Annotated in this window: 66 protein-coding genes and 2 riboswitches (1 of these 68 running past the window's edge); of the genes, 57 read left to right on the forward strand and 9 right to left on the reverse strand. The window is 54.7% G+C overall.

Annotated elements, in window-relative coordinates; all coding sequences use genetic code 11:
• The first annotated feature begins 95 nt into the window (after positions 1-95).
• From rnhC to C7459_RS23640, 5 genes are all read left to right on the forward strand, one after another.
• Positions 96-725, forward strand: a complete 630-nt coding sequence (gene rnhC, locus C7459_RS07875; protein ID WP_211320362.1) for a ribonuclease HIII — start codon at positions 96-98, stop codon at positions 723-725.
• A gap of 142 nt (positions 726-867) precedes the next feature.
• Positions 868-1,377, forward strand: coding sequence for a GNAT family N-acetyltransferase (locus C7459_RS07880; protein ID WP_109688142.1), 510 nt, complete (start codon positions 868-870; stop codon positions 1,375-1,377).
• A 208-nt stretch (positions 1,378-1,585) separates the two neighbouring features.
• Entirely contained in the window at positions 1,586-2,062 is a 477-nt protein-coding gene (locus C7459_RS07885; protein ID WP_170119347.1) for a GyrI-like domain-containing protein, read from the forward strand.
• Between the two features lie 736 nt (positions 2,063-2,798).
• Positions 2,799-4,184, forward strand: coding sequence for a fibronectin type III domain-containing protein (locus C7459_RS07890; RefSeq protein ID WP_109688146.1), 1,386 nt, complete (start codon positions 2,799-2,801; stop codon positions 4,182-4,184).
• 315 nt (positions 4,185-4,499) lie between these two features.
• Positions 4,500-4,631 carry an FDLD family class I lanthipeptide gene (locus tag C7459_RS23640; protein WP_211320363.1) on the forward strand — a complete coding sequence of 44 codons (132 nt, stop codon included), beginning with the start codon at positions 4,500-4,502 and terminating at the stop codon, positions 4,629-4,631.
• Between the two features lie 194 nt (positions 4,632-4,825).
• On the opposite strand, the gene C7459_RS07895 is transcribed toward C7459_RS23640, so the two are convergent.
• On the reverse strand, positions 4,826-5,020 hold the full coding sequence (locus C7459_RS07895) for a hypothetical protein (protein WP_146200973.1): 195 nt from the start codon (positions 5,018-5,020) through the stop codon (positions 4,826-4,828).
• Between the two features lie 96 nt (positions 5,021-5,116).
• On the opposite strand from C7459_RS07895, the gene C7459_RS07900 reads away from it, so the two are divergent.
• The 16 genes from C7459_RS07900 to C7459_RS07970 all read left to right on the forward strand — a co-directional run bounded on the left by C7459_RS07900 (position 5,117) and on the right by C7459_RS07970 (position 17,018).
• On the forward strand, positions 5,117-5,533 hold the full coding sequence (locus C7459_RS07900) for a DUF4362 domain-containing protein (RefSeq protein ID WP_109688151.1): 417 nt from the start codon (positions 5,117-5,119) through the stop codon (positions 5,531-5,533).
• 48 nt (positions 5,534-5,581) lie between these two features.
• The gene (locus C7459_RS07905) at positions 5,582-5,866 is read left to right on the forward strand and encodes a hypothetical protein (RefSeq protein ID WP_109688153.1); all 285 of its coding nucleotides are present in this window, start codon (positions 5,582-5,584) and stop codon (positions 5,864-5,866) included.
• 230 nt (positions 5,867-6,096) lie between these two features.
• Positions 6,097-7,203 carry a HesA/MoeB/ThiF family protein gene (locus C7459_RS07910; RefSeq protein ID WP_245884450.1) on the forward strand — a complete coding sequence of 369 codons (1,107 nt, stop codon included), beginning with the start codon at positions 6,097-6,099 and terminating at the stop codon, positions 7,201-7,203.
• Complete coding sequence (locus C7459_RS07915; protein WP_109688155.1) at positions 7,176-8,456, forward strand: MFS transporter; 1,281 nt, start codon at positions 7,176-7,178, stop codon at positions 8,454-8,456. The genes C7459_RS07910 and C7459_RS07915 overlap by 28 nt, the downstream gene beginning before the upstream one ends.
• Positions 8,457-8,725: 269 nt before the next feature.
• On the forward strand, positions 8,726-9,262 hold the full coding sequence (locus C7459_RS07920; protein WP_109688158.1) for a CBO0543 family protein: 537 nt from the start codon (positions 8,726-8,728) through the stop codon (positions 9,260-9,262).
• A gap of 100 nt (positions 9,263-9,362) precedes the next feature.
• Entirely contained in the window at positions 9,363-10,919 is a 1,557-nt protein-coding gene (locus C7459_RS07925; protein ID WP_109688160.1) for an ABC-F family ATP-binding cassette domain-containing protein, read from the forward strand.
• Positions 10,920-10,936: 17 nt separating this feature from the next.
• A complete protein-coding gene (locus tag C7459_RS07930; protein WP_109688162.1) occupies positions 10,937-11,407 on the forward strand; it encodes a PaaI family thioesterase in 471 nt (156 codons plus the stop codon).
• Between the two features lie 119 nt (positions 11,408-11,526).
• A complete protein-coding gene (locus C7459_RS23255; protein ID WP_170119348.1) occupies positions 11,527-11,670 on the forward strand; it encodes a hypothetical protein in 144 nt (47 codons plus the stop codon).
• Positions 11,671-11,729: 59 nt separating this feature from the next.
• On the forward strand, positions 11,730-12,236 hold the full coding sequence (locus C7459_RS07935) for a dUTP diphosphatase (RefSeq protein ID WP_109688164.1): 507 nt from the start codon (positions 11,730-11,732) through the stop codon (positions 12,234-12,236).
• A gap of 115 nt (positions 12,237-12,351) precedes the next feature.
• Positions 12,352-12,780: a hypothetical protein gene (locus C7459_RS07940; protein ID WP_146200974.1), complete on the forward strand. Its 429-nt coding sequence runs from the start codon at positions 12,352-12,354 to the stop codon at positions 12,778-12,780.
• A gap of 9 nt (positions 12,781-12,789) precedes the next feature.
• Positions 12,790-13,395, forward strand: coding sequence for a 30S ribosomal protein S4 (gene rpsD / locus C7459_RS07945; RefSeq protein ID WP_109688168.1), 606 nt, complete (start codon positions 12,790-12,792; stop codon positions 13,393-13,395).
• 102 nt (positions 13,396-13,497) lie between these two features.
• Positions 13,498-13,794, forward strand: a complete 297-nt coding sequence (locus C7459_RS07950; protein WP_170119349.1) for a DUF4190 domain-containing protein — start codon at positions 13,498-13,500, stop codon at positions 13,792-13,794.
• 113 nt (positions 13,795-13,907) lie between these two features.
• Positions 13,908-14,525: an RNA polymerase sigma factor gene (locus tag C7459_RS07955; protein ID WP_109688172.1), complete on the forward strand. Its 618-nt coding sequence runs from the start codon at positions 13,908-13,910 to the stop codon at positions 14,523-14,525.
• Complete coding sequence (locus C7459_RS07960; protein ID WP_109688174.1) at positions 14,464-14,943, forward strand: zf-HC2 domain-containing protein; 480 nt, start codon at positions 14,464-14,466, stop codon at positions 14,941-14,943. Before C7459_RS07955 ends, C7459_RS07960 begins: the two co-directional genes overlap by 62 nt.
• Before the next feature lie 22 nt (positions 14,944-14,965).
• Positions 14,966-15,715, forward strand: coding sequence for a hypothetical protein (locus tag C7459_RS07965; RefSeq protein ID WP_109688176.1), 750 nt, complete (start codon positions 14,966-14,968; stop codon positions 15,713-15,715).
• 94 nt (positions 15,716-15,809) lie between these two features.
• Positions 15,810-17,018, forward strand: a complete 1,209-nt coding sequence (locus C7459_RS07970) for a DUF4097 family beta strand repeat-containing protein (protein WP_170119350.1) — start codon at positions 15,810-15,812, stop codon at positions 17,016-17,018.
• Positions 17,019-17,080: 62 nt separating this feature from the next.
• On the opposite strand, the gene C7459_RS07975 is transcribed toward C7459_RS07970, so the two are convergent.
• Positions 17,081-17,272, reverse strand: coding sequence for a hypothetical protein (locus tag C7459_RS07975; protein WP_109688181.1), 192 nt, complete (start codon positions 17,270-17,272; stop codon positions 17,081-17,083).
• 177 nt (positions 17,273-17,449) lie between these two features.
• On the opposite strand from C7459_RS07975, the gene C7459_RS07980 reads away from it, so the two are divergent.
• Positions 17,450-17,854, forward strand: a complete 405-nt coding sequence (locus tag C7459_RS07980) for a MarR family winged helix-turn-helix transcriptional regulator (RefSeq protein ID WP_170119351.1) — start codon at positions 17,450-17,452, stop codon at positions 17,852-17,854.
• A 92-nt stretch (positions 17,855-17,946) separates the two neighbouring features.
• Here the strand turns inward: C7459_RS07980 and C7459_RS07985 are convergent, their stop codons facing one another.
• Positions 17,947-18,456, reverse strand: a complete 510-nt coding sequence (locus C7459_RS07985) for a peroxiredoxin family protein (protein ID WP_170119352.1) — start codon at positions 18,454-18,456, stop codon at positions 17,947-17,949.
• Positions 18,457-18,614: 158 nt separating this feature from the next.
• On the opposite strand from C7459_RS07985, the gene C7459_RS07990 reads away from it, so the two are divergent.
• From C7459_RS07990 to C7459_RS08025, 8 genes are all read left to right on the forward strand, one after another.
• Positions 18,615-19,898, forward strand: coding sequence for a bifunctional diguanylate cyclase/phosphohydrolase (locus tag C7459_RS07990; protein WP_109688187.1), 1,284 nt, complete (start codon positions 18,615-18,617; stop codon positions 19,896-19,898).
• Positions 19,899-19,959: 61 nt separating this feature from the next.
• Positions 19,960-21,033 (forward strand): A/G-specific adenine glycosylase, encoded by a 1,074-nt coding sequence (gene mutY / locus C7459_RS07995; RefSeq protein WP_109688189.1) that lies wholly within the window; start codon positions 19,960-19,962, stop codon positions 21,031-21,033.
• A 215-nt stretch (positions 21,034-21,248) separates the two neighbouring features.
• On the forward strand, positions 21,249-21,431 hold the full coding sequence (locus C7459_RS08000) for a hypothetical protein (RefSeq protein WP_109688191.1): 183 nt from the start codon (positions 21,249-21,251) through the stop codon (positions 21,429-21,431).
• 30 nt (positions 21,432-21,461) lie between these two features.
• The gene (locus C7459_RS08005; RefSeq protein WP_109688193.1) at positions 21,462-21,869 is read left to right on the forward strand and encodes a hypothetical protein; all 408 of its coding nucleotides are present in this window, start codon (positions 21,462-21,464) and stop codon (positions 21,867-21,869) included.
• Positions 21,870-21,973: 104 nt separating this feature from the next.
• The gene (locus tag C7459_RS08010; RefSeq protein WP_170119353.1) at positions 21,974-23,080 is read left to right on the forward strand and encodes a serine hydrolase domain-containing protein; all 1,107 of its coding nucleotides are present in this window, start codon (positions 21,974-21,976) and stop codon (positions 23,078-23,080) included.
• Positions 23,081-23,196: 116 nt separating this feature from the next.
• Positions 23,197-23,838, forward strand: coding sequence for an SGNH/GDSL hydrolase family protein (locus tag C7459_RS08015; RefSeq protein WP_170119354.1), 642 nt, complete (start codon positions 23,197-23,199; stop codon positions 23,836-23,838).
• Positions 23,839-23,897: 59 nt separating this feature from the next.
• Positions 23,898-24,602, forward strand: a complete 705-nt coding sequence (locus C7459_RS08020; RefSeq protein ID WP_109688199.1) for a FadR/GntR family transcriptional regulator — start codon at positions 23,898-23,900, stop codon at positions 24,600-24,602.
• A 27-nt stretch (positions 24,603-24,629) separates the two neighbouring features.
• The gene (locus tag C7459_RS08025; RefSeq protein ID WP_109688201.1) at positions 24,630-25,526 is read left to right on the forward strand and encodes a YitT family protein; all 897 of its coding nucleotides are present in this window, start codon (positions 24,630-24,632) and stop codon (positions 25,524-25,526) included.
• 105 nt (positions 25,527-25,631) lie between these two features.
• Here the strand turns inward: C7459_RS08025 and C7459_RS08030 are convergent, their stop codons facing one another.
• Positions 25,632-25,952 (reverse strand): hypothetical protein, encoded by a 321-nt coding sequence (locus C7459_RS08030; protein WP_109688203.1) that lies wholly within the window; start codon positions 25,950-25,952, stop codon positions 25,632-25,634.
• 15 nt (positions 25,953-25,967) lie between these two features.
• A riboswitch (cyclic di-GMP riboswitch) is annotated at positions 25,968-26,060 on the reverse strand.
• 369 nt (positions 26,061-26,429) lie between these two features.
• Between C7459_RS08030 and C7459_RS08035 the strand changes: the two genes are divergently transcribed.
• Positions 26,430-27,440, forward strand: coding sequence for a hypothetical protein (locus tag C7459_RS08035; protein ID WP_146200976.1), 1,011 nt, complete (start codon positions 26,430-26,432; stop codon positions 27,438-27,440).
• 17 nt (positions 27,441-27,457) lie between these two features.
• Positions 27,458-28,930 carry a tyrosine-protein kinase domain-containing protein gene (locus C7459_RS08040; RefSeq protein WP_109688208.1) on the forward strand — a complete coding sequence of 491 codons (1,473 nt, stop codon included), beginning with the start codon at positions 27,458-27,460 and terminating at the stop codon, positions 28,928-28,930.
• Between the two features lie 31 nt (positions 28,931-28,961).
• Here C7459_RS08040 and C7459_RS08045 read toward each other — a convergent pair whose 3' ends face one another.
• Positions 28,962-29,987 carry a glycosyltransferase gene (locus tag C7459_RS08045; protein WP_109688210.1) on the reverse strand — a complete coding sequence of 342 codons (1,026 nt, stop codon included), beginning with the start codon at positions 29,985-29,987 and terminating at the stop codon, positions 28,962-28,964.
• A gap of 151 nt (positions 29,988-30,138) precedes the next feature.
• Here C7459_RS08045 and C7459_RS08050 point away from each other — a divergent pair, with 151 nt between their 5' ends.
• From C7459_RS08050 to C7459_RS08060, 3 genes are read left to right on the forward strand one after another with little or no spacing between them, the layout of a single operon-like run.
• Positions 30,139-30,366: a hypothetical protein gene (locus C7459_RS08050; protein WP_109688212.1), complete on the forward strand. Its 228-nt coding sequence runs from the start codon at positions 30,139-30,141 to the stop codon at positions 30,364-30,366.
• Between the two features lie 25 nt (positions 30,367-30,391).
• Entirely contained in the window at positions 30,392-31,108 is a 717-nt protein-coding gene (locus C7459_RS08055) for a response regulator transcription factor (RefSeq protein ID WP_109688214.1), read from the forward strand.
• Positions 31,105-32,511 carry a sensor histidine kinase gene (locus C7459_RS08060; protein ID WP_109688215.1) on the forward strand — a complete coding sequence of 469 codons (1,407 nt, stop codon included), beginning with the start codon at positions 31,105-31,107 and terminating at the stop codon, positions 32,509-32,511. The genes C7459_RS08055 and C7459_RS08060 overlap by 4 nt, the downstream gene beginning before the upstream one ends.
• A 46-nt stretch (positions 32,512-32,557) precedes the next feature.
• On the opposite strand, the gene C7459_RS08065 is transcribed toward C7459_RS08060, so the two are convergent.
• Positions 32,558-32,785, reverse strand: coding sequence for a hypothetical protein (locus tag C7459_RS08065; RefSeq protein ID WP_109688218.1), 228 nt, complete (start codon positions 32,783-32,785; stop codon positions 32,558-32,560).
• Between the two features lie 207 nt (positions 32,786-32,992).
• On the opposite strand from C7459_RS08065, the gene C7459_RS08070 reads away from it, so the two are divergent.
• A complete protein-coding gene (locus tag C7459_RS08070) occupies positions 32,993-33,178 on the forward strand; it encodes a hypothetical protein (RefSeq protein ID WP_109688220.1) in 186 nt (61 codons plus the stop codon).
• Positions 33,179-33,228: 50 nt separating this feature from the next.
• On the opposite strand, the gene fabI is transcribed toward C7459_RS08070, so the two are convergent.
• The gene (fabI, locus tag C7459_RS08075) at positions 33,229-33,999 is read right to left on the reverse strand and encodes an enoyl-ACP reductase FabI (RefSeq protein ID WP_109688222.1); all 771 of its coding nucleotides are present in this window, start codon (positions 33,997-33,999) and stop codon (positions 33,229-33,231) included.
• Between the two features lie 168 nt (positions 34,000-34,167).
• Here fabI and C7459_RS08080 point away from each other — a divergent pair, with 168 nt between their 5' ends.
• From C7459_RS08080 to C7459_RS08100, 5 genes are all read left to right on the forward strand, one after another.
• Positions 34,168-34,689: a DUF4178 domain-containing protein gene (locus C7459_RS08080; RefSeq protein WP_109688224.1), complete on the forward strand. Its 522-nt coding sequence runs from the start codon at positions 34,168-34,170 to the stop codon at positions 34,687-34,689.
• A 22-nt stretch (positions 34,690-34,711) separates the two neighbouring features.
• Positions 34,712-35,287, forward strand: coding sequence for a DUF4247 domain-containing protein (locus tag C7459_RS08085; protein ID WP_170119355.1), 576 nt, complete (start codon positions 34,712-34,714; stop codon positions 35,285-35,287).
• Positions 35,288-35,362: 75 nt separating this feature from the next.
• Entirely contained in the window at positions 35,363-36,133 is a 771-nt protein-coding gene (locus tag C7459_RS08090) for a DUF4247 domain-containing protein (RefSeq protein WP_170119356.1), read from the forward strand.
• Between the two features lie 58 nt (positions 36,134-36,191).
• The gene (locus C7459_RS08095) at positions 36,192-36,623 is read left to right on the forward strand and encodes a hypothetical protein (RefSeq protein ID WP_109688230.1); all 432 of its coding nucleotides are present in this window, start codon (positions 36,192-36,194) and stop codon (positions 36,621-36,623) included.
• Positions 36,624-36,656: 33 nt separating this feature from the next.
• On the forward strand, positions 36,657-38,087 hold the full coding sequence (locus C7459_RS08100) for an NAD-dependent succinate-semialdehyde dehydrogenase (RefSeq protein ID WP_109688232.1): 1,431 nt from the start codon (positions 36,657-36,659) through the stop codon (positions 38,085-38,087).
• Positions 38,088-38,159: 72 nt separating this feature from the next.
• Here the strand turns inward: C7459_RS08100 and C7459_RS08105 are convergent, their stop codons facing one another.
• The gene (locus C7459_RS08105) at positions 38,160-38,987 is read right to left on the reverse strand and encodes a metallophosphoesterase (RefSeq protein ID WP_109688234.1); all 828 of its coding nucleotides are present in this window, start codon (positions 38,985-38,987) and stop codon (positions 38,160-38,162) included.
• A gap of 100 nt (positions 38,988-39,087) precedes the next feature.
• Between C7459_RS08105 and C7459_RS08110 the strand changes: the two genes are divergently transcribed.
• The 11 genes from C7459_RS08110 to C7459_RS08160 all read left to right on the forward strand — a co-directional run bounded on the left by C7459_RS08110 (position 39,088) and on the right by C7459_RS08160 (position 50,046).
• Positions 39,088-39,606: a DUF402 domain-containing protein gene (locus C7459_RS08110; protein ID WP_109688236.1), complete on the forward strand. Its 519-nt coding sequence runs from the start codon at positions 39,088-39,090 to the stop codon at positions 39,604-39,606.
• Between the two features lie 55 nt (positions 39,607-39,661).
• The gene (locus tag C7459_RS08115; protein WP_109688238.1) at positions 39,662-40,120 is read left to right on the forward strand and encodes a hypothetical protein; all 459 of its coding nucleotides are present in this window, start codon (positions 39,662-39,664) and stop codon (positions 40,118-40,120) included.
• 115 nt (positions 40,121-40,235) lie between these two features.
• The gene (locus C7459_RS08120) at positions 40,236-40,778 is read left to right on the forward strand and encodes a hypothetical protein (RefSeq protein ID WP_109688240.1); all 543 of its coding nucleotides are present in this window, start codon (positions 40,236-40,238) and stop codon (positions 40,776-40,778) included.
• Positions 40,779-40,912: 134 nt separating this feature from the next.
• Positions 40,913-41,671 (forward strand): enoyl-[acyl-carrier-protein] reductase FabL, encoded by a 759-nt coding sequence (gene fabL, locus C7459_RS08125; protein ID WP_425450720.1) that lies wholly within the window; start codon positions 40,913-40,915, stop codon positions 41,669-41,671.
• 54 nt (positions 41,672-41,725) lie between these two features.
• On the forward strand, positions 41,726-42,100 hold the full coding sequence (locus tag C7459_RS08130; RefSeq protein WP_109688242.1) for a hypothetical protein: 375 nt from the start codon (positions 41,726-41,728) through the stop codon (positions 42,098-42,100).
• Between the two features lie 79 nt (positions 42,101-42,179).
• A riboswitch (cobalamin riboswitch) is annotated at positions 42,180-42,366 on the forward strand.
• 128 nt (positions 42,367-42,494) lie between these two features.
• On the forward strand, positions 42,495-43,796 hold the full coding sequence (locus tag C7459_RS08135; RefSeq protein ID WP_170119357.1) for an S-layer homology domain-containing protein: 1,302 nt from the start codon (positions 42,495-42,497) through the stop codon (positions 43,794-43,796).
• Between the two features lie 76 nt (positions 43,797-43,872).
• A complete protein-coding gene (locus C7459_RS08140; RefSeq protein ID WP_109688246.1) occupies positions 43,873-45,150 on the forward strand; it encodes a DUF4430 domain-containing protein in 1,278 nt (425 codons plus the stop codon).
• Between the two features lie 23 nt (positions 45,151-45,173).
• A complete protein-coding gene (locus tag C7459_RS08145; RefSeq protein WP_170119358.1) occupies positions 45,174-46,058 on the forward strand; it encodes an energy-coupling factor transporter transmembrane component T family protein in 885 nt (294 codons plus the stop codon).
• A 1-nt stretch (position 46,059) separates the two neighbouring features.
• Positions 46,060-47,820, forward strand: a complete 1,761-nt coding sequence (locus C7459_RS08150) for an ABC transporter ATP-binding protein (protein ID WP_109688250.1) — start codon at positions 46,060-46,062, stop codon at positions 47,818-47,820.
• On the forward strand, positions 47,817-48,539 hold the full coding sequence (locus C7459_RS08155) for an ECF transporter S component (RefSeq protein ID WP_109688252.1): 723 nt from the start codon (positions 47,817-47,819) through the stop codon (positions 48,537-48,539). Before C7459_RS08150 ends, C7459_RS08155 begins: the two co-directional genes overlap by 4 nt.
• On the forward strand, positions 48,523-50,046 hold the full coding sequence (locus tag C7459_RS08160; protein ID WP_109688254.1) for an S-layer homology domain-containing protein: 1,524 nt from the start codon (positions 48,523-48,525) through the stop codon (positions 50,044-50,046). The genes C7459_RS08155 and C7459_RS08160 overlap by 17 nt, the downstream gene beginning before the upstream one ends.
• A 60-nt stretch (positions 50,047-50,106) precedes the next feature.
• Here C7459_RS08160 and C7459_RS08165 read toward each other — a convergent pair whose 3' ends face one another.
• Complete coding sequence (locus tag C7459_RS08165) at positions 50,107-50,721, reverse strand: RsfA family transcriptional regulator (RefSeq protein ID WP_109688256.1); 615 nt, start codon at positions 50,719-50,721, stop codon at positions 50,107-50,109.
• Positions 50,722-50,961: 240 nt separating this feature from the next.
• On the opposite strand from C7459_RS08165, the gene C7459_RS08170 reads away from it, so the two are divergent.
• From C7459_RS08170 to C7459_RS08190, 5 genes are all read left to right on the forward strand, one after another.
• Positions 50,962-51,762 carry a Cof-type HAD-IIB family hydrolase gene (locus C7459_RS08170; protein ID WP_146200977.1) on the forward strand — a complete coding sequence of 267 codons (801 nt, stop codon included), beginning with the start codon at positions 50,962-50,964 and terminating at the stop codon, positions 51,760-51,762.
• 248 nt (positions 51,763-52,010) lie between these two features.
• Positions 52,011-52,607: an RNA polymerase sigma factor gene (locus C7459_RS08175; RefSeq protein WP_109688260.1), complete on the forward strand. Its 597-nt coding sequence runs from the start codon at positions 52,011-52,013 to the stop codon at positions 52,605-52,607.
• The gene (locus tag C7459_RS08180) at positions 52,604-52,864 is read left to right on the forward strand and encodes a helix-turn-helix domain-containing protein (RefSeq protein ID WP_109688262.1); all 261 of its coding nucleotides are present in this window, start codon (positions 52,604-52,606) and stop codon (positions 52,862-52,864) included. The genes C7459_RS08175 and C7459_RS08180 overlap by 4 nt, the downstream gene beginning before the upstream one ends.
• 183 nt (positions 52,865-53,047) lie before the next feature.
• Entirely contained in the window at positions 53,048-53,644 is a 597-nt protein-coding gene (locus C7459_RS08185; protein WP_109688264.1) for an MgtC/SapB family protein, read from the forward strand.
• 122 nt (positions 53,645-53,766) lie between these two features.
• Positions 53,767-54,248, forward strand: partial view of a 6-carboxyhexanoate--CoA ligase gene (locus tag C7459_RS08190; protein WP_146200978.1) — the 5' portion only. 304 nt of this gene lie beyond the right edge of the window; the window shows 482 of its 786 coding nt (coding positions 1-482); its start codon is at positions 53,767-53,769; its stop codon lies beyond the right edge, outside the window.

Here is a 54,248-nt window from a genome sequence, read left to right on the forward strand (position 1 = left end):
TATGTCTTTCGAATGTTTCCCATAAATGAAAAACCCCCTTCAAATAGATAGTAGGGGGCTTTCTTCCTACTGTCTACTTGAAGGGGATCATATCAGTGTGGTACTGCTTGTATGAATCGGGTAAGGGGGATTTTTTTGGACCCTTAGTTACCGCTGGCGTGATCGTTGACCCGGAGGCAGTGCCGCTGTTGCAATCGCTAGGCGTAGACGACAGCAAGAAAATCACCGACAAAAAAATCCCCGGCATGGCCGAGGAGATTCGCAAGATTTGTTTCGGGAAGTACAAAGTCTTGCAGATCAACCCGGCGGAGTACAACGAACTGTATGGGAAGATGAAGAACTTGAACGTGTTGCTTGCGTGGACTCATGCCGCAGTTATCGAAGACCTGCTTGAAAAACAAGACGTCAAACTCGCCATCGCCGATAAATTTGGCGACGAAAAGTACATTAACGACAAGCTCAAAACCCGAGGCAAGGGTATCCACCTCATCCAAGTTCCAAAAGCCGAACAAAACATCGCCGTCGCTGCGGCTTCCATCCTCGCCCGTGACGCCCTCCTCAAATGGAGCAACGGGGCGAAAAAGACCTACGGTCTCACACTTCCCAAAGGGGCTTCCTCCCTCATGATCCAAGCGGGCAAGTCCTATGTGAAGTCCCACGGCAAGGACGCCCTCACCAACGTGGCGAAATTGCATTTCAAAACAACAGAAGACGTTCTATCGTGAAATCAGGGCAAGCCTAAAGCGGTTTTACCCCTTTAGGCTTGCCTATTTTGTTGTGGGAACAAAAGCAGGTTTGGATAGGGAATGGGTTGAATTTTGAATGTAAGAGTGTATCCACGTCTTGACGTCAAAGGAGCAATGACATTTGAAGATACTCGAAACCGACAGGCTCATCCTGCGCCATCAAACGGTCGAGGATGCGGCATTTATGTTGGGGCTGTGGAACGATCCGTCATGGATTCAAAACATCGGTGATCGTGGCGTGAGAACCGTGGAGGATGCACGCAAGAACATCAAAACTGGGGCTGTCGAGATGTACGAAAAATGGGGTTATGGCTTCTACCTGACCGAGCTAAAGGACGCTGGCATCCCGCTTGGGATCTGCGGCTTCGCAAAACGAGACTTTTTAGAAGATCCGGATGTCGGATTCGCGTTTCTGCCGCGCTACTGGGGCAAGGGCTACGCGTATGAAGCGGCTTCTGCCGTGATGGAATATGGGAGCTCCGTTTTGGGCTTTACCCGGATTGCAGCGTTTACGTCCGAAGATAACGAAGCGTCAGGCAGACTGCTGGTAAAACTGGGTTTGCAGTTTCAGAGGCTGATCCCTTACCCAGGTGGACAAGAATTGGTTCGCTTGTATTCCATAGATCTCTAAGACAAAAGCCATAATCCGGCAAAAATTGTCTAGGAGCCTCCTGTTGATTCTGATACCCTAGAGAAAGTGAGGACGGGGACCCGCACATGGAGTACACCGAGCGAATCCAAGCCACCTTGGGCTATATGGAATACCACTTGGAACTTTCGTGACTCTGTCGCACGCTCCCCGTCTGCGTGAAGGAGGAATCACGATAACACCGACGATTGTGACAAAGTCTGCATTCAAACTGATTGGCTACGGATTGGACATCGAAACGAATGAAGGAAAAAACCAAAGCGACATCCCGGCGTTCTGGCAACGTTATCTCCAAGAAAACCTTCGTGCCAATATTCCCCACAAACTCCGCCCGAACGTGGAGATTGGAATGGGCACGAACTTCGAGCCGGAGACTGGTCGATTTACCTACGTGATCGGGTTTGAAGCGGAGTCGTTTGACAACGTGCCGGAGGGGATGATGTGCATCACCGTACCCGAAGCCACGTATGCGGTCTTCACCACCTCGAAAGCGTCCAACGCAGACTTCGCGTCGAGCATTCAACAAACGTGGGCGAAAGCATTCCAAGAGTGGTTTCCCACCTCCGGCTATCAAGCCTGTACACCCGAATTTGAGTGGTACGACGAGCGTTCTGAGTCCGACACCGACAAGCAGATGGACATCTACATCGCGATTGTGAAGGAGTAAGACTTCGCAAGTCCGTTACGGACAGACCGAAAGAAAGCGAATCGGGCGTATGTATGATTTGAGTAAGGAGTTAGGGGGGTTAACTCTAGGAACAACTGCCCATTTGATGATTATGGAATTGGGCAGTTGTTCTATTTTTGTTTGGTACTGTTTGTATGAATCCCCGGCACGGCCGAGGAGATTCGCAAGATCTGCGATGGCAAGTACAAAGTCTTGCAGATCAACCCGATTCTGGAGCGTGGTGCGTTGCTGGAATGTTGCAACGGCGCGAAGACGCAGTATGGAATCACATTGCCAAAAGGAGCTTCGTAATTGGTGATCAAACGGGCAAGTCATATGCCCAAGAACATGGCAAGGATGCCTTGATTAAAGTAGCAAAATTGCATTTCAAGACATCGGACGATGTCCTACGATAGAAGGGGCGACCCCCTAATTCCATCTAAAGGCAAGCAATTGGCGGGAAACCGTGGATGCTTGACCCGTTTTGTTGCTGAACCTGCTGTTCAGCGAAATTTGGCTACTTAGGACACGTGGGTGAAAGAAGTTGATGGGCACAGGGCATTTGGTGAATTCATGGGATTCAGGAAATTCAGGAAAATGGTTAAAGATGACGCAGGCAGCACGTACTGGATCATCGACGGGTCAAAGCAGGTATTCTGATCTATTTTATTTCGCTTGATCAAATACATTATTGATGCTATATTTGCGCTAAATATCATTTTTAATAGGAGGTAACATGAAAACGTTTATTACGAAACTCTTGGCTGCGGGCATCATCGTCGCTGGGCTTGCAGGTACTCATGCGGCGTTTGCGGATACGACAACGCAATACACCTCGAATCTTATTCCGACGATGACGAGTAACACGTCTCCCTCAGGGATCGTGACATCAAGTGATGCAACAGGAGCTAGCTACGCAGAGTACCCTTGGAAAGCGTTTGATGGGATCACAGAGTATGGGATTAACGGTACTGGCTACCATGCGTGGGGAACCCGCAATTCAAGTGGTTGGTTAGCTTATGAATTTCCCTCTCCGAAAACGGTCAGCAAGTATGTGCTGTACACGGGAACCACGTCATTAACGAATACAACCATCTTGCCGAAAACATGGACGTTTGAAGGGTCAAACGATAATGGTACTACATGGGCTGTGCTTGATTCGCGTTCTGGCATTACATGGGCAAAGTCAGATATCAAATCGTTTACTTTTACGAATACGACGGCTTACAAAAAGTATCGGATCAACGTTTCCGCCAGCGGTTCGACTCAGAACTGGGTGAATCTGGCCATTCCGGAACTGCAGATGATGGAAGTGGCAACCACCGCTCCCGTCGCACCTGTGCTTTTTGGTACGGCGGAGAACACGGTAGATCATCTGTCTTGGAACTCCGTAAACAACGCGACCAGTTACAACATCCTGCGCTCCACCCTTGCAGGAGGACCGTACACCGAAATCGCGACGGGCGTGACGGGCACGACGTATGATGACACGAATGTAATCAACGGCACCACGTATTACTACGAAGTCGTCGGGATGAACATGGCAGGCACCGGCGCTGTATCGAACGAAGTGGCACTGACACCTCACCTGTCCACCGTGAATCTGTTGCAGAACCCGAGCTTCGAGCAGTATTCGGGCACGAACAACGTGGCGGATTTTTGGACTCCCTACTACAGCGTCGGGTTGACACCAGACCAGTATGGCTTTGAACATGTGCTGAGCCCAGTCAGCGACGGAAGCTACTCGCAGAAACTGTACGCGAACGGTCTGGCTTCGAGCCAGTCGGTGGAAGTGTACCAATCGGTAACTATGCAACCGAACAAACCGTACAGCCTGACCGCCGACATCAAAGTCGAGAATCTGGTCAACGCATCCGTCTACCTGTGGGTGGACTTCTACAACAGTGACACGCTCGTTGACCCGACCACGTACCTCGCAAACGACAAGCAAGAGCACTATATCAAGATCGACGCCAACGGGTTCTATCAACTCGTGCTGCCAAACAATCTTCCAAACACGCCGGCGACAACCGCCGGGATGCGCGTCTACGCGATCATTCGCGGCAACGCCGACAACGCGTCCGGAACCGTTTATGTCGACAACATGAAATTGTTCCAATAAAAACACGGCTGTAGGAAGGAATGAAAAAAGATCGCCGACTAAATGAAGGCGATCTTTTTTTGTGATACGTAGTGGCTGTTTGGTGATCATCATACCAATTCGCAGGCTTTGGTGGACACCTTGAGTGCTGCTATTACTTTGGGACAAGAGTTGGAAGGTTAATTGTACATACGAATATGAAAATTCTAAAATTATATTGAATTATACAATATCTATATGTTATTGTATTTATGAGGCTAGTTCGATTGGGTAACTGCCTGATGAATGGAACTCAGCAATCTGCATGAACTGATAAATTTTGAGGAGGTTGTTTCCATGGAAAAAATGTTTGATCTCGACGTTGTTGTGAAGAAAACCGAAAAAAGAGACTATGCACCAGGTGGAGAAGATCCTTATTACACGGGGGTATTCTGCACGGTATTGTGCTCTGCTGTTTGCGGCTGGTAATCGCCGGTTGACGGGCCATCACAAGTTTTGAACAGAAATGATAAGGAAGCCCATCTGGGCTTCCTTATTTGTTTTCCATGAACTCGCGAGGAGATTCGAAGGACTTTGTTTTGGAAAGTACAAAGTCTTGTAGATCAACTCGGCGAAGTGCAGATGTCATCGTGTTCGGTCTTGAAATCATGCATGTCAGGTCTCTACTTGATGTGCTTGTCTTGAGCTTCACTGGTCAACTTTTCCAAATGCTTGAACTCATCGTCATTACTGTCACCATACAATTCGACCGTCTGATCTAGGGTAAGTTTGCCTTGATAGACACCAGTGATCCCGTAAAAATGTTCCATATTGGGTACGCTTTTCAAGAAGAGAACGTACTCTTTTCCCTTCTTCATGGCTTTGTAACCTTCAAAATTCCTGTCGATGTATGCTATCATTTTATTGAAGTATACTCATATCGTAAATAAGCATCAAGGAAGGTCGGATAACAGTTGAGACAATTGCTGCTGTGTTTTCTCAGTTTTCTATTATTTATAACTGGTTGCTCGTTACAGGAATATAGTTATCAGACCGCCATTGATAATGGTGATGTTGTTTCTGAAGGGACGACCAAGGGGAATCTGGATTTGTTTCAAAAGTTCCTGTCCGACATAGACACTCAAAAACCATCGGATGTAAAAGTAACCAGATACAGTAAAGAAGGAGATCCGATTTTCTTCAAATTGAAATATAATGGGGTGGAGATTCAGATACACGAAGACGCCTCCAAAGACAAGTACGGGGGAGGTAAACAAGTCTACCAGTGTAAGGGAGTTGAAGAAAATGACTTGCCTGAGGGGACAGAATACGTTTTGACCGGGTGCAGCATTTCCTCTCGGAGACCTATCCTCATGATTTATAAAAAGTGAATCAAAAAAATGAACCCATTTGTAGCATGGGGTGGGGTGGATGACAGCATGAAGATCATCGAAAAAATCCTCGGCATGACCGAGGAGACATGCAAGATTTGTTTTGGGACTGAAGCAGTTATTCGATATAAGGAGTTCACACTCGAATATGATAAGGGCAAGCACCAAGCGGGAAACCGAGGATGCTTGCCTTTTGCGTTGTACGGTGGTGAAGGATGCTTGTTGAATCTACGGGTCCTTCACAAGGGAGTGTTGCCTTGTAACGCCGTTATATCGGATCGGGAAAGTTTTCATCCATTCGAAATGGAACTCTTAGCAAGGGAAATAAAGTAAATTCCAACGACTGTTTTATTTAATAATTATTCGTTTGACAGTTTATGCAGAAAAATGTAATAATTATTTCAGGAAGTGGTTATCTTGAAACTGAAAATTCGCAAAGCGGATCGCAAAGAAGTTGCTTATGCAACTGACTTGGGTGATGTCGGTTAAGCACTGATACAAGGGGGAGTTAACTTAACTCCCCCTACTTCTTATTTTTATATTTTCTTAGGGAAGGGTAGATTATGATGATGCGTCCAAAAATCAAAACCACGATTCCCTATTTTGTATTAGACAAAGAAATTCAAATCGGCGAAGAGTTAGGTGTCGCTTGTTTTATCGATGATCCAACAGGAAGTGTCGCACTACTCGTCCAATCCTTAAATGGAGAGCATGACACGGAGCAGATTTTCGAAATCGTAAGTTCTGAATATCCAGATATCTCTAAACAGGATGTCCTTGATGCAATTCAGCAGATTGATGAGCTGGGATTTTTGGAGGACGGAAACATCCAGCCCCAAGATCTTACCCCCTATTTGACTGAACGCTACAAAGCGAACTTGAACTATTTTTCCTTGTTCACTGATCTTTCCACCAGCAAGTTTGAGATCCAAGAGAAGATCAATCGTGCTAAGATCTCGCTCATTGGAATTGGCGGATTGGGAAGTCAAATCCTCTATCATCTTTCTGCTATTGGATTTCACAACATCAAAGCATTGGATTATGACAGACTCGAACTGAGCAACTTTAATCGGCAACTGCTTTATTCGGAATCTGACATTGGCGAATTGAAGACCGGGTTAGCTCAGAAACGCATTGCCCAGTTTAACCCGAATGTAAATTTGCAAATTATAAACAAAAAGATCGAAGGCTCCAAGGATGTTCTTGATCACATTCAGGGAGCTGATCTCGTCATTTGCGTTGCGGATAAACCAACCATGTTCATCCGCAAATGGGTGAATGAAGCGGTTGTCCAAGCCGGAATTCCCATGATATCTGGTGGGGTTCTGAACACGAGGGGCAGGTTTTTTTCAATCGTTCCTGGCACTACGGGCTGTATTCAATGTGCACAAGAACACAATGAGTTGTTAAACCCTAAGCAGAAGCAGCAATTGGAAAACATGAAAAACATCAGTTATAACCGTCAAAACGCTACGATTAGCTCGAATGTTGGTATGCTCGCAGGTATCATGGTCAATGAAGCGATTAAGCACATCACTGGGATCGCCGAACCGTATTCGCTTGGCCGGGCATGTGAAATCAATTTCGTTGACTACACTATTAGCGAGGTATCTTCATGGGACAAGGCTGACACTTGCTCAGTATGCTCAGCACTTGCAACACAACGCTAAAAGAAAGGCGATGCTATGTGAACGTTTTTAAGAATACGAACTATCTCAAGATTTATTCTGCCATGACGATAAGCAAACTGGGTGATTGGTTCTTTACAATCGCCCTCCCTCTGCTCGTCTACGACCTGACGAAATCTGCTAGTAAAATGGCTCTCGTGTTCGTGGTAGGCGTCCTACCACAGGTTCTTTTCAGCCTGATTGGAGGAGCGCTCGCGGACCAACTGAACAAGAAAAAGATCATGATATTCGGTGATCTTCTCTCAGCTGTTTTGGTCAGTGTCATTCCCATCATGTATATGGTGAATGGGTTGCAAGTTTGGATGGTGTACATCATCGCTTTCTTGTTGGCTAGTGTGAGTGCCTTTTATCATCCAAGCTTTGAGGCAACCATTCCTCAAGTATTGAAACGAGAGGATTATGTCAAAGGCAATTCCTATTTGAAGCTGATGGATACCGTCATCACGTTTGTTGGACCAAGTCTGACTGGCCTCTTAATCGCTATGCTTGGAGTAATTAATGTTTTGGTATTTGATGCTCTCTCGTTTTTGCTATCCGCTGTGATCTTATCGCTTGTGAAGGTTGATTATGTGAGGCTCAAAAAGCAGTTTCCGAAGTTGTTGGCCCCGATTAGGGAAGGGTTGCACTATGTAAAGAACAACAAGGTTATCTTGTCCGGAGCCTTGATCATGCTCGGAATCAATCTAGGATACGGTGCAGTTGATTCCTTGTTGCTGTTCTTCCTAAAAGACCATGTGGAACTGGATTCGACAGGAATTGGTTTGTTTTTATCACTTCAAGCTTTAGGGCCATTTCTCGCAGTGTACTTGGCAAGTCGATTTAAAAAATTCCCTCGCGGCAACATCATCGTGACTTGTGGAATTATGATCGGAATTGCAGAGATCGGTCTCATTTTTTCCGAAAAGTTGTTTCTTGTCTTGTTGCTCTGTCAGGTCGTTGCCAAAGGGGCTGCCACATTGCTTGCGATCAATTGGTTCACCCTTCGCCAAGAGATCGTACCTTCTGACTTGCTGGGTAGAGTTGTAAGCAGTACAAGGATGTTGGCTTATATTTCTCTCCCCATCAGCGGCATGATCGCGGGGAATGCAGTTGGTTTTGTGAGCATATATAACATTTTTGTGATCAGTGGTGTGATCGTCCTCGTCTCTTCCTTTATCGGTTTAAGAACGCCTCTGTTTAGTAAAAAAACTGACAGACTTGCCAAGGAACAAGATCCTCTCCCCAAGCATATCTAGTCCAAAAACAAAAGCGACCGGGTGGCACGGGGTCCATGTATGTAGATAACATGAAATTTGTGCAATGAGTAATAAAAAAGCCCTTGCCGCCAGCGGCGAGGGCTTTTTTGTGTCCAGCGTTGGAGTTGCTGCATAAGCAGTACCGATGTGCATCAAGTGGCGACAGGTGGGTCTTATTGAAGCGACTTCCTAAAGTGACATCGTTTGATCGTTATAAATAGATGCATACTGAAGAGAGGGGGTGGTTTTCCCGGCAGGAGGTTCAACATATGCAGATCCTACTTGGTTCAGGACTCATCATCGCCATCACCGTCTTTTGGCTGGGCTTGACGTGGCGATTTGCAAATTGGCAAAAGTGGAGGGAGTATTACCCCTCTGTTCTATTTGTGTTCACATGGGACTTCATCAATACGATCCTCACGTATGATTATAAGTTGTGGCACTATGAAAAAACATGGCTTGGCCCGACTCACGTCATGGCTGATTTTGGCGTGGTCTTTCTAAATCTCGCTCCGATCATCCTGTTGTATCTCTCCCGTTATCCCTATCAGTCCAGTGTAGCGGGACAAGTTGGGTATATCGCGCTCTGGGTTGGGTTCAATTCATTCGTGGAGGCGATCTTCGGTTGGTTGGAGAGAGTCACGTACCTCCACGGGTGGGGATTTTGGTGGTCTGTGGTGCTCTGGAGCCTGTTGTTCCTGATCGTACGCATCCACCTGACTCGACCGATCATGGCCTGGTTGATCACCCTATGCGTTGCTTGGTTTGTGATCTCCTACTTCAATATTCCATTGCTTGGCAGATAGCAAGAGATTCGACAGGTTTTTGCATGTTTTTCACCAACGGACACCGTTTCTCTGGTAAACTAGTGTGAGTTCTATTTTGGCTAGGAGGATCACGGACGAGATGAGTATTTTAAACGTTACCGAAATCGGTCACGGCTTCGGGGCCCGCAATCTGTTTGCGAACGTGAATTTCCGCTTGCTCAACGGCGAACACGTTGGGTTGGTCGGCGCGAACGGCACCGGCAAGTCAACCCTCATGAACATTCTGACTGGTAAACTACAAGCTGATAACGGCAAGCTGGAATGGTCCAGCCGCGCAACGGTCGGATATCTCGACCAGCATGCTTCTTTGCAACCGGGGAAGTCGATTCGCGACGTCCTGCGCGACGCGTTCAAGCCGCTTTTTGATATGGAACAAGAACTTGGCGAAATCGGCATGCAGATGGCGGAACCGGACGCTGATTATGACAAATTGCTCAATGACATGGGCGAGATCCAAGACCGCCTCGACAATTCTGGCTTCTATATGATCGACGCCAAAGTTGAGGAAGTCGCCAAAGGTCTCGGCCTCAACGCTGTCGGTCTCGACCGCGATGTTGCCGACCTCTCCGGGGGCCAGCGCACCAAAACCCTGCTCGCCAAATTGCTGCTCGAACAGCCGAACGTCCTGCTGCTCGATGAGCCGACCAACCATCTCGACGTCGAACATATCGAGTGGCTGACCACGTACTTGCAGAATTATCCGTATGCCTTCATCCTGATCTCCCATGATGTGGAGTTCATGGACTCGGTCGTCAACATCATCTTGCACCTTGAAGGCGGCAAGCTGGATCGCTATGCGGGCAACTACGAGAAGTTCGTTGAAGTCTACCTCTCCAAGCGCGCACAGCAAGAGAACGCATTTGAGCGACAACAAGAAGAAATCAAGCGCATGGAGAGCTTCATCCAGCGCAACAAAGCCCGCGCTTCGACCTCGGGTCGTGCCAAGTCGCGGCAGAAATTGCTCGACAAGATCGACCGCATCGACAAGCCCGTCGAGTACCCGCGTCCGTCGTTCCGCTTTGAAGAGACCCGTCTGTCCTCGAAACTGGTATTCGAAGCGAAAGACCTCGTGATCGGGTATGACCGTCCGTTGCTCCCACCGCTGACCTTCAAACTGGAACGAGGCGAGAAGATCGCGATCACCGGTATGAACGGCATGGGCAAATCGACGCTGATCAAGACGATTCTCGGGCAGATTCCAGCGCTCGGTGGGTCTGTGGATCGCGGCGATTATTTGACTCCGATCATCTTCGAACAGGAAGTCAATCCCACGCCAGGTCTGACCGCGTTGGAAGACGTCTGGAATGCGTTCCCGCACTTGCAAAACCAAGAAGTCCGCGCGAACCTCGCCCGCTGCGGCCTCGGCAACGACCACATCACGTCGAAACTGACGGCGCTGTCCGGCGGTGAGCATGCCAAAGTCCGCCTGTGCAAGCTGATGTTGACCCCGTCGAACTGGATGCTGTTTGACGAGCCGACCAACCACTTAGATGTGGTGGCGAAGGAAGAGTTGGCGAAGACTTTGCAAAACTACCGTGGCACCGTGTTGATCGTCTGCCACGAACCGGAATTCTACAAGGACTGGGTCACCCAAGTTTGGAACGTGGAAGACTGGGCCAAGGCATCGGTCAAGTAAAAAGGAGGAGCCTCTTCATGCGCGATCATGTGCTCCAGATGTTCGACTCGCTCTCCACAGATGACCAAGCGTTTATGGTGCGTCTGTTAGAGGCGAAAGTTCGCAGCAACACCTCGCCGCTTGCGTACGTGGAGGAGATGATGTCCTACAAGTATTGCGGGCAAGAAGGCGATGAGTTCGTGCATACGATGGAAGTTCGCCCGGAGATCAGCAACCGCTATGGGATGTTGCACGGGGGCATCCTCAGCACGTTCATCGACACCTGCATGGGCGCAACCTGCTTCCAAGTCAACGGCAACGAGGTGTACACGGTGACGCTCGACCTGCATGTCCGCTTCCTCAAGGAAGCCAAGAACGGCCGCCTCACCTGCAAGACCAAAATCCAGAAAAACGGCCGCACCGTCACGGTGTTGGAGTCGCATGTCTACGATGAACAGGGCAATGTCATCGGCAGCGCGACGGGCTCGTTCTTCAAGATCGCCAAGTAAAGACCGCTACCCAAATCCCCCACGGAACTAGTACGACAATTTGTTGTATATTTGTGAACGGTTTGCTACAATATAGACACAAAACCGTCATAATTACTTCCCAAGGGGGATCTATATCAATGGGTATCTTGGCATCGTTGTTGTTTTTGGTTACTGTCGGAGTCGGTGGGTACTTCGTCTTCGGTTCGGTCGCGACTTGCTCGATCTGCAAGGAAGCGGGGCTGTTGCTGGCGCTCGAAGAGGAATCCCCGACGCTCGCATAGGACAACGCAGGGAGTGGCCGCAGTCGTGGCCGCTCCCTTTTCTGTAGGGGAGAGACGGTATGAATTTTGACAGCTTGTATGACATCCAACAGCATCTCGACCAACGCATCCTCGACGAGCATCGCTTGTCGCAGGCGGAGATCTTGCCACACAAATTGCTCGCCCTGCAAGTGGAGCTCTGCGAACTCGCCAACGAGACGCGCTGCTTCAAATACTGGAGCCAAAAAGCGCCCGCTCCACAGGCGACCATCCTCGAAGAGTACGTCGATGCCCTGCATTTCGTCCTCGGTCTGGGGCTTGACCTCGGCTATCGAAACGTCCCGATCTCAAGCAACACCGCTGAAATCCCTGCTCACGTCTCGCAGGAGGAGTTGACTGCGCAATTCCAGACCTTGTTGAGCGATTGTGCATTGTTGGCCGCAGAGCGGACGCCAGAGGCGTTTGCGATGCTTTTTGCCAACTTGATGGTGCTCGGTTCGATGCTGGGTTTCTCGGAGGTACAGATCAAGACTGCCTACTTCGAGAAAAATAAAATCAACCACCTCCGACAAAATGAGGGATATTAGGCCTCAACTCGGGCTATCCTGAAAAATGTTCGTTTACAAACGCCTCCTCATTCGCTATGATGAGGCTGTGAATGGATTGAGAATTGTTCTCAATAGGAATGGACGAGGTGGTCCCATGCATACCAATCGCATCGCCGGGCTGGTCCGGCAGAAGTGCTGGGGAGTGGGTCATTACCGCGATCCGCAGCCGATTCTCGACTGTATGGAACAGGTTTTGACCGAACTGCCATATTCGACGGAAGTAGACGTTATGGTGGCGAATTGGCAAGGAAATGGCTGTCATATTCACACCAAGGTACTTGTCAAAATAGGTTCCGAAGCGTATCCTGTAATATTGTCGGAGACTTGCGAGCCTGACGTACTCGCGTTTACGCAAAATGACATCATATACCTCCTCGCGGCTGTCGTCGAAGAGACGGAAGAGGGGTTGTCGAAACTGATGACAGCGGGTGCACAGATCACCGATTCTGTCGCATGGTTGCTCCACCAGATGGAACCAACCGAGGCTTTACACGATACACACCACTTAGAAACAAGGGAGTAGATAATTAATATGGCACGTACCACTGGTCCGAAACACAAAGTATGCCGTCAAGTTGGACAAGCACTCTGCGGCTCTCCGAAATGCCCGGTTCACAAGCGTCCGTACCCGCCGGGTCAACATGGCCCGACCAAGCGCAAAAAAGTTTCTGAATACGGCGTTCAGCTGCAAGAGAAACAAAAACTGAAGTTCATCTACGGCGTACTCGAGAAGCAATTCCGCTCGTACTACGAAGAAGCAGCTCGCCAAAAGGGCATCACCGGCGAAAACCTGCTCCGCACGCTTAACTCCCGTCTGGACTACCTCGTGTACCAAGCAGGCTTTGCACGCACCCTCGCAGGTGCTCGTCAGCTGGTCACCCACGGTCACATCCTCGTCAACGGCAACAAAGTCGACATCGCGTCGTTCCAAGTTCGTCCGGGCAACGTGATCACGCTGCGTGAGAAATCCCGCGATGTTGCGATCATCAAGGAATCGGTTGAAAACGCACCGGCACGTCCGGCGTACCTCGACTGGAACGCGAACGACCTGGCAGCTACCTACACGCGTCTCCCGCACCGTGAAGAAATGCCGCAAACCGTTCAAGAACATCTGATCATCGAGTTCTACTCCCGTTAATAGCTGGGATCGCTTCGAAAAACGCCGCCCCTTCATTTGGAGGGGCGGCGTTTTTACTGTTTTGTGCTAAACTAGAAGCATTCGAAGTGAGGTGTCCCAATTTTGAACGACTTGCAACAAAAACGCACGAAACCGACCAGCGGTCTGGCGATCACTTCCTTGGTGCTCGGCGGGTGTACGCTGTTGTCTTCGATCATTCCATTCTTGAATTTTATCGACCTCGTGATGGGGCCGGTCGGCATCGTGCTAGGCTCCCTCGCCATTCGCCAAGTCAAGCGTCATGGCGAGGAGATGAAGGGTGGCGGTGTCGCGCTGACCGGGCTGTTGTTGAATGTCGCCGGCGTCGCGATGACGTTGTTGGTGCTGATGCTGTTTATGGCAGGGAGCGAGATTGAATAATCCGGGTCGGATGCGATCCCGGATTTTTTTCTAGAAAAAAGTGAAGGGTTCTCCACAAGGTTCGCGTCAGTAAGGGTGCAAGGACGCAATCGAGAAGGGAGTGACGAGGCCGCATGCACGAAGCAAGCGATCAGGAATTGATTCAAGGTGTGCAAACAGGTGATGACGCCTGTTATCGCTTGCTGGTGGAGCGGTACCAGTCCCTCGTCTATACGATTGCGCTGCGCATGGTGCGCGATCGCACCGAAGCGGAGGACATCGTACAAGATGTGTTTTTGAAAGCCTTCCGCACGCTCGAACACTTCCGGGAGGAAGCGAGTTTCAAGACGTGGATCTGCAAGATCGCGACGAACCGCTGCATCGACTGGAAGCGCAAGCACGGCGTGCGGCAGGAGCGAACTGCGCAAGTCGAAGAGGCGGCGTGGATTCCAGACACGACGGTTGAACGCCCGGAGCAAGCACTGGTTCGGCGGGAGACACAAGCGGAAGTCAGGCGGTTGATCGAGGAGATGCCGGAGAAGTACCGGAAAATCCTGATCCTGTATCACTTCCAAAACATGAGTTACCAAGACATCGCAGACGATCAACAGATTTCGCCGCGCACGGTGGAGACTCGGTTGTACCGGGCGAAGCAGATGATGCGAACGGCTTTGAGAGGAGGGGAATCGGATGACACACATGAGCGAGAACTTGCTGTGGAGGTATCTGGAGGACGTTCTGGACGACGCTGAACGCGACGTGGTGGATGCACACCTGGAGGTGTGTGACGCTTGTGTCGATCTCTTGGCCGAAGTGGCGGCAAGCCATGGTGATGAGGAGTTTTGGCTGGAACAGCCGTCGCTTGATTTGACAGATCGGGTGATGGAACTGGTGTTGGAATCCGGGCGTGTGGAGCAAGCGGCGGCGAAAGTGGTGCCAATGCCTGTGCGACGTCAATCCCCGAAGCTTGAAGTGTTCACGCGCTTCGTGACAGCGGCGGTGGTCACCGGGTTCATGATGCTAGGCTCGTATGAAGCTGCCAAAGTTCAGCAATTCCCCGTCGTCGGCACGCTCCAAGAAAAAGTGGAGGAAGCCTCTGTCGACACGGCGGCCCTGTACATGTCCGTCCACGACTGGATTGATAGCCTATCTGCGAAGATCTCAAATTAATCATCTGAATGGAGGAACGACCATGCATTGTCATACCCATACCGATCAACCCGTAGCACGGGAGTGCCGCAGTTGCCACCACCTGATCTGTGCGGAATGCGTCGTACTGGTAGGGGAGGACGCGCTGTGCAAGTCTTGTGTCGCCCAACAGTTGCTCAGCCGCAACACGTATCAACAAGCGAAACCTCAACCGACGGTACATCTCCACAAAACGACCGACCCGCAAGCAGAAGCGATGAACACGTTGCTTCACAAGGACGAAGCGTTGCACAGACCGGTAAAAAGCGGATTTCTCACCGTGTTGTTCTCCTTGTTGCCAGGACTGGGCCATTACTACTTGGGCTTGGAAAAACGCGGCTTGAACTTGATGCTGATGTTCTTCGGCTTGATCTTCCTCGTCTCGATCGTCCCGAATGTGGTGAACTTCCCAGTCGGGCTGGGCTTCCCGATCCTCTGGTTCTACTCGCAGTTCGATGCGTTGAAGTTCCGCACGCTGATCAACCAAGGGGCGAACTACCGCGATGAGCCGATCCTGCCGCAGATGATGCGCTATGTAAACTTGAAGTACCTCGGCTGGTTGCTGGCGCTGTTCGCGGTGATGGGAATTTTCAGCAACTTGCTTGATATCCTCCCGATCGATTACACTATGAAAGCCATGATTAAACAACTCACCTCCGCGTTCGTCTTGCTCGCGATAGGGTTCTGGATCTTAAAGGGCAAGAGCGTGCCGTTCTTGCCGAGAGAAGAGAGTGAAGATCGCAACCATGCGTAGAATTGGAACTTTGACCAGTGCGTGCACCTTGCTCGCACTTGGTCTTTTGCTTTTCTCAGATTTGCTGTGGAGCTCCCATTGGTTTTTGGGCGGCTTGAACTTTTGGCCAGTGGTGGTCGCAGGTCTCGGGACGGAACTCGTGTACAGTGTGTATAAGATTCGACGCAAGCGCCTGCCAGAACGATTGAAACTCGACGGGCGTTCGCTTGGGCTTTTGTTCCTCGTCACTGTGTTCTCCGTCAACTTCTACCTCACGAGCAGCAATGTTGCGGAGGGAGCACAGGAGGAGGCCGCGGCAGCCCCGATCCCGTCCTCGCTGTTCTCCGTCACTCAAAAAGACGTGCCCTTGCCAAAACTTGGCGCGATGCTACAGCCGGACAGCCACCAAGTCGTGATTCAAAACCCACTTGGCAAAGTCGAAGTCGTCGGCACGGAAGGCCGGCTGTTGCGCATCGAAGGCATTGCCCACGTCACGGGGCAGGATGAGGCGATGCTTCAGAATCAAGCGCTCGGGTTGGCGCCGATCGTCGACTTCGGCGCAACGATGACCGTCGCCGTGCGGGCAGGCAAGTTGGACGGCGAGGAAAAGGACACGCGCCGTGTCGATCTGCGCATTGAAGTGCCCAAAGGGGTTGAGCTGTCGATTCACGCTGAGCATGGGGACCTCAAAGTTTCCAACTATGAAGGCGCAACCACGCTCTGGACGAAGTCCGGGGCGATCAGTGTGGACAAGCTCACCGGTGCGCTCACCGCCGTGTCCTTGAACGGCAAGGTCAGTGCCAAGGGCATCACAGGTCCAGTCACGCTCAATGCCCAACAAGGCGGGGTGGCGGCGACCGATATTCTGGGCGACGTCGTCATCAAGTCGGACAGCGGGGATTCACAAGTCCAGAACATCGGTGGCAAACTGGATTTCACAGGCAACTATGGTCGGATGTCAATCCTGTCGGTCGAAGGCGATACCACGATCCACGCCAACAACGGCCTCGTCTCCTGTGACGACCTGGAAGCAGGTCTGGCAGCCACGCTGCAGGACGGGGAGTTCCGCTTGACTGGCGGACGTGTCGAAGGGGCGTGGACGATCACCTCGACGAACACCAAGGTCAGCCTGAGTTTGCCCAAGGACAGCGACCTCAAGTTCCTCGGTGAAACCAACAAGGGCGTGATCAAAGGCCCAACCAAGCAAAGCCCGGGCAGTGGCACGAAAACGGGCGCGTTGATCACCGAACAGATGGGAACGGGCCACAATCCGTTGACCGTGCGTTCTGACAACGGCAGTATCTTCGTCGACCTGCACGAGTAGTGTGGCAAACGAACAAAACCCCTATCCAGAGATAGGGGTTTTGTCAGTTGTAGAGGGCTTGATCAGTCCATGTCGATTGCGTCCATCATCGATTCTGCGATGCGACCCATGTCATCGCTGGACTCGCCAGCTACGTTGTTGCGGCGCATCATTTCCCAAGCTGCGATGCCAACGCCAGCACCGACAACCAGTGCGGTTACGGTGTTGATGCCGCGTTTGCGACGGGGCATCATGTCATTGATAAGTTCCCACATGTTCTACCACCTCCCGTGACTTTATTTTTTACACTTTTTCTGAGAAGATACGCTGTTCGAGTTGGCGAAGTGTGGTATTATATTGTCAGCTTCATAAATAAAACACACAGGTGTGGGGTAGATTAAGAGATGAATATTGTAAATCGTGACGCTGAGTTAAGAGCCAATCTAATTAACATGTTTATCAGGATTAATAACTTGCTGATCAAGCATGGCAATAGCAACCGTCTGGCTGGGGCCTTTGGTCTCTCGCAACAGCAATGGACGTTGCTCAGCGTGTTGTACCGCAGTGGACAAGGCATGACGATGACTGAGCTTGGCAAGAACCTACTCGTCACCAAAGCCAACATGACGGGGATGATCGACCGGCTGGAGCGCGACGGATTCGTATCCCGTCACCCGGACCAGTTCGACCGCCGCGTCACCAAGGTATTGCTGACCGAGAAAGGCAATGAGTTTATGTTAGCCATCAAAGGCCCGCGCGACCAGTTCAGTGAAGATATGTTTGCTGATTTTTCGGGCGACGAATTAACCAATTTTTGCGGATATTTAGAACGTTTGTTCAATCGGTTGGATCGCTGACAGATGGGAGACTCCCCGTTCGGAGGATGGGACCGCAACGAACAATCTCATAGCGACAGAGAAAAGCGGCGTCCCGTGTGGACACCGCTTTTTTATGACTGGGTAGGTTCGTCGGGAGTTGCTTCCTCGGCCGGTTTCGGTTCCGGGATCGGCAACGTGCCATCGTTGACCGCTTGGATGAGGTCGAACAGTTCTTGGTTGGTAGGCATGCCGCGATAGACATAGCGAACGATCATGTCCTTGTCGAGGATGTAGACGGTGCGCGCCTGCATGAAGCCCATCAAGGTCGGAATGCGGAAGTGGTAGGCGAGTTGCCAACGCTCATCATAGATCAGCGGGAAGCCGAAGTCGTTTTTGGCGGCGAACTTCTGGTGCTTCTCCGGTTTGCCTGGATTGACGCCAAACACGACCGTATCGAGCGCTGCATAGTTCGGCAGGGCATCGCGCGCTGCACAGAGTTGATTGCGGCAAGTTCGCGTGTTGTTGAGCGGGTAGAAGATCAGGAGCACGTTTTTCTTGCCTTTGTATTTGTACAGATGGACAGGCCCTTCGGTGCTGTCCATTTTAAAGTCAGGTGCTTGTGCGCCAACGTCTAACAGCATGGAGTCAACTCCTCGTCTCAGTCGTTCAGCATCAAGTCTATCGAAAAAAACCATCCCTCGCAACTGAAGAGAAGCAGGAGAATTCTCTTTGAGACCGAAATAGTGAAAATCATGTCGTATTTTGACGAAAATGGAAACGGAAATGGAGTGATCCGAACGTGAAGATCTGGCTCACCTACCTGCGCCGACCGGAACTCCTCTTGTTCGTTGTTCTTTTGAGTATTGGGGTGACCGAATACTTGATTCATGGCCACACCACGGGTGCGCTGTTGCAGGAGGCTCTGTTAGGGGCAACGGCGTTGTATAGTCTGATCTGTGTGTTGCGTCAACGCCCGCAGAGTCGTTCGCTGTCGGTGGATCTGATGACCGGGCTGCATACGCACCGCAAGATCACCGAGCTGTTGCAGGAGGCCCTCCAGCGTTCGGATGAAGTGAAACAGCCGGTGACGGTGCTCTATCTGGATGTCGACGATTTCCGCCCGATCAACAACCACTACGGGTATGCGACGGGCGATCTGGTCTTGCAATACCTCGTGGAGCAGATGCGGTTGGATGTGCGACCAAGCGATCAGATCGGGCGATATGGTGGCGATGAGTTCGTGATCGTGTTGCCGGATACCAGTGCAGAGCAAGCGGGGGCGATCGCGCAAGGGATTCAAAAGCGCCTGCGGGAGCAGCGCTTTTTTGCCGGGCAGTATGAGGAAGCCCTGCCGGTCACGATGTCGATTGGGATCGCTGAATATCCGCACGATGCCCGCACCGCCCAAGACTTGCTGGAGGCGGCAGCAGAGTCGAAGGAGCACGCCAAGCATGAAGGTCTCGCGAAACTTCAACGGCGCAGTCATCTCGAAGAGATCCAGTCCTATGTCACGACCGGCTCCGACCTGCTCGAACTGTACATCCTCTCGCTGAAGGACAAGGACACCTACACCGTTCAGCACTCGGAGGACGTCGCGGACTACGTGCGGTTGCTGGCCGAGGCGTTGCAACTGCCAGAATCGACACAGCGCGAACTGCAAGTGGCCGGACTGTTCCACGACATCGGCAAGGTGCTGATCCCCGACCCGATCTTGAAGAAACCAGGCCGCTTGACCGACCAAGAGTATGTCTCGATGAAAAACCATGTCACGATCTCGCATGAGATTCTCGCTGACCATTACACCAGCGAGACGATGGAACAGGGCGTGCTCTACCACCATGAGCGCTTCGATGGACGCGGTTATCCGCTGGGGTTGAGCGGGGACGCGATTCCCTTGGCAGGTCGCATCCTCGCGATCGCCGACTCGTTTTCTGCGATGACCCTCGACCGCTCCTACCGCAAGAGCAAGACGATCGAGGAGGCGCTGACGGAGATTCGCCGCTGTGCAGGCGCGCAGTTCGATCCGCTGTTAGCCGAGTTGTTCTGTGATACCATCGAACAGTACGGAAAAAAGAGAGCATAGCCGCCCGGCTGTGCTTTTTTTATAATAGAGGGTAGACAGCAAGAGGAGGACCTCAAACCCTATGAGTAAATTGGCAACCCGAGATGGCATCGGGTCAGATCTGTTAGATTGGTATGAAGCCACCAAGCGCGACCTGCCCTGGCGGCGGACGCGCGATCCTTACGCGATCTGGGTATCGGAAGTGATGCTGCAGCAGACGCGTGTGGAGACGGTGATTCCCTATTGGGAGCGGTTTTTGGAGCGCTTCCCGACGATTGAAGCGCTCGCAGATGCGCCGGAGCCGGACGTATTAAAACTCTGGGAGGGGTTAGGCTACTACTCCCGCGTGCGCAACCTTCAGAAGGCCGCTCAGGTGGTCAAGGAACGTCATCACGGCATCGTGCCCGATAACTTGGACGAGATGCGTGCGTTGCCCGGTGTAGGGCCGTACACGGCGGGTGCGGTGCAATCGATCGCCTATGATCGCGATGTGCCGGCGGTGGATGGCAACGTGTTCCGCGTTCTGTCGCGCCTCTACCTCATCGAGGACGACATCATGAAGCCCAAGACGCGCAAAATCTTTGAGGACCTCGCAGAGTTTCTGATCCCCGCAGGTCGTGCGGCCGCGTTTAACCAAGGCTTGATGGAACTCGGTGCCCGCGTCTGCGTCCCGAAAAACCCGCGCTGTGGCACGTGTCCCGTTCAAGCGCACTGCAAAGGGTTCGCGGAGGGTGTCGCCGAATCACTGCCCGTCAAGGAAAAGAAAAAACCCCCGCGCCCGGTCGACATGACCGCCGCGATCCTGCGCGACGGCGACCGCGTCCTGATTCGCCGCCGTCCGGACAAAGGGCTGCTGGCGAGTCTCTGGGAATTTCCTGGCGGTGAGCGGCTGCCAGACGAGACGCTGGAGCAGAGCCTCACCACCCACCTGTGCCAAGACCTCGGCCTCACGGTTGAGCCCTTGCACCTCTTCGCCCAAGTCGAACATACGTTTAGCCACCTGCACTGGAACCTGCGCGTGTACGAATGCGCGGTGCGCTCTGGGCAGGTGCGCGTTGCAGAGGATGTCCAATGGGTCGCGCTCGCCGACCTCGAGGACTTCGCGTTCCCTGTTGCCCACCAGAAAATCGTCAAACAACTGGTCGGCTTGATCTAACGGTTCGGTATGAGATGACCGGCAAACCTGTGAATCTTTTTGATTCGTTTGAACGAATCGTGAAAACTATGTAAAATCAAAGTAGTATGACGAAGGAGGTACTGCCCATGATCGCAGTGACCGATCTCGCTTTGGAGAAGATCCAAGAGATCCTACAGGAAGAACGCGATGAGAATCTCATCATCCGTGTGAATGTCTCCCCCGGCTGAGGCGGCATGAAGTTCCACTTGGTTCTGGATGAACCGAGAGAGCATGACAGACGCCTAGAAGTCCGCGGGTTGCATTTCGCCGTCGACGCATTTGCCGCGTCGTACATCGAGCAAGTGACCGTGGATTTTGATGAGTACGAAGATAGTTTTATCGTGATCAACGAGGCGGGGCCGAACTCTGCCTGTTAGATACACGCCTCAATGAAGGGATGATGCAACATGTCGATGAACCCACCGGTTCAAGTCAACTATGATATCAAAACGATGGAGCGCTGCGTATCCGCAACGTTCGCGTTCGGCCCGACGTCGCTGAACAATCCGTACTTCACCATCTATTTCGTCGTCAACAACGCAGGCATCGTCGCGATCTACGACAAGTCGATGCCGCTCGCAAACACCCAGCCCAACGAGAACAACGAAGTTCCGTTCCTCGATGAGCTCAAAACCAATTCGATCGCAGTCAAGCAAGGCAGCAACAAGTACGAGATCCTGCGCTTCATCCACGAAGAGTTGGAGCGCATCGGCGAGAAGTTGCAACGCGAAGGCCGTCCGCTCAGCGATGCAGATCTCGGCAAACTGATGACCAAGGTCGCCAGCAAGTTCGAAGGCGCCGCACCGCAACAGTAAGCACGGAGAAAAAAGACCTGAGCCGGCAACGGTTCAGGTCTTTTTTGCAATCTAGTGTGCATACACATATACCACGAGAATCTGAGAATCGGAGGTGCATGTGTATGCGCAAGACGATTGGACAAGGGTTGGAACGCGGGGTGTTTCCTGGCGTGGTGGCGTGTGTGTCTGTACAGGGGGAGCCGGTGTTCTATGAGGCTCACGGTGCGGCGGAAGTGCTGCCCAACGAGCGGGCGATGCTGTTGGACACGAGATTCGATCTGGCCCAATTGACCCAGGTGGTGGCGACGATGCCCGCGGTCCTGCGGTCGGTGCAACTGGGCAAACTGTCGCTGGTCGATCCGATCGTTCGCTATCTGCCGGAGTTTGCCACTGGGATTGACCGCTACTCGAAGGCGCAGATCAACGCCTTCCACCTCCTGACCCACACGTCGGGACTGCCGACGTGGAGACCGATGTTCCTGACCGCACGCGGAATCAAAGCCTATCTGCGCCAACTGGCCGACACGCCGTTGGAGACAGCACCCGGCACGCGAGCGATCCAGAGCGACCTCGGCTATCTGTTGCTCGGCTTCTTGCTCGAGCGCGTCTGGGACAGACCCTTGCAGGACATCTGCGAGAAGTTGGTGTTCCAACCGCTGGGCATGACGAGCACTTCGTTTGCAGGGGAAGGCTTGCCCGCTGACTTATGTGCGGCCACGGAGATCGGCAACGAATGGGAGCGCAAGAGCTGTGACCAACGCGAAGCCGCCTCCTTCCCTTGGCGCGGCAACACGATCTGCGGCGAAGCGCATGATAGCAATGCCTTCTATGGACTCGATGGCGTGGGGGGACAGGCTGGACTGTTCTCCACCGCCGCCGACCTCAACCAATTCGCTGAACTCTGGGTGCGCAAGGGCATCGTGCGCCGCGAGCGCTTCCTCGACACCACGCTGGTGACGCTGGCCACATCTGCACATGGAGAGGCGAGCGGGCGAAGTTTTGGATTCGGCTGGGAGCTGGCCGGGGAGGCGTGTGCCATCGGGTCGACAGTCCCGTCGAATTCGTTCGGCCTCAGCGGTGGAACAGGTGTCTCCCTGTGGTGTGACCCTTTGAGCAAGACTACGTCTGTCCTGCTCACCAACAGCATCCACCCCGAGACGAGCGAGTCGCGCGCTGATGACTTGGCGAGATGGCGGGAGCAATTCCACGTCCGCGCCTTTCAAGGGTAGGGAAAAAAGACCGATACCGCCGAGGCGGGCCGGTCTTTTTTCGTGCCCGTCCAAGCAAATGGGGCTTCGATCCCATATCTTGCAAGAAGAGACCATTTTGCGAGGAGGGAGATTGGATGTTTGTCTACACAGCACTCGGAGACTCGATCACCTATGGGGAAAACGCGACGTCGCGAACCAGTCGCTATGTGCATCTCGTCGCGCAGGAAGCTGGGCAGCGGCGAGGCGGGTCGGAGGTGCAGGTTTTGGCGCGACCTGGGTGGACGAGTGGCACACTGGCGTCCGTGGCCTTTTGGAATTCTGCCTACCCGCTGCAACGAGCATCGGACGTGACGATCTGGATCGGGGGCAACGATCTGCTGGTGGCGGGGTTGCGCGTTCTGCGCGGAGCACCCGCATCCTCTGTCGAGGCAGCTCTGGCACAATACGGTCGCAACTTGAACCGGCTGGTTGCCGCCATCAAGTCGGTCAGTCCGGCGCGCCTCGTGCTCTGCACCCAGTACAATCCCTTTCCGCACTCGCAGATCGCGGTGGAGGCACTCCGGGCATTGAACACCGTGACGATCGAGACCGCGAAATCGAATGGAATTCTGTGCGCACCGACCGCTGCTTGTATCGACGGTCAACCGTCTAAACTGATCGCCGGGTATACGACAGGGCGGGTAGAAGATGTGATGCACGCACGCATTTTGCCTGTGCATCCCAACGATGCGGGGCACCGTGCCATCGCCGAAGGAATTGGTTCGATCCTGCGCTGATTCTGAGGTATAATGGAACTAACAAAAATTCTGACATCTTCCGAGGGACACCCGTGAAAATGAACCGATCCAAGTCGAAAAAAACATACGAGCAAGTCGCGGAGCAGATCAAGTGGATGATCGAGCAAGGACACCTGCAGCCAGGTGACAAACTGCCGCCGATGAATGAACTCGCGATTGAGTTCGGCGTTTCCCGTCCGACGGTGCGCGAGGCGTTCTCGACGCTGGTCGGCATGGGGCTGATCGATCTGCGGCATGGAGAAGGCACGTTCGTGCAAAAAATCGATGTGCAGACGATGATCACCGAACCGATGAACGCCGCGCTGCTGTTGGGACGCGGCAAGCTGCGGGAGTTGCTGCAGGTACGGCGCCTGCTTGAAGTCGGCACGGTCAGGATGGCTTGCGCAGAGGCGAGCGAGCTGCGTCTGGCAGCTGTGCGGAGCGCTCTGGAACGAATGGAATCGGTCTCGACCAAGCAGACGGTCGAGGAGCGGGTTGGGGCGGACTTGCAGTTTCACCTCGCCATTGCTGAAGTATCCGGCAACTATGTATTGCTAAACTTGATGAACACCTTGACGGAGACGATCCGCAGCGTCGTGCGCCTCGTGTGGTTGGATGAGGAGCGGGCGGCGGGATTGGTCGAGGAGCATCGAGCGCTCTATCGGGCGCTCCTCGCAGGGGACAAGCCTTTGGCGGAGCGGTTGATCGTAGAGCATCTCGACGCATCCGAACGGCTGATGGAGCAGAGCAAGCCTTCCCTGTAACCTCGAAGTACAGTGAGGAGGAGAGAGATGGAGCAAAGTTCAGAAAGCACCAACAGAAGTGCTCGCCTACATAAGCGGCAGCCGCTAGGGTTCCACTTGAAACGGATGTTTTTCATCACGCTCGGTTCCTTGATGGTCGGGGTGTCGCTGGAGATCTTTCTCGTCCCGAATTCGATCATCGACGGCGGGGTGATCGGCCTGTCAATCCTCGCGGCCCATCTAACAGGGTGGCCGATTGGGTTGTACACGTTCTTGCTCAATCTGCCGTTCCTGTGGGTTGGGTACAGACAGATCGGGCAAACGTTTGCGATGACGACGCTGGTGGCGGTTGCGTTGATGTCAGTGTTCGTCTCGCTGTTGCACACTAACCAGCCGTTAACAGGTGATCCGTTGCTCGCGGCGGTTTTTGGCGGCATCGTGATGGGGATTGGTGTGGGAACGATCATCCGCTATGGCGGGTCGCTCGACGGCACGGAGATCATCGCCATCCTACTGACGCGCAAAATGGCGTTCTCTGTCGGGGAGATCGTGATGTTCTTTAACATCTTCATCCTCGGCAGTGCCGGATTCGTGTTCGGCTGGGATCACGCGATGTATTCGCTGATCGCCTACTTCGTTGCCTTCAAGATGATCGACATCACCGTAGAAGGGTTGGACGAGTCCAAGTCGGTCACGATCATCGCGGAGACGCCAGACGACATCTCCGACGCGATCCAGAGCCGCCTCGGTCGGGGCGTGACACACATCTACGGCAAGGGTGGCTTCACCGGAGAGGACAAGGAACTGCTATACGTGATCGTCACGCGGCTTGAAATCGCCAAACTCAAAAGCATCGTGCTGGAGTTTGATCCAGGTGCGTTCATCGCCATCGAGCATGTCGCAGATGTGACGGGCGGGCGGTTCCGCAAGAAGGCGATACATTAAAAAACGGACGTGCATACGAAAAAGCCCCGCTGTCGGAGACAGCGGGGCTTTTTTTTCCCAGTTGAAGACCTGTAAATGTAGACGTATAATGAAAGTTGGGATTGTTTATTGCGTAATAAATTGTGACTTCGGTCCTACGTCAGCGAAACTTGCGCTGTCGCTGAGGTCACCGATGCTGATGTTGTATTCACCAGAATCGAAGTTGGAATTCGACATGCGATCGGAGAGGTTTTGCTTGATCGCGTCTTTTTGGTCGGAGGACAGCGAGTTGAAGATTTTTTTCATGCTCATCTCTTCGGTCGGGTATTCACCGGAATTGGCAGCGCCTGTTGCGCCCATTTCCATCAACGACAGAGCGGATGAAGCAACGCCTACAAAGAGGCCGACGGCCAATGCGATCGAGAGGCCATGCGATTTTTTTGCCATTTTAGGATCTGTCCTTTCGGTAACCCGGCTGCCTTAGCGGGGGAATCCCCGTCGGTAGGCCCGTGGCTTTGCGTCCCACCCTTTCGGAGTGGTATGCCCTTGTCGTTTGATAGACCGATTTATTATCCAAGAGTAGGTAAGTTAATAAGCTAAAATAACGTCATGTCCTGTTCTCTATATTATTCGTGTCTAATCTGAAAGTCAAGTGATGTTCAGGACTTTATACACTGTTACTTTGTAGTGCATTAGCCTTATGATACGAGAGAGAAAGAATATGAAAAGGGACGATGATCTGTGACGAATAATCATGACGAGTTCCTTCAAACGGACGAATTACCGAGCCGCAGCGCTCGTACAAAAGACAAGAAAACCAACCCCTTTCGTCAACTATTCAAGCGTAAACAAAAAATAGACACTGGTGCAAAAGTCCCGCAAAAGGTAGTCGAAACGCGACAATCGGTTGCACGAGGTGAAACCGTGACTCCAGACCTATCTGAGCTACCTGCTCGGGTGAAAAAAGTCATTGAAGCCCCTGCACACGAACAAGTCGCGGCTGGGATCGAGGATGCGAGGATCGAGGACGCGCGGGTTGAGTTGCCGGAAACTCCGCTGGAGCCGAAGCCCAATGAGCTGGTGTTCTATCAAACCTTGCAAGCGGTGCAAGAGCAGGCCACCGCTCTGGCGGTTGCGCATCCCGCCGTTCCGGTGACGGTGAACACGCGCAAAGGGTTGCCGCGCTGGGTGTGGATGGTCTTGGCCGGGTCGCTGGTCATCAATCTAGGGGCCGGCTACCTCGTCTACAAGTACCGCAAGGACAACGCGACCCCCGCAGCCAAACCAGCCGCAACTCCGGCCGTCACCCCGGCGGCACAAGCTGCTGCCGTGGCCGCGCTAACACCGCAACAGCAAGAAGCGCTGAAGCAGTTGGCTGCACAACAAGCAGCCGATACCGTGCCGATCGTCAGGCAGGAAGTCGCCTGGTCGCTTGAACAAAAAGAAGCGCTCTCCAAAGGGGAGCGCACCCGGATCGAATCGGTCCTGAGCACCGTCAAAAAACCTGACGATTTCAAAAACGGCTCCTTCAACTTCGTGTTCGTCACCGGGGTCAACCAAGTTCAGGCCGTACACGGCGGCGGAGCGATCGTCTCCGCTTTTGTCAGCAACGGCTATCTGAAGGGATACTCCCCGAAGTTGATCAAACTGAACGTGTATTACGGGGCCCAACTGATCCTCTCCGGTGCCTACAATGAAAAACTCAGCCAATGGGCACCTAACGATGTCTACATGATCCAGTTTGCCTTCACTCCGAACGACATTCGTGACGCTGCAGTTTTGGACAAAGTGTCCAAGAGCCCGACGGAGCAAACCAAACTGCGCTTTGAAGCGCGGATCGCCTTCGACCAAGCATCGAACAAACCGGGCGCTGAGAAGGAAGAAAAGTGGGAGCTGATGAACACCCACACCGACGTCCCGGTCATTAAGAAGTAGACAGGCGGTAAATTCAGATGAAATTTCTCCTACTCAAATACTTCAAAGCGATTCAGAAACGCCTCTGGCTGATCGTGCTGTTGATCATCTTTGCCGTCGGGACCTCCTATGGGGTGACCAAGTATACCGTGACCCCACAATACCGGGCAACGACCAAACTGATCGTCAACTTGAAGCCGACCGAGGATGTCGAGGCGTTCCTGAGCGATGTCATGGCCTATCCGAAATTGATGAAGACGTACAATGAATTGATCAAAAGTTATACCGTCACCTCGGCGGTCGTCGCACGGTTAGGTCTCAAGATGACACCTGAGGAATTGGGGGCCTCCGTGACGATCACTTCGATCAATGAATCGCAGATCATCGCGATCCAAGTGCTCGACACGGACGACAAGCGGGTGACCCAGCTCGCCGATGAGATGGCGTACACGTTTATTGACAAACTGGAGCACATCATGCAGGCGGATAACGTCTTCGTGTTGGACAAGGCAGCCGGGCGCACGCCGACCAAGCTCAAGCCGAACCTCAAAATGAACTTGGCGATGGCGGTCGTGCTGAGTACCCTCGCCGGGGTCGGCGGCGTCGTGCTGCGCGAGTACCTTGACTCCACCTTGAAAATGCGCGAGGAAGTCAAAGCGGCGCTCAATCTGGTCATGGTCGGTGAGATCAGCGTCTGGGGTCCACGGAAAAAACGCTTCGCTTGGGTGCGCAAACTCAGCTTCAAAAGGCTCCTGCTCGGCTGGAACGGAGGCGATGGGCGCAACCCGAAAGCCTACCAGCAAGCGGCAGCCTCGTTGGAACACTCGATGTTGCGAGCGGTGCCGACCAAGCAAAATCGTCGGATCTTGGAAGACTATCAGACGCTGTACCGCAACCTCGTGCCGCTGAGTGTCCTGCAGGAGATCAAGACGCTGGCGATCACCTCCACGGTGCGGCAGGAAGGCAAGACGACCGTGTTGACGCACTTCGCCGTGCTGCTCGCCCAGAGTGGCCAGCGCGTGCTGCTGATCGATGCGGACGTGGAGCACCCGACGTTGCATTTCATGCTGAGAATTCCCAATGACATCGGGCTAGGCGACTGCCTGACCGGGCGGGTCGGCGTGCAGACGGCGATCCATGACACCCGAACGCAGAACTTGGACCTGCTGCCGATTGGCAACATGACACAAGCGGGTGTGCGAGCGCTCGGCACACAACCGTTCGAGTTACTGTTGCAAGAAGTGCGCGAGAAGTATGACATCGTGCTGATCGACACGCCTGCCCTCGGGGAGTCGCTGGTACCGCAAGTGGTCACCCCGCGTGCAGACGGTGTGCTGTTCCTCGTCGGCAGCGGTACGGTCGATCGTGACCAAGCCTTGTTGGCGCTTGATGCACTACGAGCGGCCGAGGCGAACGTCATCGGTGCAGTGCTCAACAACTTTGAAGGCAAGATGGAGAAGTCTCCCTTTTTCCTCGAACGCATCGACAACCAGATCAAGCTCAGCCAATAAAAAAGGACCCCGCGGGACGGGGTCCTTTTTCTTATCTCGTGGTGCAGGAGTTTTTCGAATAGACGTTGTTGTACATCGTGCGGAAGGCTTCGAGTTCGCGCTCCAGTGAAAAGTGTTCGTGGATCGTCTGCAAGGCACCCTCGCTGACTTTGACCAGCGTCTGTTCATCGGTGTACAGGCGGGTGGCTTTCTCGACCAACTCGTCGCCGTCTGCATAGAGGAATCCATTCTCGCCGTCTTGGATCAAGTCACGGTTGCCAGGCACGTTCGAGGCGAGGATTGCCCGTCCCAGCGACATCGCTTCCAGCAAGGCATGTGACAGCCCTTCGGAGGTGGAGGTGTTCATCACGACATCGGCCGCACGGTACAGGTCTGCGATCTCCTCATACGGCACAGCGCCGAGGTAGCGGGCGAAGTCGGTATGTGTCGCAAACTGCTCCAGCACTTCTCTGTAGGTCGTGTCATCGAGTTTCTGGCCGGCCAGCACAAACCGCACTTGCGGATGCTGTTGGTGGACTCTCGCCAACGGTTCCAGCGCATCGAGCGGGCGCTTGACCGGGCGAATCCCCGCTACCAGCAAGAAAATAAAGTCGTCATCCTGCAAGCCAAAGTCGGCGCGCGTCTTGCCTACGCCCTGTGGCAGGTCGATTCCGAGGTTGATCGTCATCGCCTTGCCACTTGCTGCCGGATACACGTCGGCGAGACTGTCGGCTGCAGCTTGGGTCAGACAGATGATCGAGGACGCGTACTCGACAGCTTCGACCATGCTGGGGCGTGTATCGGGATGTATCAGATGTTCATTGACATCGGTGCCAGTCATCGTGAGCACGAAAGGTTTTTGATATTGCTTGGCAATCGGTGCGAGTTGGCGACCGGTGCTGTAGGCGTTGTAGGAGTGGATGATGTCAGCCGCTTCATAGTCTTGTGGTTGAACTTGGTCGAGCGCGAGACGCTTGATGTGAATGCCATGAGGTGCCAATCCTCGTTGCAGGCGACCCGAGTACGTCCAGTTTCCGCCAGAGGGCATATTGGGGGGCAGAACGATGAGTATGTTCATATTGGATCGTTCCTTTCGAAAGGTAACTGGCCTAAATGTACCCCTTCGCGGCGTCGTTGTCTGTGCGGTAAGTCACTTTTTCTGCGGAAACCGTTTTTATGGTATGATACCAAGGAACTCTCTTTTTTATAAGTACAAGGAGTGAACTTCTATGTCGTTTTGGTATCGTTCGCCAATGGCCGTCAAGTTCCAGGTCTTCTTTTTCATCTGGACTGTCACCGTTATGGCTTTATTTGCAATGGTCGGCATCTCGATTGCCCAGATCCACTGGGGCCGTGCGTTCTGGTATTTGGGCGGTGCGATCTTGATGGTCGGCATCGGGTTTATGATTCGCAAGCGCGTTCTGCGCGCGATGGGCGAGATCAAGCCGAAGGAATAACGAAGTTTGCGGGAGGAGGGTGGCTATGGACGAGGTCAAAAAGAAAATCTACGTCGTCGATGATGACGAGAGAATTCGCTTGATCGTCATGCGCTACTTGGAAGCGGAAGGCTATGCTGTGACTGGATATGGCGACGGAGAATCGGCGTTGCAGGCATTTGCACAAGCTCCGCCGGATATGTTCATCCTCGACATTATGATGCCGGGCATCGACGGGCTGGAAGTCTGTCGCAAGCTCCGCGCCACGAGTCAGATCCCGATCATCATGGTCTCGGCCAAGGATGACGAGATCGACCGCATCGTCGGACTCGAACTCGGCAGCGATGATTATCTGTCCAAGCCGTTCTCCCCTCGTGAATTGCTCGCTCGTGTCAAGACGGTGTTCCGTCGTTTCCATATCGGGTTGCAGCAGCAGTCCCTTGCAAGTGCGCCTGCTGCTCAGCCCGAACACCTCGCGATGCGCGACCTCAAGCTGTTCCCTGAGGAGCGCCGTGCGCAGTGCCAAGCGGTCGATCTGCCGTTGACGACCAAGGAGTACGACTTGCTGTACTTTTTCGCTCGTCACCTCAACAAGGCCTTCACCCGCGAGCAGTTGCTGACCCAAGTGTGGGGCTATGACTACATCGGGGACGAGCGTGCGATTGACGATCTCGTCAAGCGCCTGCGCAAGAAACTAAAAGCAGCGAGTTCCGACTGTGAGATCAAAACCGTCTGGGGCTACGGCTACAAGGTTGAGTCATGACGCGCCGCTACTCGATCTCGCAGAAACTGATCCTGTCCTATCTGTTGATCGCGCTGGTGGCCTTGAGTGTCGGCGGCGTGCTTTTTTATGCGCTGGTCAAGCAAGCCATCACCGATGAGGCGTTCAACACGCTGGAGTTTGAGGCGCAGACCTTCCTGAACACGGTCGATGTGGACGTCGATCCCACCAACCCCCAACAAGCCTTGCTCGCGAAAAAAACATCGCGCCTGCGCATGCAATACGCGACGCGCACGATGAGCATCGCCGTCGTGATCGTCAACCAGAAAAACGGCAAGGTCGAATCGACCAACGTCGAAGGCTTGGAGGTCGGGGATAAATTCCCGGTGTCGCTCGCGAACATCGACACGGAGCAGAACAGCACTTACCAGACGGTCAAGCAAGTCGGGCAACACGAGTACTTGATCCACGCGATGCCATTGCCAGAGCCGCAATACCAAGGGCTGGACGCGGTGTTTCTCACGCCGTTGGAAAATGTCTCGCTGGTGATCAAGGACTTGATCGGAGCCTTGATCAAGGGGTTTCTCATCACCAGTGTGGTCGTGCTCGTGCTGGGGTTGTGGCTGTCTCGCTCGCTGACCAAGCCGATTCGCGTCTTGCAAGAGCAGATGAAGCGCTTGGCGAAGCGCGACTTCTCCCCGCCACCGGTCGTGACGACGGGGGATGAGTTGGAGGAAGTCTCGCGTTCGTTTGCCGCGATGGTCGAGGAATTGAAGCGTTACGACCAAGGTCAACGCCGCTTCCTGCAGAACGCCTCGCATGAGTTGAAGACGCCGTTGATGGCGATCCAAGGCTATGCAGAAGGCATCCTCGACGGAATCTTCGCGGGGGAGGAAGCGAGCACGGGGCTCGATGTGATCTCACAGGAGTCGGTGCGGTTGAAAAAGCTCGTGGACGAGCTGATCTACCTCTCGAAGCTGGAGACCCTCGAAGATATCTACGCCCCGACCGAGCAGGAATGTACCGAGTTGGTGGAGGATTCGGTTGCGCGCGTACACAGTCTCGCGTTGCAAAAAGGGATTGGGATCGCCGTGCAAGGTCGCGGCATGTACCTGATCCACGTCGACCGGGACAAGATGATGCAGGCGTTCATCAACCTCCTGAGCAACGGTGTGCGCCATGCGAATTCACGTCTCGAAGTCAGGTTGAGCCGAGTAGACGACCATGTGCGGATCGCCTTTCACGATGATGGAGAAGGGTTTGCCAACCAGACGGAGCAGCAACCCCAGATCTTCGAACGCTTCTACAAGGGCGACAAAGGCGATACCGGTTTAGGTCTCGCCATCGTCAAAGCGATTGTCGAGAAGTCAGGCGGGTCGATCGCTGCGCACAACCACGCACAGGGCGGTGCTGAGATCGTCCTCCAACTCCCGATTCACCCGTAAAAGAAACCCGCCCTCCTACGAGGACGGGTTTTTATCAACACACGGATCAATCGTAGTGTACGGTGGTGCCATGACCGTCGTAATCTCCACAATAGTGTGGAAAACCACCACGGGCGTCGATCTCCGCTGCGATTTTGGCGAGCACGTGCTGCCCACGGTCATTCAGGCAGGCTTGCAAGTGTGTCATCGTCGTCTGGTGATAGGCGAGTTCTTCAATCGTCCACTTGTTATACGAGAGATCCTGCAGTTCTTCGAGCGTGCGCCCTACGTACATCAACGATCACCTCCTGACGGGTAGGTTGTGCCGCCGGGAGACACTCTATCCGTGGAGAGTGGAGGCCAATTTGCTATGAGCACCATTCAAGTCACCGAACGCGCGAGGCAGGAATTGCTGCAATTTCGCGAGGACGAGCACGGGCGCGTCTGCGTCCGTTTTTACCTCGAAATGGAGGGTGGCTGAAGCGCCACCTACCAGTATGACTTGGCTCTGGATGAGCCGAGAGCGGGAGATCAGCAATTTGACCAAGGCGATGGGCTGCTCGTCGTCGTGGACCGGGCCACCTATTTCTACGTCGATGAGCCTTTGCGCATCGATTATGACGAAAGCGAGCGGGTGTATCGAATTCGCTCCAACAGCCAGATCATCCCGGACAAGATCCGGCTGTAAAAAAGAAACCGTCAGCCGCGAGGGCAGACGGTTTTTTATCGGTGCAGAAGTTACGCCATGATGTGGTAGCCTGCATCGACGTGGATCACTTCGCCGGTGATGCCGGAGGAGAGATCGGACGCGAGGAACAGAGCGGTTTTGGCGACTTCTTCTTGGGTGATGTTGCGCTTGAGCGGGGCTTTCTCCGCAACGACGCCGAGGATGGTGGAGAAGTTGCGCACGCCGCGAGCGGCGAGGGTGTTGATCGGGCCAGCCGAGATCGCGTTGACGCGGATGTTCTGCTCGCCGAGGTCTGCTGCGAGGTAGCGGACCGATTGGTCGAGAGCTGCCTTGGCGACGCCCATTACATTGTAGTTGGCGAGAACGCGCTCACCGCCGAGGTAGGTCATCGTGATGATGGAACCGCCTTCAACCATCAGGGTCTTAGCAAAGCGGGAGACCGCGACCAACGAGTAGGCGCTGATGTCTTGTGCCAGCAGGTAGCCTTCGCGGGAGGTGTCGGAGAAGTGGCCTTCGAGTTCTTCGGATTTGGCGAATGCGAGGGAGTGAACGAGGCCGTCCATCGTGCCCCACTGTTCCTTGAGAAGTGCGAACGCGCTCGCGATTTCTTCCTCGCGGGTCACGTCGACCTGAACCATCGTCGAACCCGGCATCGTCGACTCGACGAGCTTGAGAACGCGGGATTCCAGACGGTCACCTTGGTAGCTGAACGCCAGGGTGGCACCTGCTTCGTGCAGTTGCTTGGCGATCGCCCACGCGATCGAGCGGTCATTGGCAACGCCCATGATGAGGAACTTCTTACCGGCTAACAATTGGTTCATGTTCAATCTCCTTTGTTCATGAATTCATGAATGCAGTCCTAGTACCTAGTACTATATTGACTGATTTGGGAGCGCACGGCAAGCCCTGTGAGAAAAAGCGAAACCCTTGGCGTGTTGATTCGTATATCTAAAGTAGCAGAACCACATAGATGGAGGAGCGATATTGCGATGAGCGTTTTCGATCGTATCAAGAACATCTGGCGTGCCAACAACAACGAAGCCCCGCAAGTCGTACAGCGAACTCTTACCAACCTGAAGATCGGTGACATCATCTCGTATGATTTGGAAGACTATAAGGTAGAAGGCGTGACCACCTACCGCAGTGGAGGACAGGTCAAGTACGGGTACTTGTTGAGCGGCCCGCGCAACGGCTACCTGATGGTGGAACCGCGGGAGTCGATTCGCGTGTACCTGTATGAGACACTGGATGCCCGCCTGGAGAATCCGGAAGCGATCAACCAAGAGATGGTGTATGACGATGTGTCCTACTTCGAACAGGCGCGCGGCGAATTCAGCGTCAACGTGCAAGGGCGCAGCGCGTTCAATTCCTATGACATCCTCTACTGGTGGTTGCACGTCTCTGACGATGGCGGCGCGATGCTGTTCGAATGGCAGAGCGGCGAGATCATCATCCGTGTCGGCAACAAGGTCAAACCGAGCGAAGTTAGGATTCTCCCGGGTAGCGAATAATCCGGAAAGGGGTTCTTGGCGCATGCGTAGACTGACCAAAACGATCGCACTCACGTTGGCACTCACCGTTTTTGCAGTCGGCTGTGGGATGGAGAACTCAGCAAACTTTATCAAGCAAAAGTACTCGCTGGAGGATGTGCAAGGCTCTGGCGACACGCAACAGAAAGTCTATCGGGCCAAGGGCGAATCCGTGCCGGACGTCGCCAATCAGATCGCGGCGGAGCAAAAGCCAGACGAGATCTCGGCGCAGAGCAACGAGCGGATGTTCCTCGTCTATCGGGACTATCTCATCCATGTCCAACAAGACCCGGAGCAGGCGTCCGATACGCTGATTGAGGTCGACACCAAGCAATTTGTCCGCCAAAATTATGACCCGAGTTTCCTCAATGGATTTCTCGCCGCCTCGTTGCTCAGCAACATTTTCGGCAGCGGGTGGCACAACTATCCGACACGAGGTTACAACGGATATGGGCAGAATCCGTATTACAGAAGCGGTGGGGGTGGGTACAGCACGCCGCCACGAGTCAATCCAGGTACGACCCCAGCCCGTCAAGTGCCGAAAAGTCGCGGTGGCAAGGGCCGTGTGATCAGGCGGTAGGCTACATACAGGGCTTGCCAAGTGGAATGGGTACGTGTGAAAATGAAGGGGATTAGGAGAAACGGGGGAAACATTGTGAAAAAATCGGCAACCAAGGCGCTCGCGATCCTGCTGGCTTGCTCGGTCATGCTGGTCGGTTGTGGAGGTTCGAACACGCAGAGCACGGCCACCTCCAAGAGCGCGCAAAATGTGCAAGATTATCTCAAGGACAACTATGCGTTTGTGTCGGCGGATGGTTCGGGCAGTACCATGCAAAAGGTATACCGGGCCGAAGGTCAGAGCGTCCCGGCCGTTGCCGAGGATATCGCAGACGAGCAAAAGCCCAGCGAGATGTCCAAACAGGATGATGACGATATGTTTTTGGTCTACCAAGACCAGATTGTCCATGTACAGACAGACGCAGAGAACCCGGATGACGCGCTGGTGGAAGTGGATACCAAGCAGTACGTCGCCCAACATTATGATCCGAATTATCTGACGCCGTTCCTCGCGGGGATGGTGATCGCGAACATGTTCGGCAACGACTGGAAGTCCAAGAAATATTCGAGCTACCACGGGTACAGCCAATACAAGTACTCCACGAAGTATCCGAACCAGCCGTATCCGAACAAAAGCAACGGATATAGCTACCCGTCCTCTGGCGGGTCAAGCTCCGGCTCGACGACCACGAAGCCGAACACGGGCAGCAGCAGTTCTGGTTCGACGACCACGAAGCCGAACACGGGCAGCAGCAGTTCTGGTTCGACGACCACGAAGCCGAACACGGGCAGCGGTTCGTCGGTCACGCCGCCGAAGTCGAGTTCTGGCACCGGCAAGGTCGTGCCGAAGTCCAGCAAGAAGAAATAACGAAAAACGCAGCCTCCCGCTGGAGTGCTGCGCTTTTTTCGTGAGAGGGGGACTGGAGTTGAACTACACGATCGTACCGATTCTCACTCGTGAGCCGCTGACGTTAGGGGCCGAGTTCCTTGCGCTGGATGGCGCAGAGGGCGAAGCTTGGAAAAAGGCAATTCAGGCGTTGCACCCTACATTGCTTCCCCAGTTGAAAGAGAGCGCGTTGGTTGAGGAGGAGGAGAGCGCTTTTTGCACGGCTGGCGGTTTGTTTGAGTACCAGCGTGGGCAGGAGCTGGTATTGGATGGTCAGCATCTGGCACTGTCTCATTGTGCGGAACATTTTCTCGATTTTTTGCTTTCTTCTGAGCATTGTCTGGAAATCATGGAGGAGAAAGCGCATTCATTCGAGAAGTCTATCAGTGCAGTGGAGCAGCAGGAGCGTTTTTCCACCTTGATGAGGTGGTGGGAGAAAGGGTATTCTGTGTTCGTGCTCCAACACAACTAGCACTCAAAGGCAAAAAGGGAGGTTTATTTTTTCATGACAACCACCAGCAAACTCTACATAAACGGGGAATGGGTCGCAACCGACTCTACCTTTGCAGTCACCGATCCGGCGACCGGCGCGGTCATCGGTCACGCGGCTGATGCGACAGTGGCACATGCAGACGCAGCGATCGAAGCAGCGCACAAGGCTTTCCCAGGTTGGAAGAACACCCCGGCGCACAAGCGCTCGCAGTTGCTCTACAAGTGGTTCAATTTGATCATGGCTCAGCGCGATGAACTCGCAGCGATCCTGACGGGCGAGATGGGCAAGCCGCTGATGGAAGCGAAGGGCGAAGTGATGAACGCTGCAGGTTTCGTGCAGTGGTATGCGGAGGAAGCGAAGCGCGTGTATGGGGAAACCATCCCGCATCTCGAACCGACCAAGCGCATCACGGTGCTCAAACAACCGGTCGGTGTGGTCACCGCGATCACCCCGTGGAACTTCCCGGCGGGCATGGTTACCCGCAAAATCGCTCCGGCGCTGGCTGCAGGTTGCACGATCGTGCTGAAACCGGCGGAGCAAACGCCGCTGACCGCTGTTCGTTTGGTGGAACTCGCGGAGCAAGCCGGGCTCCCGGCAGGCGTCATCAACTTGATCACCACGTCGAACCCAGCAGAGGTCGGCACGCTGTTGACTACGGATAAGCGCGTGCGCAAGGTGACGTTCACCGGGTCGACTGAGGTGGGCAAACTGATCTCGCGCAACGCAGGTGAGACGGTGAAGCGCGTCTCGCTGGAATTGGGCGGTCATGCTCCGTTTATCGTGTTCGAGGACGCGGATTTGAAAAAGGCTGTGTTCGGTCTGATCAACTCCAAATACCGCAACGCTGGTCAAACTTGCATCTGCACGAACCGTGTCTATGTACACAAGAGTGTAGCTGATGAGTTCGCGAAGATCGCGGCGGAGGAAGTGGCGAAGTTCAAGATCGGTCACGGTCTGGAGAAGGAAACCACGATGGGACCTTTGATCGACCAAGACGCTCTGGATAAAGTGAGCGCACATGTGGAGGATGCTGTTGGCAAGGGCGCGACTCTGTTGCTGGGCGGCAAGCGTCATGGCGAGCAAGGCTTCTTCTATGAACCGACTCTGCTGGCTGGTGTCACGGAGGAGATGCGCATCGCAACGGAGGAGACGTTTGGTCCGGTCGCTCCGATCTTCACCTTTGAAACGGAGGAGGAAGTGCTGGGCCGCGCGAATAACTCGCAGTATGGGTTGGCGGCTTATGTGTACACCAACGATCTCGGGCGCTCGATCCGCATGAGCGAAGGTCTTGAGTATGGCATCGTCGGTGTGAATGATCCGATGCCGGCGAACGCGGTTCAAGCTCCGTTCGGCGGTTGGAAGGAATCGGGTCTCGGTCGCGAAGGCGGTCATCATGGGATTGATCCGTTCTTGGAGTTGAAGTATATTTCGACGGGTTTTTAGGAGCACGTCATGGCGAAAAAGCACGCGGGGGTTTCCGCGTGCCTTTTTTCTTGGTGGGGTGGTTGGTTTACCCTACGCGCAGCGTAGCGTGTGGATGGTGATCTCGGGGCGCGTTCCGAGGCGCACGTTGAAGGCCGCTTGGCCCATGCCGTCGGAGATGTAGACTTTTTTGCCGTTTACTTCGTGCATGCCGGAGATCACGTTTTGTTTTGGTAGCTCACCCATCGGGAACAATGTAAAGGCTCCCGGAATTTTGAACTGTCCACCGTGCAAGTGACCAGATAAGAGCAGGTCAACTCGGTGGTGCGGCTCTAGGTGTAGCACGATGTTCGGATCGTGCGACAGTACGAGGTTCCAGCCGTCCTGAATGTCGTGAAACGACTTCGGGATATCGGATTTGCCGAGGCAAAAGTCGTCGATTCCGATGATGTTCAGTCGCTGCTCGCCAAAGGTGATGCTGTCCCACTGGTTAGCAAGCACGCGGATGCCCTTGGCGCTGATCAACTCCGCGAGGTCTTCGATGCGCTCGCCTAGATAGTGGTCGTGGTTGCCCCAGACGAGCCAGATGCCGTGCTCAGGTTCTACTTTTTTTATTTCATCCAGATAGAGCATGAATTTATCGAGGTTGTCGTAGTTGTCGAGATAGTCACCCGTCATCACGATCAGGTCGGCGCGGGCTTCGGCGATGATTTTTGCCATGCGCTCCGGTTTGATCGATTGGCGTTCCATGTGCAAGTCGGAGAGTTGGACGATGCGCAGTTCTTTTTTGTCGCCAAACGGCTCGTCGAGGTTCATCTCGATCTGGCGGACCACCGGACGGTACGTGTTCCAGTGCCCATATCCGAGTACGGACGCTACGAGCGCGGCGACGATCAGGATCACGATCAACAGGATGGTCATCGAGTTTCACCCTTTCATTTTTTATGTCAACAAGGTTTGAGTCTATCAGAACTCTACGGAATGCGATAGGGAGAATTTCTGGAGGAGTTGGGAGCCTGCGATGAGAGAGGTTTGGATGCAAGCGTACAAGCACGATGGGCGTGAACACCGCCGCTGGGTCAAACTGTATGAACTTCCAGCGGAACGCGGTGTGATGTGGATTGAGCCGGACACGCCCGTTCTCGAAGCGGACGGTGGGGAATGGTCAAGTCCGTTTCCGGTGATCTATTGGGTCCACCCAGAGAAGTGGTTCAATGTCGCGGTGCTCTGCAAGCAGGATGGCACGGCCTATTATTGCAACATCGCCAGCCCGATTGAGTTTGAGGAGGAACGCAATCTCTATAAGTTCATTGACTATGATGTGGATCTGATTGTGAATGAGGAAGGGGTCTACGAAATCGTCGATGAGGAAGAATTGACGGAACACGCGCATGCGATGCACTATCCGACAGAGATCCTGCACAAGATCGCAGAGGCGACTGCGGAGCTGATCGCGCTTTTTGAAGCGCGTGAGGGCCCGTTCGACCCGGAGGCGCGCTCGCGCTGGACGCAGTTGTGGGAAGCGGCACAGGGGGAATAGGGGAGCGCTCGATCACAGATACTAGGGGTATACGTGTGAGAGAGGTGAATCCAGAATGGCAAAACCAATTGTGCTGGCTTCGTTCCCGAGCTACCAACAAGCGCATGACACCATTCAGAAGCTGTACGACGCAGGGATGAACGATTTCACGGTTCTCTATCTGCAGAACAAAGGCGATGAGAATGGCGACGGGCTGGAAGGCTTCTATCCAGGCGTCACCCCGTTTATCCAAAACATCGTCTCCGACTCCACCCCCGTTCAAGGGGAGATCGAAGCCCCGCAACTCAACGCCCTGCCAGGCACCAACCACCAGCGCACGATGGTCACGGTCGAAGATCGTCTGCGCTCGTATGGCATCCCAGAGGCGTCGATCTCCAAAGCCTGCGATCAGGTTCGCAACGGCAACACGCTGGCCGTGTTCCGCGATGGCGACAATTTGGACAATGTCGAACGTCAGTTAAAAGGCGATGTCCCCTATGTCGAGATGGTGACTGGCCAGAACAAGCATTTCTAAGAAAACAGCCCTTGCGAGGGCTGTTTTTTTATCGATTTTCCATATCTCTTCCACATTTGGTGGGTACGCTGGTAGCAAGAACATCTCATTCATTTGACGAAAGGTGGATCTCAACATGAAATTCCAAAAGCTTCTCGCAGGCGTTACGTTGGCAACGGTCTTGGCGGTCGGAGGTGGCGCTGCGGCGTTTGCTGCTGATTCCACGACCACAACGCCCGCACCGACTGAACATCAGGACCACCAAGGCAAGTTTCAGCATGAACACAAGAAGCTGACGGAGCAACAAAAGCAAGCGATCAAGGACGCAGGCATCGACTTCCAAGCGAACAAGGAAAACTGGAAGCAATTCCGCGAAACGCACAAGTCGATCAAGGAAACGCGCCAGAAGCTCGATGAGCTGGCGAAAAATGACAAGAACATCAAGAAGCAGATCCAAGCGGATCTTGCACCGACGGAGGCGGATGTGGAGAAGTTGAAAGCTCTCCGCGCGTCCGGTCGCGATCTGCACAAGCAATTCCGTGACGCGGTCGAGGCTGCCGATTCTGCGAAGATCAAGGACGCGTATGGCAAGCTGGAAGCCAACAAGCAAGAGTCGTTCAAACTGATGCAGTCGATCGACGCTGCGCTACAGGCGGAATTGAAAAAAGTGCAAGGCTAGGACGTCTGTGCAACAGGCCAGCCCCGGCGACGGTGGCTGGCTTTTTTGTGCTATCCTAGAGGGAGGATGAATGTTATAATCACCTCGTACATAGAAGTACTAGTACCTGATCTTAACTTTTGGAGGTATCTAGCATGGCTAGTTTGACTGGTAAAATCGCGCTCGTCACCGGCGGCACTCGTGGCATCGGGCGGGCGATTGCATTGCGTTTGGCAGAGGAAGGCGCGGATGTGGTAATCAACTTTTTCCGCAACCGCAAGCCTGCCGAGGAAACCAAGGCGATGATCGAAGCGCTCGGTCGCCGCTGCCATATCATCAAGGCCAATGTCGGCGATCTCGAGAAGCACCAAGTGATTTTTGATGAAATTCAGGACGTGATGGGCGGTCTGGACATCCTCGTCTCCAACGCCGCTTCTGGCGTGCAACTCCCGGCGATGGAAGTCGAGGAGAAACACTGGGACTGGACGCTGAACATCAACGCCAAGGCTCTGTTGTTCCTCGCGCAAAAGGCAGTCCCGATGATGGAAGCGCGCGGAGGCGGCTCGATCGTAGCGATCTCCTCGCTCGGCTCGCGTTTCGCGCTGAAAAACTACACGTGTGTCGGGACTTCCAAGGCTGCGCTCGAATCGCTCGTCCGCTACCTCGGCGTCGAACTCGCTCCGAAAAACATCATCGTCAACGGGGTTTCAGGTGCAGCGGTCGATACCGATGCGCTGACGCACTTCCCGAACCGCGAAGAGATGATCCAACACGCGATCGACCGCACGCCGGCCGGCCGCATGATCACGCCGGAGGATCTCGCAAACTCGGTGCTGTTCCTGTGCTCCGACCAGTCCCGGATGATCGTGGGCCAAACGTTGGTCATCGACGGCGGCTTTTCGCTGATCGGCTAACCACGTTTGACCACAAATACCCAGTGCAGTAAGATAGTAACGAGGTGATTGCACATGGAACACCAAGACGATAAGATTCTGCGCAGTAATGAGTTCATGGTCATCCAATCGGCGATTGCGGCCGCGAATTTTGCGATCGGCGCGTTTACGGTCGAATCGAAAGCTCAGGAAGCGATGGGCAACCAAGACATGGTCGCTCGACTGCAGGTCGCGCTGGACAAAGCCAAGGCTGACCGCAAGTTTGTCACGGGCCTGTTCGAAGTTCTGCTAGAAGGCAACTTTACCGACGAGCCGGACTTCAAAAAAGCCCTCAACCTCGTGTATGAGTACAACTCGTTGATCGACCACTCGTTGATCAATGGTCGATCCGCGTTCCTGCCGCTCGGCGCTGTGCCGAACATGCGCTTCGATCGTTACGAAGAGCAATAAGTCCTCGCCAAAAAACCAGCGGGCCCAAGCGGCCGCTGGTTTTTTTTTCTGCACAATGGTACACTAGTTTTGTAATTTGCTAGCAATGCGCCTTAAAGTTGGCATGTCTGTCATGCCACAGGGAAAGCGGTGTGAATCCGCTGCAGCCCCCGCTACTGTATACGGTGACGACCTCGCAACAATCCCATTGTGCCGACGCGGCATGAGAAGGGGCGATCGTCGGTGGACCCGTGAGCCAGGAAACCTGCTTTGAAGGCGTTTCTCGTACAGCCTTCGGTGGGAAGGTTCAGGGGTACTCTGCCATGGTTTATCTGCGCAGGACTGAACTGTTCTCCCGACCGACCGGTTTGGGAGTTTTTTATTTGTGTGAGAGATGGAAGGAGCACGACTACAGATGAATCGCAAGTTTGCAAAAATCGCCGCTTCCACGCTGCTGATCGCAGGCCTGATGGCCCCGACGCTCAGCGTGCATGCCGCTGCCAACACCAAAGCCCATGTCAAGGTCCGCGTCGTCGGCCCGAACGGGTTCCAAAAGCAAGAGTTTCTCGAAGTCGGGAACGAATCCTACAAAAACGCCTCGGGTGAATCCATCGCGATGGACAAACCGACCGTGATGGGCGCACTCGTCGACATCGCGGCACAGGAAGGCTTTGACTACAGCGCGAACAGCACCCAGTATGGCGTGTATGTAACCAAGATCAACGGGGCTGCTGAGAAGACGATCAACAAAAACACCGCGTGGCTCGCTTGGCTGAACGGCAAGTCGCTCGACGTCTCCGCAGACGCGACCGAACTGCACGACGGTGATGAAGTGGTCTGGGGCTTCACTGATTTTACGCAAACGCTGTACCCAAAAGTGGAGTTCTCCACCACCCACCCGCAAGTGGGCGAGGAATTCACGGTGAAAGTCACGGCGGAGAAAACCACTTATGATGAGAAGTGGAATGCGACGACCACCGTGGTGCCGATCGAAGGCGCCTCGCTGATGACGGTCAATGCTGACGAAGCGGAGTTTGTCACCGACAAAGACGGCGTGGCACATGTCAAGCTCGACGACATCGGTCTGGTCACGCTGAACCTCGACAAAATCGACCCGGAAACCCGTCTGCCGCTGATCATCCGTTCTGGCGACCTGAACGTGCTGGTCGGCAACGCTGGCTACGGCTTCTCAGACGCAGAAACTTTCCACTGGGCCGAATCGGAAATCAATTGGTTTGGCAAAAATGCGTTGGCTGTGGGCGATGGCACCAACCACTTCGAACCGGGTCGTCCGGTCACTCGCGCTGAACTCGCGAAGTTCGTAGCTCTGCTCGGCGACCTGAACTTGGGCGGGGCTCAGACGTTCCCGGATGTCGTGTCGCACAGCCCGTACAACAAGTTCATCCAGACTACATCGCGCCTCGGGTTGATGAGCGGCGATGCGGAAGGCACATTCCGCCCCGATGCCCCGGTCACCCGTGAAGAGCTCGCGGTCGTGCTGGGTCGTTATGGCAAGCTCCAACCGGCCACCGCGCCGCACTTGTCCTTCACCGACCAAGCGGAAGTCTCCGGCTACGCGGCAGGCTACGTGCAAACGCTGGTCGATCAAGGCTACCTGCACGGCGATGCAGAAGGCACGTTCCGCCCACAAGCTCCGGCGATTCGCGCCGAAGTTGCAAAAGTGTTGGCGACTGTGTATAAAGCGAACCAGAAGTAGCATAGGTACGTGTGGAGTGGAGGCTCGGTGCGAGCCTCACTCCTTTTTCTTACAGGTGAGGAGGGAGTAGGCAATCATGAAGAAAGCAACAGGTCTTGGGCTTTTTGTTGCGCTTGCACTGGTCGGTACCGCATGCGGCAAATCGTCATCTGAACTCAACAAGCCGGAAACGCTGCCGCAGCAAGAGGTGCAGGCCGCGGTCGTCGATGACAACAAACAGGAAGCGGAACCAAAATCCCAAGAACCGCAGAGCAAGCCCGCTGACAAAAACGCATCGACCGGCAACGCCTCCGATCCGTCAACATCCAACAAAAGCTCTGCGGCCACAGCTGCATCGGGAGGTTCAAGCAGTAGCACAGGTGGGGGTGGCAACGCGCCCTCGTCTGGGTCAACTCCGGCCAGCGCGGGGAATTCAACCACCCCAGGGAGCGCGAACCAGGGCGACACGTCTGGGCCTAGCACACAGGCGGGGAGTGCAACTCCCGCTGGCCAATTTGAACTCTCTGTCACGGAGTACTTCGGGTCGAACGGGATCTTCAAGCAAGGAGTTTCCTACTCCGCAGAGCAGAGCTTGCTCGACACGATGCGCGATCATTTGGAGATCGAGACCGCATACGGCGGAGGCTATGTGAACTCGATCAACGGGACGAAGTCGGGGTATACGGATAAGTCGTTTTTCACCCGCAAAAAACGCGACTGGTTCTACTATGTCAATGGCAGCATCGGCAAGGTGGGAGCTGACGCGATCAAGCCGAAGTCGGGCGATGCGGTCTGGTGGGATTACCACGATTGGTCGGGGGATGGTTCCAGCACACCGCACGTGGTCGCCTCGTACCCGCATCCGTTCACGACGGGATACGACGGGGCACAGCCGGGCACGACGATTTTTTATAGTGGGGATCACGCCTCCGACGCTGCTCGTCTGGCAACCGCCTTGCGTGGATTGGGTGCGGGCAACGTCAGCACCACAGCGTATGCGGATGACAAAGTGGCGCATCCGTCAACCAACGCGATCGTGCTCGGCACGTGGGGCGAACTTGGCGAACAAGCGGCGGTGCAGACCTTGTTCGGCGCACCGACGCGCACGGGGCTGTACGCGAAGTTTGGTGGGGATCATGTGCAAGCGCTCACTTATCAGGGCAAGTCGACCGACCGCAACGGTCAATCCGCGATCCTCGCCAGCGGCAGCAACGGAGGTGGTGGTACGACACCGACGTGGCTCGTCATCGGCGCGACAGAAGCTGGATTGGACCAAGCAATCGACATCATGATCACCAGCCCTGACAAACTGCACGGCAAGATCGGCGTCGTCATCAACGGCACAGACGCGCTCGCCGTGCCGGTCGCACAATGAGCGGAGGGTCAAAAGATCCCAGGATGCGAGAGCTGTACGGGCATGCGCTGACGTTGCTTTTTTATCCGTTTCTGTTGCTGATGGTTTCCGTCTTGACGTTTCACCCGCTGTATCTGGGCGCAGAATGGGTCGTGCTGTTGTTTGCACTCGCTCTGCATGGAGGCTTGCGCACCTATGCGAGGACGTTGAAGTTTGCCATCCCGATCTTGCTCCTGATCCTCGTGATCAACGTCCTGCTGAACAAAAACGGCGCGACCCTGCTCTACAAAGGACCCTCTGTCGCGGTGATCGGACAGCTTCGCATCACGGGGGAAGCACTGGCCTACGGGTTGGTGATGGGTCTGAGGATGTTGGTGTTTTTCGGGATCTTTGCCCTCACACTGCACTGGTTGTCTGCTGACCGTGCCCTCGAATTGTCTGCCAAGGTCGCCAAGAAATCGGCCGTTACGGCGATGATGACGACCCGCCTGATTCCGTACCTCTCCGAACAGGCAGAGCAGATCGGAGATGTCCTCCAGACGCGCGGTGTCCGCTTCAACGATGGACATGTGTTGCGCCGCCTCGCCGCCCGCCGTCCGATGCTCGGGGTCTTGTTGATCTCCGCGCTGGAAGGATCGTGGCAAGTCGCAGAAGCGATGGAAGCACGCGGATTCGGTCAAGGCAAACGCTCGTCCTACTCCCGGGAACGGTGGGGGCGGCGCGATGTCTACACGTGGAGCGCGTTTCTCGCAGCCATCGCGCTCGTCGTCTGGTCATGGACGACGGCGTGGACTTACATCGACTACTATCCGCGCATCCACACCAAGATGAGCGAGGAAGGCCCGTGGCCGACGATCCTGCATGCACTGGTGCTGTCTATTGCGCTCGCCTTGCCGCCCGTTCTGTTGAAAAAAAGGAGACGACACTAAGATGGCACTTCCAGAACTGCTCCTCACGAACTTCACCTACTACTACCCGGATGCTGAACGCCCGGCGCTCGACCAGATCAATTGGTCGGTGCGTCAGGGCGAGTTTGTGGTGCTCGCAGGCAAGTCTGGCTGTGGCAAGTCGACGTTGCTCCGCGCTCTGAACGGTTTGGTGCCGGAGTTTTACGGCGGACGGGTGGGCGGCGTTGTGCAGTACCGGGGACGGTCGCTCGCGGAGTACGACAACCGCCGAATCGCCTCGCATGTCGGGATGGTGTTTCAGGACCCAGAGCGGCAGTTGGTGATGACCGAAGTGGAGCGCGAATTGGCGTTTGGCTTGGAGAATGCGCACGTTTCCACTTCGGAGATGCGGCGACGGGTGGCGGAGGTCTTGAACTTTTTTGACCTCGCCCCGCTGCGACACAAGCGCACCGCCGACCTCTCCGGCGGGGAGAAGCAAAAAGTCGCGATCGCCGCTGTGATGGCGTTGCAACCTGATGTGCTGTTGTTAGACGAACCGACGTCACAGCTCGACCCCGGCGCGGCGCAGGAGATCCTCGACCTGATCAAACGGCTGAACGAGGAGTTAGGCTTGACTGTCGTGTTGGTCGAACAGCGTCTCGACCGCGTCGTCCATCTCGCCGACCGCATCGTGGCGCTGGATGGTGGGCGTATCGAGTATGACGGGTCGCCGCAAGGGTTTGCGCACTTTGCCGCCGAGCAACGCCCGGAGTTGTTGGTCCCAGTCACCAAACTGTTCGTGCAAGCAGGTCGTTCAGAGCGCCCGCTGACCGTCAAGGCAGCACGGCAACTGGTGCGCGAACAGATCGAAGCATCCGGCTGTGCGGTTGCGGACTTGGCACCGCGTCAGGAGGAAGCACCGCGCCGCGCGATGTCCTCGAAGCTCGCGCAGGTGATGAAAAAAATGTTCGGCGCAGGTCCGCTCGATCCACAGGATGTGTTGCTGGAAGCGCGGGATGTGCGGTTCGGCTACCCGCATGGCGTTGAGGTGTTGAAAGGCTTGCGCGTGCAGATCGGACGCGGGCAGTTCACCTCTCTATTGGGAGCCAACGGCGCAGGGAAGAGCACGCTGTTCCGTCAGTTTGCAGCACTTGCCAAACCGCAGGAGGGCAAAGTGCTTTTTGCAGGGCGGGACACCAAGTCGTTGGAACCGGCAGACTTAGCAGGGAAATTGGGCTATCTGTCGCAGAATCCGGGCGATTACCTGTTCCATGACACCTTGCGTGCGGAGTGTGAGTTTTCCAGAACGTTGGTGGGTTTGTCGGTAGGAGATGCGGAGGCGGAGCGCGTGCTGGCCAATGTGTTGGACAGCCTCGGGCTCCTGTCCTTGCTCGACCGCAACCCGCGCGACCTGAGCGGGGGGGAGCGACAACGGGCGGCGCTGGCGACCGTATTGGTGCAGCAACCGCAAGCTCTGCTCCTCGATGAACCCACGCGGGGGTTGGATGCGGGGCAGAAGGAATCGCTCGGAGAGTGGTTGACCGCCTATGTGCGGGCTGGAGGTTCGGTGGTGTTGATCACGCATGACATCGAATTCGCGGCGGAGTATGCTGAGCGGATTCTGCTCTTGGACGACGGACAGGTTGTCGCAGAGGGCAGCCCGCAGGACATGCTGACCCGTGGACTGTTCTACTCCCCGCAAACCAGCCGGGTCTTCCACGGGGTCCTCGACCGCGTGGTCACGCTCGCTGATGGTGCGGAGGCACTTCGACGAATGGATGCCCAAGGAGGCGAGCACCGATGAAAAAACGGCTAGGGTCCGTGCTGTTCATCGCGCTTGCTCTGGGCGGGATCTATCTCGCCTACACGTTCTGGCCTGATGAGGACCTGAACTGGGCGCTCACCTCCCTGCTGCTCCTCCTGCTCGGACTCGGTCTGTTCTACCTGCGTTACGAACGCGCCCACGTCTCCTCGAAGGAGATGGCGGTCATCGCATCGCTTGCCGCATTCGCCGTCGTCGGGCGGATAATTTTTGCCCCGTTTCCGAACTTCAAGCCGACCACGTATCTCGTCATCCTCGCAGGCTATGTGTTTGGCCCGCGTGCTGGATTCATGGTCGGCACCACCGCCGCGATCGCGTCGAACGTCTACTTCGGGCAGGGCGCGTGGACCCCGTGGCAGATGGTCGCATGGGGTCTCGCCGGGGCCAGTGCGGGCGTGTTCGGCAGACTGCGCGGGGAAAAAGTGACGGCTTACGAGCTCGCCCTGTTCGGTCTGCTCTGGGGCTTCCTGTTTGGCTGGATCATGAACCTCTGGACGTGGCTGAGCACCGTCTACCCGCTGAACTTCGAGACGTGGCTGTTGACCAACACCTCGTCCTTGCTGTTCGACATCTCACATGCGGTGGCAAATGTGCTGTTCGCCCTGCTGCTGACCCGCCGCTTCCTGCCGATCCTCTGGCGGTTCCGCAAAAAGCTCACGATCACAACCCTGGAGGTGCTGCCCCATGAAAAACACAACTAAGTCCGCAGTCGTCGCGGTGCTCGCGATGTCCCTGCTCAGCCAACCGGTGTTCGCCACCGATGCGCCGTCTCTGCTCGATCAACGCAATGCCGCGCTGAACGTCCTGCACAGCGACCTGCAGAAAAACGCCTTCAAATACACCGTCGGCTGGCCTGCCGTCGCCCTCTACGCGGCAGGAGAATCGGTCGCATCTCCGAAGTGGAGCAACGCGGATGGCAGCAACGGCATCACCTACCGCGAGGCGGAAGTTCGCCACAACATCGGGCTCACCGACGCGACCACCGATTTCGAGAGCACGCTGCTCGGTCTGCTCAGCGCGGGTCAAAACCCGCGTGCTTTTGGCAAAAAGGACTTCCTCCAGGCGATCCTCTCCGCCCAACTCCCGAACGGAAAGTTTGCCGACTCGATCTATGGAGAGGGGGAGGAGTTGCTCAACCCGCACATCTATGGCATCATCGCGCTCTATTCTGCAGGCGTGCAAATTCCCAACGCCGACAAAGCCCGCGACTTCCTGCTCGCCAAGCAACACGCCGACGGTGGTTTTGACTGGCGGAGCGGGGAGAGCAAGTCCAACCCGGACGTCACGGCATTTGCCCTGATCGCGATGAATGCGCTCGGACTGGATCAATCGCACCCGTCCGTCCAGCGCGCGCTGAATTTCCTGAAGAGCATGCAAAACGAACGCGGCGGCTTCTCCTCAGAAGGTGCGGAGAACTCGGACTCGGCCTCGACCGTCCTGCAAGCGCTCGTCTCCTACGGCCTCGACGCGAAGACGTGGCAAAAGGGCGGGAACGACCCCTTTGCTTTTTTGAACACCTATCGCACAGCAAGCGGTGGCTTCGCGTACAACGTCGGCGGCGCGGCCAACCCGATGTCCACGCAGAACATCGTGATGGCGTACTCGGACGTTCTACATGGCAAGTCGGTGTTCCAGAAACTGCATGCGGAGAACGTCACCCAGCAAGCTGCGTGGAAGCCCGCGTTCCCCGATCTGCCGTTCAACCATCCCTACTACGCGGACAACATCAAATTGGCCAACCTCGGCGTCATCGCCGGGCACACGGATGGGACCTATGGAACCAACGAGCCGATCACGCGTGAACAGTTCGCCAAAGTCCTCGTCGACGGATCGCTGGAACCACTCAAGGGCGAAGTCGGCCCGCACACCCAAGCCTTCACCGATGTCGATGGTGGCTGGGCGAATCCGTACATCGCGGTGGCCTTGAAGCACAAGCTCGTCTACGGCACGTCCACGACGACCTACAATCCCCTCGGGGAGATCACCGGGGCAGAAGTGTTGGCGATTCTCGTGCGGATGCTCGGCAGCCAGTACGAGCGGGACGCGTTGAGCCGTCCGAAGACCGAGTGGTACGACGGCTACGTGTCCGTCGCCAAGGAACACGGCCTGCTCTACCCGAACTTCCGTGCGGACACGCCCGCGACGCGCGCCGAAGTCGGCTATTCCTTTGTCCGACTCTACGACGACCAGATCAAATCGGCACACTGAGATCGCACCACGCAAAAAGAGAGTCCGTCAACCGAAGTTGTGGACTCTCTTTTTTAGCGCTTACTCAAGCTCTTGTCCTGATTCCAGCGCCTCAAGGTCGCCATCCTCTGCGAGGTGGAAGCGCGGTTGTCCGTTGCCTTGTTGCTCCAGTTCCAGAATTCGACGCGCCCGATCCATGATCTCAAGCAGGGTTTTGGAGTCTTCCGTCAGCGGGCTTTGCCCGTTCTGTGTGCGCAGGTTGTTGTTCTCGTAGGCGAGTTGGTGCAATTGGATTTCAAGCTCGATGACTTTCTGTTCCAACAGACGAGACTTTTCTTGTAAGTTGAAGTACTCCCGTTCGTGGTTTTTCAAGGCGCGGATGATGCCGTCAATCGAGGTGTCATCCAAGTCTGGGCCATACACCCGACGCTGTTTGGCTTGTTGACGGATGGAGAGGCGTTCCTTTTTGGCGCTTTTCGCTTCCTTGATGCCGTCTTCGTAATGCTTGCGAACGACACCGTTCCATCTATAACCACAAGCAGCAGGTGTACGGCCCAGCAGGTTGGCAGATTCCACGAAAGCGTTCAATTGCGTACTGCCTTCTCGTATATGACGCAGAACGATCTCTGCCAACTTCCGGTCATCATCCGCCGTCCAAGCGTCTGAGCGGGTGGTCCAACGTTCAACTGTTTCCATCATATCGCCTCCAAAATCGTATACTACCTGTATGTCCCGCAGTTGGGAGATTGATACACTTTCATTCGTGAAATTTAGGTGTCTACTCCATTCATATGAGAGAGTCCGCCCATTCTGTCACTTTTCTTATACAAAAATAAGAAAAAGTTTTGGTTGAATTTTCGCCTTGACAAAAATCTGACAAGTAAGGTATTATTCCGATAATTTACTTCGCAAGCGAATACGGGAAGGAGCACCGTGATGAGCAAAAAACTGATTGCGCTGGATCTCGATGGAACGCTACTCACTCGGGAGAAAAAAATCTCGCCGCGCACCCAGCGTGCCGTGCAACGCGCGATCGAGGACGGTCATCATGTCGTCATCGCCACGGGCCGGCCGTTTCGGTCGAGCGTGCAATACTACCGCGAGCTGGGTCTTACCACCCCGATGGTCAACTTTAACGGCGCGTTGGTCCACCATGCGGATGACGCTGAGTGGGGGCACCATCATTTCCCGATGGAGCGCGAGACGGCCCTGAAGATCCTGGAAGTCTGTGAGCAATTCCGCGCAGAGAACGTGATCGTGGAAGTCAAGGACGACTACTATTTGAAACAGCACGATGACAACTTGGTGCGATTTATGGGGGAAGGGCATACGCCGCTGGGCGTCGGTCACATCCCGAGCCTGTTGAACGATCATCCGACATCTGTGCTGATCTACCCGCAGCGTGAGAACATGCGCGAGTTGCGCGAACACCTCAGCGAATTTCACGCCGGTGTCATCGAGCACCGTCTCTGGGGCGCTCCGTGGCACGTCATCGAGATCGTCAAAGCGGGCGTGAACAAAGCGACAGGCTTGCAGGTGATCGCCAATCACTTCGGGATTGCACAGGAACATGTCATCGCATTTGGCGATGAGGACAACGATTTGGAGATGATCGAATATGCTGGGCATGGCGTCGCGATGGGCAACGCCAACCCGATGCTGAAAGCCATCGCCAACCAAATCACCGACACCAACGACAACGACGGCATCGCATTTGTCTTGGAAAAGCTGCTCTGACCGTGACCGGTCGGCGCAGCTTTTTTTCTGAATTCTGACGGAAACGCGTGGACGAGCAGGAATGTCCAGTAGGGCGGGCGTATATATAAGTAAAAACCGACATCGATAATATTTATTTACTCTGCCGAATATATCGTTTAATGTCGGAAAAGTTCGGAAACTATTTCTCCGGACAGGTTGTGAAAAGGATAAACGAAACGCATTTACTAGTAATTTCGAATTCACAATGAAAAAAGGGAGGGAGCACCATGTCGAGAACACAGTCGCCCGTCGTGCCTTTTTTCAGCAATCCGTTGTTGCACCGCTTCTTGCAGGTGGCTGACAATCGTCGGCTGTTCACCAATGTCATCCTGACACGCAACGAAGCGGACCGGTTGGAGTTGGAGAGGCGTTTCGCCGAACATTACTTTGAAATGCGCTTCCTCGGATTCGTCCGCAAACACATTCATTATGAGGCGCTGCATCTGCTCAACAAGTCGCGCGCGAAAGCCAAGCAGGAACCCTTGCTCCTAAACATGCCGCTCTCGTCGGAGGAAGCGGGGGGCCATGAGCGCATCGAGCTCTTGGAGGACCCGCATATGTCGGTGGAGATGCAGGTGGTCGAGGAGTCGGAGGAGTTGCTGAACCTGACCGGCAACCCGGCTTTGCATGAGGCGATTCAAGGGTTGACACACAAGCAACAGACGGTGTTGTATCTCTTGTATGTCAAGCAGCGCACCGAGGCGGAGATCTCTGCGGAATTAGGGGTCAGTCAGCAAGCGATCAACAAACTCAAGCAGTCATCGCTTGGTTTGTTGCGCAAAAAAATGTCGCGATCGCCGACGGAGAGGTCGGTGGGTCGATGAGAGAGGAGACGTTGCGCTCGTTGATCTTGCGCGCCAAATCAGGCGACTCTGAGGCGTTGCAGACGGTCATCGAACGCTTTCGCCCACTGATCAAAAAGTACACGCGTCAAGCGGATCTCAAGGATGCACATGATCTTGAGCAAGAACTGATCTTGCGGTTGATCGTCCTGGTCCGTTCCTATCGAGAGGAGCTGCCGTATGGTTTTATGGAACTGGTGGAACAGGAATGGGCGAAAAACTCTCGACTGTCCAACTAACACGTGATGCGTCTCGACCAGGGGGTATGGTCGGGGCGCTTTTTTGTGTGCTTGGTGTGGACAGAACAGAATAGCCTAGAGGTATCCGATTGTAAGTCCGGGTTTCGGGATGTATAATAAGGGACAATTCGATTGTCGTTTTGTAAAGATTTCGTAAATTGTCGGAGAGAAGGAGGGATCGAGATGACAGCGATCTGGCAAGATCTCTTGAAGGAACTCTCGGTCATTGATATCGTGGCGGTGCGCTTGATCATCGCATTCATCGCAGGGGCGATCATGGGCATGGAGCGTGAGCGCAACCTGAAGGCGTCGAATGTGGGGAGTGCCACGGGTGCCGGGTTCCGCACGTACTCGCTGGTCTGTCTCGGATCGTGCATGTATGCACTGGCCTCTGAGTTCGGGTTCCCTGCGACCGGTCCGACGATGGACCCTGGACGGGTGGCGGCTCAAGTCGTCGCTGGCGTTGGGTTCCTTGGAGCGGGCACGATCATCAAGGACAAAAGTGGATTTGTACGGGGTTTGACCACGGCGGCGGGTCTGTGGGTCGCAGCTGCGATCGGGTTGATGATCGGGGCGGGCATGTACCTGAGTGGAATCTTGTCCTCGCTGCTGGTCTTCGTCATCCTCGATGCGCATCACCTGTTCCCGCGCATGTTCCGCAGATGGGGCTCAGCGGAGACCGGGTTGAACGATGAGGAACAGGACAATGCAGAGAAGCGCAAGGACAATCAACAAGATGAAGATCGACCAGAAAAACACGAAGGTCAGGGTGTATCTTAGCGATACACTCTTTTTTTATGTTTTTTACTGCTTTTTTTGTGTGTGAATGCGTGGTACACTCTGGATATTGGATTGTTAACTTGAAATCTAGCTAGGTTGACAAACGAACGGGGGTTTGGTCGGTGCAGCAGGAGTACTACAGTGTCCGGATGCGTGCAGCGGAGGATGGGGCGCACATCTCGGGAGGAGAGCGGTTGGTGTCGGCGGAGGAGATCGAGGCGCGAGTTCAGGCGTTGGTGCGCAGGGCGTTGACGCATGAGTTGGGACGACCGGATCTGATCCAAGTCACGGTGGAGCGCGTGTTGGGCTCCGATGTGCGTGGCGTACAGGCGTTGCCGATCTCGAAGCGCCCGGTGCAGACGGTGGAGCAGGGGCGAGCGATGGCGATCGAGGAACTTGTGAAGGCCGGCATCTCCCGCGAGGTCGCAGCACAGGCGGTGCAGTGGATCGCCACAGGGCCGGGACCAGCGGGCACGGTGATGCGCGGGGCCCTCGTGATGGACGCCGACACAGGAGCGCGGTTGGAAAGCGATCCGGCTCGCGGTGTGCGCGTCTCCAAGATCGACTGGCAGCCAGAGGCGTTGGCAAGTTGGCAGGACGCAGT

It is taken from the genome of Tumebacillus permanentifrigoris, assembly GCF_003148565.1.
Classification (GTDB): domain Bacteria; phylum Bacillota; class Bacilli; order Tumebacillales; family Tumebacillaceae; genus Tumebacillus; species Tumebacillus permanentifrigoris.

What these genes read in the sequence shown, in the direction of transcription:
- C7459_RS07890 (WP_109688146.1), top strand. Translation starts at nt 2,799, where the DNA reads ATGAAAACGTTTATTACGAAACTCTTGGCTGCGGGCATCATCGTCGCT.
- C7459_RS23640 (WP_211320363.1), top strand. Translation starts at nt 4,500, where the DNA reads ATGGAAAAAATGTTTGATCTCGACGTTGTTGTGAAGAAAACCGAAAAA.
- C7459_RS07895 (WP_146200973.1), bottom strand. Translation starts at nt 5,020, where the DNA reads ATGAAGAAGGGAAAAGAGTACGTTCTCTTCTTGAAAAGCGTACCCAAT.
- C7459_RS07905 (WP_109688153.1), top strand. Translation starts at nt 5,582, where the DNA reads ATGAAGATCATCGAAAAAATCCTCGGCATGACCGAGGAGACATGCAAG.
- C7459_RS07910 (WP_245884450.1), top strand. Translation starts at nt 6,097, where the DNA reads ATGATGATGCGTCCAAAAATCAAAACCACGATTCCCTATTTTGTATTA.
- C7459_RS07915 (WP_109688155.1), top strand. Translation starts at nt 7,176, where the DNA reads ATGCTCAGCACTTGCAACACAACGCTAAAAGAAAGGCGATGCTATGTG.
- C7459_RS07920 (WP_109688158.1), top strand. Translation starts at nt 8,726, where the DNA reads ATGCAGATCCTACTTGGTTCAGGACTCATCATCGCCATCACCGTCTTT.
- C7459_RS07925 (WP_109688160.1), top strand. Translation starts at nt 9,363, where the DNA reads ATGAGTATTTTAAACGTTACCGAAATCGGTCACGGCTTCGGGGCCCGC.
- C7459_RS07930 (WP_109688162.1), top strand. Translation starts at nt 10,937, where the DNA reads ATGCGCGATCATGTGCTCCAGATGTTCGACTCGCTCTCCACAGATGAC.
- C7459_RS23255 (WP_170119348.1), top strand. Translation starts at nt 11,527, where the DNA reads ATGGGTATCTTGGCATCGTTGTTGTTTTTGGTTACTGTCGGAGTCGGT.
- C7459_RS07935 (WP_109688164.1), top strand. Translation starts at nt 11,730, where the DNA reads ATGAATTTTGACAGCTTGTATGACATCCAACAGCATCTCGACCAACGC.
- C7459_RS07940 (WP_146200974.1), top strand. Translation starts at nt 12,352, where the DNA reads ATGCATACCAATCGCATCGCCGGGCTGGTCCGGCAGAAGTGCTGGGGA.
- rpsD (WP_109688168.1), top strand. Translation starts at nt 12,790, where the DNA reads ATGGCACGTACCACTGGTCCGAAACACAAAGTATGCCGTCAAGTTGGA.
- C7459_RS07955 (WP_109688172.1), top strand. Translation starts at nt 13,908, where the DNA reads ATGCACGAAGCAAGCGATCAGGAATTGATTCAAGGTGTGCAAACAGGT.
- C7459_RS07960 (WP_109688174.1), top strand. Translation starts at nt 14,464, where the DNA reads ATGACACACATGAGCGAGAACTTGCTGTGGAGGTATCTGGAGGACGTT.
- C7459_RS07965 (WP_109688176.1), top strand. Translation starts at nt 14,966, where the DNA reads ATGCATTGTCATACCCATACCGATCAACCCGTAGCACGGGAGTGCCGC.
- C7459_RS07975 (WP_109688181.1), bottom strand. Translation starts at nt 17,272, where the DNA reads ATGTGGGAACTTATCAATGACATGATGCCCCGTCGCAAACGCGGCATC.
- C7459_RS07980 (WP_170119351.1), top strand. Translation starts at nt 17,450, where the DNA reads ATGTTTATCAGGATTAATAACTTGCTGATCAAGCATGGCAATAGCAAC.
- C7459_RS07985 (WP_170119352.1), bottom strand. Translation starts at nt 18,456, where the DNA reads ATGCTGTTAGACGTTGGCGCACAAGCACCTGACTTTAAAATGGACAGC.
- mutY (WP_109688189.1), top strand. Translation starts at nt 19,960, where the DNA reads ATGAGTAAATTGGCAACCCGAGATGGCATCGGGTCAGATCTGTTAGAT.
- C7459_RS08000 (WP_109688191.1), top strand. Translation starts at nt 21,249, where the DNA reads ATGAAGTTCCACTTGGTTCTGGATGAACCGAGAGAGCATGACAGACGC.
- C7459_RS08005 (WP_109688193.1), top strand. Translation starts at nt 21,462, where the DNA reads ATGTCGATGAACCCACCGGTTCAAGTCAACTATGATATCAAAACGATG.
- C7459_RS08010 (WP_170119353.1), top strand. Translation starts at nt 21,974, where the DNA reads ATGCGCAAGACGATTGGACAAGGGTTGGAACGCGGGGTGTTTCCTGGC.
- C7459_RS08015 (WP_170119354.1), top strand. Translation starts at nt 23,197, where the DNA reads ATGTTTGTCTACACAGCACTCGGAGACTCGATCACCTATGGGGAAAAC.
- C7459_RS08020 (WP_109688199.1), top strand. Translation starts at nt 23,898, where the DNA reads ATGAACCGATCCAAGTCGAAAAAAACATACGAGCAAGTCGCGGAGCAG.
- C7459_RS08025 (WP_109688201.1), top strand. Translation starts at nt 24,630, where the DNA reads ATGGAGCAAAGTTCAGAAAGCACCAACAGAAGTGCTCGCCTACATAAG.
- C7459_RS08030 (WP_109688203.1), bottom strand. Translation starts at nt 25,952, where the DNA reads ATGGCAAAAAAATCGCATGGCCTCTCGATCGCATTGGCCGTCGGCCTC.
- C7459_RS08040 (WP_109688208.1), top strand. Translation starts at nt 27,458, where the DNA reads ATGAAATTTCTCCTACTCAAATACTTCAAAGCGATTCAGAAACGCCTC.
- C7459_RS08045 (WP_109688210.1), bottom strand. Translation starts at nt 29,987, where the DNA reads ATGAACATACTCATCGTTCTGCCCCCCAATATGCCCTCTGGCGGAAAC.
- C7459_RS08050 (WP_109688212.1), top strand. Translation starts at nt 30,139, where the DNA reads ATGTCGTTTTGGTATCGTTCGCCAATGGCCGTCAAGTTCCAGGTCTTC.
- C7459_RS08055 (WP_109688214.1), top strand. Translation starts at nt 30,392, where the DNA reads ATGGACGAGGTCAAAAAGAAAATCTACGTCGTCGATGATGACGAGAGA.
- C7459_RS08060 (WP_109688215.1), top strand. Translation starts at nt 31,105, where the DNA reads ATGACGCGCCGCTACTCGATCTCGCAGAAACTGATCCTGTCCTATCTG.
- C7459_RS08065 (WP_109688218.1), bottom strand. Translation starts at nt 32,785, where the DNA reads ATGTACGTAGGGCGCACGCTCGAAGAACTGCAGGATCTCTCGTATAAC.
- fabI (WP_109688222.1), bottom strand. Translation starts at nt 33,999, where the DNA reads ATGAACCAATTGTTAGCCGGTAAGAAGTTCCTCATCATGGGCGTTGCC.
- C7459_RS08080 (WP_109688224.1), top strand. Translation starts at nt 34,168, where the DNA reads ATGAGCGTTTTCGATCGTATCAAGAACATCTGGCGTGCCAACAACAAC.
- C7459_RS08085 (WP_170119355.1), top strand. Translation starts at nt 34,712, where the DNA reads ATGCGTAGACTGACCAAAACGATCGCACTCACGTTGGCACTCACCGTT.
- C7459_RS08100 (WP_109688232.1), top strand. Translation starts at nt 36,657, where the DNA reads ATGACAACCACCAGCAAACTCTACATAAACGGGGAATGGGTCGCAACC.
- C7459_RS08105 (WP_109688234.1), bottom strand. Translation starts at nt 38,987, where the DNA reads ATGACCATCCTGTTGATCGTGATCCTGATCGTCGCCGCGCTCGTAGCG.
- C7459_RS08110 (WP_109688236.1), top strand. Translation starts at nt 39,088, where the DNA reads ATGAGAGAGGTTTGGATGCAAGCGTACAAGCACGATGGGCGTGAACAC.
- C7459_RS08115 (WP_109688238.1), top strand. Translation starts at nt 39,662, where the DNA reads ATGGCAAAACCAATTGTGCTGGCTTCGTTCCCGAGCTACCAACAAGCG.
- C7459_RS08120 (WP_109688240.1), top strand. Translation starts at nt 40,236, where the DNA reads ATGAAATTCCAAAAGCTTCTCGCAGGCGTTACGTTGGCAACGGTCTTG.
- fabL (WP_425450720.1), top strand. Translation starts at nt 40,913, where the DNA reads ATGGCTAGTTTGACTGGTAAAATCGCGCTCGTCACCGGCGGCACTCGT.
- C7459_RS08130 (WP_109688242.1), top strand. Translation starts at nt 41,726, where the DNA reads ATGGAACACCAAGACGATAAGATTCTGCGCAGTAATGAGTTCATGGTC.
- C7459_RS08135 (WP_170119357.1), top strand. Translation starts at nt 42,495, where the DNA reads ATGAATCGCAAGTTTGCAAAAATCGCCGCTTCCACGCTGCTGATCGCA.
- C7459_RS08140 (WP_109688246.1), top strand. Translation starts at nt 43,873, where the DNA reads ATGAAGAAAGCAACAGGTCTTGGGCTTTTTGTTGCGCTTGCACTGGTC.
- C7459_RS08145 (WP_170119358.1), top strand. Translation starts at nt 45,174, where the DNA reads ATGCGAGAGCTGTACGGGCATGCGCTGACGTTGCTTTTTTATCCGTTT.
- C7459_RS08150 (WP_109688250.1), top strand. Translation starts at nt 46,060, where the DNA reads ATGGCACTTCCAGAACTGCTCCTCACGAACTTCACCTACTACTACCCG.
- C7459_RS08155 (WP_109688252.1), top strand. Translation starts at nt 47,817, where the DNA reads ATGAAAAAACGGCTAGGGTCCGTGCTGTTCATCGCGCTTGCTCTGGGC.
- C7459_RS08160 (WP_109688254.1), top strand. Translation starts at nt 48,523, where the DNA reads ATGAAAAACACAACTAAGTCCGCAGTCGTCGCGGTGCTCGCGATGTCC.
- C7459_RS08165 (WP_109688256.1), bottom strand. Translation starts at nt 50,721, where the DNA reads ATGGAAACAGTTGAACGTTGGACCACCCGCTCAGACGCTTGGACGGCG.
- C7459_RS08170 (WP_146200977.1), top strand. Translation starts at nt 50,962, where the DNA reads ATGAGCAAAAAACTGATTGCGCTGGATCTCGATGGAACGCTACTCACT.
- C7459_RS08175 (WP_109688260.1), top strand. Translation starts at nt 52,011, where the DNA reads ATGTCGAGAACACAGTCGCCCGTCGTGCCTTTTTTCAGCAATCCGTTG.
- C7459_RS08180 (WP_109688262.1), top strand. Translation starts at nt 52,604, where the DNA reads ATGAGAGAGGAGACGTTGCGCTCGTTGATCTTGCGCGCCAAATCAGGC.
- C7459_RS08185 (WP_109688264.1), top strand. Translation starts at nt 53,048, where the DNA reads ATGACAGCGATCTGGCAAGATCTCTTGAAGGAACTCTCGGTCATTGAT.